This is a genomic window from Olleya sediminilitoris (genome assembly GCF_016785945.1).
Taxonomy (GTDB): Bacteria; Bacteroidota; Bacteroidia; order Flavobacteriales; family Flavobacteriaceae; genus Olleya; species Olleya sediminilitoris.
Genome location: NZ_JAEMEF010000003.1, coordinates 173,014 through 230,684, shown reverse-complemented (window position 1 = coordinate 230,684; position 57,671 = coordinate 173,014). Strand labels below are relative to the sequence as shown.

The following is a 57,671-nucleotide window of genomic DNA, read 5'->3' as shown; positions in this document are numbered from 1 at the left end:
GGTCGTGTAAAAACGTTACACCCAAAAGTTTTTGGAGGTATTTTAAACCGTCAGAATCATGATGGTGATGTTAAAGAAATGAAAGACTTTGACATACCACAAATAGATGTCGTGATTGTAGATTTATATCCTTTTGAAAAAACAGTAGCTTCTGGAGCTTCTAATCAAGATATTATCGAAAAAATTGATATTGGAGGTATCTCTTTAATACGTGCTGCTGCTAAAAATTATGCAGACGTCATTTGTGTCTCTTCAGTTGATGATTATGCCGAATTTTTAGAACTAATTACAGATAAAAAAGGAGACTTATCTGAAGCTGATCGTAAACGTTTTGCTGCTAAAGCTTTTAATGTATCATCACATTACGACTCTGCTATCTTTAACTATTTTAATACTACAGAAAACTTAGCATCTTTTAAATTAAGCGAAACTAAAGGTCAAGTTTTACGTTATGGTGAAAACCCACATCAAAAAGGATTTTTCTTTGGAAATTTTGACGAATTATTTACAAAATTACATGGTAAAGAATTAAGCTACAACAACCTTTTAGATGTTGATGCTGCAGTAAATTTAATTCAAGAATTTAAAGGTGAAAATCCAACTTTTGCTATTTTGAAGCATAACAATGCTTGTGGATTTGCACAGCGTGATACAGTCCAACAAGCCTATACTGATGCATTAGCTGGTGACCCTGTTTCTGCATTTGGTGGTGTTTTAATTAGTAATACTGAAATTGACGAGGCTACTGCCAATGCTATTCATACCTTATTTTGCGAAGTAGTAATCGCTCCTTCTTTTTCATCAGAAGCTGAAACTATTTTAAAAGGTAAGAAAAACAGAATACTATTAGTTTTAAATGATATTGATTTCCCACAAACATCTGTTAGAACTTGTTTAAACGGAGTATTGGTACAAGACAAAGACAATAAAACAGATGTTATTGAAGATTTTAAATACGCAACTAATACTAAACCTAATACGTCTGAAATTGAAGATTTAATTTTTGCTTCTAAAATTTGCAAGCACACTAAATCAAACACTATTGTTTTAGTAAAAAACAAACAGTTATGTGCTAGCGGAACTGGACAAACCAGTCGTGTGGATGCTTTAAATCAAGCAATACACAAAGCACAATCTTTTAAATTTGATTTAAAAGGTAGTGTTATGGCAAGTGATGCGTTTTTTCCATTTCCTGATTGTGTAGAAATTGCAGGTAATGTTGGTATATCTAGTGTGATCCAACCTGGAGGCTCTATTAAAGACCAATTAAGCATTGATTACTGCAACGATAATGACATATCAATGGTTATGACTGGTACACGTCATTTTAAACACTAAACGGTTAGTTTTACAAAGACAACGTTTAAATTTATATACAAAGCTTCGGTGTGATTACCGAAGCTTTTTTTTGTGTGTTGGGCTTAATTTCCGTGACAACGAAAACATCCAAATCTACTTTTTAATCGTATCTTTTATTTGTATACCAATTAATAAAAATTGTAAGACATAAAATCCTTATATTACCATACTTTTATTACTTTTACGACATCTTTACAATAACGCCTTATAATTACATTTAACATATGGGATTTTTTGATTTCCTGACAGAAGAAATCGCTATAGATTTAGGTACTGCCAACACATTAATTATTCATAACGACAAGGTTGTAGTTGATGCGCCTTCGATAGTTGCCAGAGACAGGATTTCGGGTAAAATCATTGCTGTTGGTCAAGAAGCCAACATGATGCAAGGTAAAACACATGAAAACATTAAAACGATTAGACCTCTAAAAGATGGTGTAATTGCAGATTTTGATGCGTCTGAACAAATGATAAGTCTGTTTATTAAAAATATTCCTGCTTTAAAAAAGAAATTATTTACGCCTGCTTTACGTATGGTTATTTGTATTCCGTCTGGAATTACAGAGGTAGAAATGCGAGCTGTAAAAGAAAGTGCTGAGCGTGTTAATGGTAAAGAAGTATACTTAATACACGAACCTATGGCTGCTGCTATTGGTATTGGTGTGGATATCATGCAACCTAAAGGAAATATGATTGTTGATATTGGTGGTGGTACTACTGAAATTGCAGTGATTGCTTTAGGTGGAATTGTTTGTGATAAATCTGTAAAAATTGCAGGTGATGTGTTTACAAACGATATTATTTATTACATGCGTACACAACACAATTTATATGTTGGTGAGCGTACTGCTGAAAAAATTAAAATTCAAATTGGTGCTGCTACAGAAGATTTAGACCTTCCACCAGAAGACATGAGCGTACAAGGTCGTGATCTTTTAACTGGTAAACCTAAGCAAGTACAAATTAGCTATAGAGAGATTGCTAAAGCTTTAGATAAATCTATTTTACGTATTGAAGATGCTGTTATGGAAACTTTATCTCAAACACCTCCAGAATTAGCTGCTGATATTTACAATACAGGTATTTATCTTGCAGGTGGTGGATCTATGCTACGTGGTTTGGATAAACGTCTATCTCAAAAAACAGATTTACCTGTTTATATTGCTGAAGACCCATTACGTGCTGTAGTAAGAGGAACCGGAATTACACTTAAAAACATTGCTAAATACAAAAGCGTATTGATCAAGTAGTAACTATAACTAAATGCAACAAATTGTAAATTTTATACTTAAAAACAAAGCGTTTTTGTTTTTCTTGTTGCTGTTTGGTATTGCTATTGGATTAACAATACAATCACACAACTACCATAAAAGCAAGTTTATAAATTCGGCTAATAGTATTACAGGTGGTGTTTATAATACTAGCAACTCGGTTACTAGTTATTTTGGTTTAAAAGAAGAAAACGAAAAATTACAAAAAGAAAACACCTATTTAAAGTCATTGTTATATAATCAACAAGATCCTACAAATACTTTTGTGGATACGACTTTGTTTCAAAAAAAATATAAGTTTACCTCTGCTAAAATTATAAAGAATAGTTACAATTTACAAAACAACTATTTAACTATAAACAAAGGAGTAAACGATAGTATTAAACAAGATTTAGGTGTTGTGTCTACTAACGGAATTATTGGAATTGTAGATAATACCAACAGTAGTTACGCAACTGTAATTTCTATATTAAACACAACTAATAAAATAAGTGGTCAACTTAAAAACTCTAATCATTTTGGAACTTTAAGTTGGAACGGACAATCACCAGATTATATACAACTTACAGATATTCAGAAAAATGCAGTTGTATCTAAAGGAGATACTATAATAACATCTGGACGATCGGCAATTTTCCCAAAAGGTATTTTAGTTGGTGCTATTGAAGACCACCAATTGGATGCTACTAAAAATTATTTTGAAATTAATATAAAATTATTTAACGACATGACTAACCTTGAGCATGTCAATATAATAGAAAACAAAGACAAACCCTTAATAGACGATTTATTAAACACCAATGAATAACCTATTATCCATACATACTGTTAGGTTTATTGTATTAATACTACTTCAAGTATTAGTGTTTAATAATATTAATTTTATGGGTTATATCAATCCATACGTTTACGTTTTATTCATAGCTTTATTTCCTGTAAAAAACAATAGACTTACATTTTTATTTTTAAGCTTTTTGTTAGGATTAAGTATTGATATATTTATGGATTCTGGTGGTATAAACGCAGCAGCAGCACTACTAACAGCTTATGCTAGACCTATTATTTTAAAGTTTAGTTTTGGTGCAATTTATGAGCATCAAGCAGTAAAATTTAATAACATAGATTTTGGTCAACGTGTAACTTATATTTTACTATTAGTTTTAATACATCATCTAACTTATTTTTTATTAGAAATTTTTAACGTTTCTAAAATAATTTTTGTGTTACAAAACACGTTGTTCTCAGGTATATTTACTATTATACTATGTATTTTAATAACATATATTTTTAGTTCAAAATCTAAATGAGAAAATTTTTACTGCTTTTTTCTGTTATCGTTGTTGGTTTAATATTTACAGGTCGTTTATTGTATTTACAAGTTATTAAAACAACAGACTATAATCTATATCAAGATAATGCTATACGTAAAGTGTTTGATTACCCTAAACGTGGTTTTGTTTACGACAGAAATGGACAACTTTTAGTATCTAACCAACCGTCTTATGATGTGATGGTAATACCTAGAGAAGTCAAAGCATTAGACACATTAGAGTTTTGTAATCTTTTAAAAATAGATAAAGAAACCTTTATTAAAAAATACGATAAAGCATATCGCTACTCACCAAGACTACCTTATGTTTTTGTATCACATTTGTCCAAAGAAGACTATGCTGTATTACAAGAAAAGATGCGTAAATATGAAGGTTTTTATATTCAAAAAAGAAATCTTAGAAAATACGAAACCACTATTGGAGCTAACGTTTTAGGTGATATTGGCGAAGTTAATAACCGAAATATTAAAAATGATAGCTACTATCATTCGGGTGATTTAATAGGTAAAGCTGGTGTTGAAGCATCCTATGAAGAAACACTGCGTGGGCAAAAAGGAATCAAGTTTATACAAAAAGATAGATTTAATCGTAATATTGGTCCTTATAAAGACGGAATTTATGACACACTTCCTGAGTCTGGAAAAGATATTAAAATAACCATAGATGCTACCTTGCAAGCCTATGGAGAATTATTAATGACCAATAAGCGAGGTGGTGTTATAGCAATAGAACCAGAAAGTGGTGAAATACTAGCTATGATATCAGCACCAACTTACAACCCAAATAGTTTAGTAGGAAGAAACCGAAGTAAAAACTATACTAAACTTTACAGAGACTCAATAGCAAAACCATTATTTAACCGAAGTTTACAAGGAGTTTATGAACCTGGTTCACCTTTTAAATTAATGAATGCCTTAATTGCTCTACAAGAAGGTGTGATTTCTACAGAAGAAAAAATAACATGTTATAACGGTCTTAAATACGGTAAAAAAGCCTTTATGAAGTGTCACTGTGGCTATGGTGTAAAAAATGACTTATCAAGAGGTATCCAACAATCCTGTAATGCATATTTCGGGACTGCATACAAACGTATACTTGATAAATACGACAATGCTTCTATTGGTATTGACAATTGGAGTAAACATGTTCAAAGTTTTGGTCTCGGAAATTTTTTAAACAACGATTTATATGTTGGTCAAAAAGGACGAATACCTAATAGAGAATTTTATAGCAACGCTTATCCTAAACGTTTTTATTCTACTTACACCATGTCGAATGCCATCGGGCAAGGTGAAGTTAGGACTACACCAATACAATTAGCCAACATGGTAGCTGCAATTGCTAATAGAGGTTATTACTTTACACCACACATTATAAAAAGTATTCAAGACCAACCTTTACCTGAAAGCTTTACAACACCAAAACATACAACCATAGACAAACAACATTTTGATCCTGTTATAGAAGGTATGTTAAAGGTATATGAAAAAGGTACAGCAGAATCCTTGCAAGTAAAAGACATAGAAATTGTTGGGAAAACAGGTACAGTAGAAAATTTTGTAAAAATAGACAGTATTAAAACACAATTAACGGATCACTCCATTTTTGTAGCATTTGCACCAAAAGACAACCCAAAAATTGCAATAGCTGTTTTTGTAGAAAATGGATATTGGGGAAGTCGTTATGCTGGGAAAATAACCAGTCTAATGATTGAAAAATACTTAAAAGGAAGTATTAGCAGAACAGATTTAGAAGATTGGGTGTTAAATCACACGTTAGAAAACGAATATGCCAAACCTTATTCTGGAGAACCTTTTAAAATAAATGGTCAAAGCCAATTACAAGTGGTCAAACCAGAAGAATTTTATAAACTTAAAAAACGACTAAACCAACTAAATTAATGTTAAGACAAACTGATAGACATTACAAATTTGACTGGTTAACCATTCTACTGTTTTTTATACTAGTTATTTTTGGTTGGGTAAACATCATATCTGCTTCACACTCTGGAGAAGCTTTAGAATTTTCAAATTTTTCTCATTACTACAGCAAACAACTTATTTTCATTGCGCTTTCTGTAGTACTAATAATTTTGGTTTTATCAATAGAGTCTAAGTTTTACGAACGTTTTTCTAGTATCATATATTTTTCAGCATTACTCTCTTTAGCTGGCTTATTTATTTTTGGAAAAAACATTAATGGAGCCACCTCTTGGTATCCTATTGGTAGTTTTACCTTCCAACCTGGAGAATTTGCAAAAGTAGCAACTGCTTTAGCTGTAGCTAAATATGTAAGCGATTTAAATACAGATATAAAACGATTTAATGATCAACTTAAAACATTTGCAATAATAGTTGTTCCTGCTTTTTTAGTTTTATTACAACCTGATGCTGGAAGCGCAATTGTTTATGGTGCATTTTTCTTTGTATTGTACAGAGAAGGCTTACCACACATGTATTTAATAGTTGCAGTATTACTTATTTTACTCTCTATTTTCGCTTTAAAACTTGGAGCTACAAGCACACTGTTAACAACTGCAATTATTGTACTAACCTACTACTTTACACGCAAAAAGCGTCCTTCTATTTTTCAACCTATTGTAGTAATACTTTTATGTACTGCTTTGGCTTTTAGTGTCCGTTTTTTTTATGATAATATATTACCAGCTCACCAAAAAGACAGAATTACAATATGGCTAAGTTTAGAGAAAGATCCTGATAAATTAGAGCGAATGAAAAAAACGGTCGCTTACAATTTAAACGAATCTGAAAAAGCAATAAGCAGTGGTGGTTTTAAGGGAAAAGGCTTTTTGGAAGGCACACGTACAACCGGAAACTTTGTCCCAGAACAACACACTGATTATATTTTTAGTACTGTTGGTGAAGAATGGGGTTTTGTAGGAAGTTTCTTAACCGTACTTGTCTTTTTATTATTAATTATAAGAATTTTAATTCTTGCCGAACGACAAAAAAACCAATTTAGCAGGATGTATGGCTATGCTGTTGGCTCTATTTTGTTTTTACATTTTTTAATCAATATTGGTATGGTTATGGGATTAATACCAACTATAGGTATACCTCTACCATTTTTTAGTTATGGTGGATCTGGACTTTGGGGATTTACTATTTTGGTGTTTATTTTTATAAAACTAGACTCAAACCGTATTAATGAGTGGTAAAACAAGAAATTAGCATATTATAAAAACATAAAAAAACCCTTAAAACGTAATTATTAAAAGGGTTTTTAATTTAGCTATTAATCAATTTATAGATTGTAAATAAATCTTGCTGTTACAAATCTAGGCTGTATAAAATACTCGCTTGTACTTACAGATAAGGCTCCATTACTATTTTGTATTCTTGAAGCTGTATCTAAAAGGTTAGTTGCTTTAAGCTCATATTCCCATTTACTATCACTACTTTTTCTATATGCTAAGTTTGCATTCCATAGACCAAAACCATTACTATCTCCATCAATAGTTTGACGACTATACGTATAATCTGTTTTAAAAGTAAACGTTTTAAAAATTAAAGCATCAAACTCAGCTGAAGGTGCGTTGGTATAAATTTTAGTTGTACGATCTCCTTGATCACTATTAGTTAAACCATAACGGTAACTCAACTCAAAATTTGGTGCATTGTTAAAGTTAGAACGTAATTGTGCAGTATAACTTTGTGTGTAATTTTGATTAACCGAAATTTCTTCATTTATAAATTGACTAAATTTTGTATAACCAAAAGTCCCTCTTGCACTAGCTTGAAGTTTTCCAAATCGTCTTTGAAAACGTCCACTAACATTTAAACTTTCATCTTCTAAACCAGAGTTAAATGGAGTACTTATTCTAATAACAGATCCTGGTTGAAACTCTGATACGTTTCTAATATTATCAATGTTTTTACTATAATTAACAAATGCAAAAACATTAGTATAATTAAACATATTAAAACTAAAATAACTTAAGTTGACATTATGAGATAAAGAACTTTCTAAATCAGGATTACCTGCAAACGTCGAATTATAACTATTTAACACTACTGCTTCAGCAAATTGATTAACATCTGTAAACTGAGTTTGCATTTTATAAGTTAAATTTAAAGTTTCGCTACCTTTTAACTGTACACGTACATTTAAATCTGGTAAAACTCTAAAAAAGTTATCCGTAGTTTTTGTTCCAAATTGTTTATTAACTGCACTATATGCATGTGCTGATACACCTGGACTTATTGTAAATTTACCAGTTTTAATACGGTAATGTGCACCTAAATAAACATCACTAAAAGTATATTTAATATCATTCTCGTCTGACAAACCTTCTAGTGTTGTGTCTGTTTCTAAATCGCTTCCATCATCTAAAGTCTGAAATAAATTAGAATCAAATTGCTGATTACTATATATAGTTCCGACAGTAAAATTAATATCGCTTTTCTTATTTAAAATATTCCAATAATCTACTTTAGCATCTAATTGGTTTGTCTTTACACGCTTTTCTTGATTAACATCATATGTTACTTGTGTACCATCTAATCCTAAGTCTTGAGCTGTATCATCAAAAGGATCATTATCAGCATCATTATTATTTAAAGGATTATTTTGTAGAATAGCATTATAAAAAGGATCTTCATCTTGTAATAAATGTTGAACAGAAAGTGCAAAAATATTATCCTCATCCATGGTATAATAATAATTCAAGTTTTGATTTATTTTAAAGGGAGTTGTCTCTTCGTTTTGATCAATTTGTCCAATAACACTAGAAAAGGTTCCGTTTAACTGTTCGTCTTTAGACACTCTTCCAAGTATATCATAATCTAACTGATTATTAGGATTGGGCTTATATTTTGCACTAAATTTAAACAACCCTAAATCACTTTTTTGTTTGGTATTACTAGACGTATTTTCATCCGGAATATCTAAAGATTGATCTGTGTAAAATACCGAGCTATTTTCTTGCAACTCTATTCTGCTACTTGCTAATATTGCAAATCCGCTTAAATCCAAAGTGCTTTTAGGTGAAAAGCTAAAGTTAGCAGCTGCAAATTTTGTATCAATACTTTTAGCTTGATTGTTTTGTAATTGTCTAAACCCTAAATCGTTACTTCCTAAACTAATATTGGTACCACTTTGCTGACTAGGTTGTTGGAAGCCACCTGAAAAATTAAACATATCACGACGTGATAAAGCTAACTCACCAATATTATTTAAGTCACCAATAAAATTGATACTTTTTGCTGGACTATAATAAAATAATTTAGGTTGAAATAAATATAATTCACCTGATTTTGAATCTCCTAAACCACCTGTAACAGTTCCGAACCAGAAGTTTTTCTTTCCTTCTTTTAATTTAATATTTATTGCAATATTATCTTGATTGTTAGTTACACCACTAAGCTGTCCAACTTCACTATAATTTTTCAAAACTTGCACTTTATCTATTGCATTAGCAGGAATATTTTTGGTCGCTAATTTAGTATCTCCATCAAAAAACTCTTTACCATCAATCATGACTTTACCAACAGCTTTACCTTCGACCTCTACTTCACCATCATCATTAATTTCTACTCCTGGCATTTTTTCTAGTACATCACCAAGTTTTCTTTCTGTTCCGTTTTTAAAAGAATCTGCATTGTAAGTAATTGTGTCTCCACTTATGGTTACTGGCATTTCATAGGTGATTTCAACTTCATCTAAACTATTATCTATAGACATCGTATAATTTTTAGTTATATCAACTTCTTTAGTATTAATAGTTTCAGAAATTTGTTGCATTCCTATATAACTAACCTGAATACTATAAGCCGAATTGACATCTAAATTTAATTTATATCGACCTTTATCATTAGTAATAGCATAAGCTTCTAAAGCCTTAGTTTCTTGATTTATAGCAACCACATTGGCCAGCTCTAAACCAACACCTAAACTATCTTTGACAACTCCCTCAAATTTAACTTGAGCAAAAGAAGTTGTAACCACTAATAAAAGTAGTAGTGTAAATATGTGTTTCATAAGTTTTTTTGATTGGTTTATTTAAAAATTAATTACGACCACGTCCACCACGACCTCCTCTTGATCTAAACATTTCGCGCATTTCTTCCATTTTCTTTTTAACAGTAGCTTGATAATCTTCTTGAGAGATTTCTTTACCCTTAGTTGGTTTTTTAATTTCATCTTTATCTGCTGGATTTAACACAATTTTGGTACACAAAATTGTTGTACGTCCAGAGTTAACCTCTAAAATTAAACCTGGCAATCCCCAATATTCGCCTGGCCCACTATTTACTGGAATACTCATAGTATACCAAGCAGTAACCTCTACTTCTTCAGGTATTTCAATATTTTCAAAAGGATCTTTATCTCCTTTTACCTTTGTACTATCTTGTTTAGCTTCAGCTGTATCTTTTTTATCATTATCTTGTCTTCCATCTTTTCCTCCTCTACGTCTCATATTCGTCCAATCAGCAGCATCAACTTTTTTTGTTGCTGTAGCTTTAAAACATGTATATTGTCCAATTTGCTTAGACTCACCACTCATTTTCCATTCAAAAGTTGTAAGACTATCTTTGATTAAAAATTGTTTTCCAAAAAACTCCTGATCTTGTAATAATTGATTGTCTTTAACGTTTTTGTAAACAGTTCCAGCAGAGGTCATTCCTCCAAATCTAAAACCACGTCCACCACCTGGCGACTCTAAAGCTTCATCTTCTTTATATGTTGATTCGGTTTTATTAAAATCTAAAATAAATGTTTTTTCAAGCATACTTTTCATACGCTCTGTGATTGCCTTTTTACGTTCAGGACTCATATCACGACCACCAAAACTTTCCATATCTACAGTAGTTTTTGACATGTATATAGCTTGACCCTGAAAACTATCTTGAGCAAAGCTATTAGCGGTAATAACCATAACCAATGCAATAGTTAGGCTTTTAAAGGTAGATTTTAATCTCATTATTATATGTTTATTGTATTAATACTATGTTAAGACCTTATAGAATCTTAATAGTTTAATTATTAAATGTTAAAAAAATGCTAATAATTAAATTTGTAGACTTAAATATTAACTTGTTACATTTTGGATTACTTTTTGTACATTGGTAATTCATGAAATATATCCTAATCACTATTTATTTTATATCAGTTTCATTATTGGCGCAACAACCAATAACCACACAACTAATACAAAAAGATAGTATAAATGCAGACCTTTTTATAGCTAAAAATAATTTTGACAATCTTTACATCATTAAAGACAATATTTTAATTAAAAAAAGTAAAAACAACACTTATAATTACAGTAGTATTCAGTTAGGAAACATTACCAGTGTACACACTTTTAATCCATTAAAAATTAATGCTTTTTATGCAGATCTTAATACAGTAGTTATTTTAGATAATAGGTTAACCGAAATATTTAAAATAGACTTTAACGCATTAGATAGTTATAAAAATATTTCACACATAACAACAGGTTTTGACAATACGCTTTGGTTATTTAATCAAGATTTTCAGTATTTGGAGCTATATGATTACAAAACACAAACTACGCGTTATAAAACCATACCAATAACCTCAAAAGTTTTAGGCATAACCAGCAGCTATAATTACTGTTGGTTACTTACACAAAACTACCTGTACTGCTATAATTATTTTGGAAGTTTGGTTTATAAAATAAAAAATGACAACTATTTAAGCGTAAAAGTAAACAATGAAGATCTAGTAATAAAAAAAGAAAATGGATTAATTTATTATAATCACAAAACCAAGTCTCTGTCTTCCATGGCATTACCAAATATGTTAATAAGTCAGTTTTCTGTAACCAATCAAATCCTGTATATTTACAGTCGCAAAACACTTTATCAATACCAATTTAAAATAGACTAATCATGCACGTTGCCATAGCAGGAAACATAGGAGCAGGAAAAACAACGCTTACAAATTTATTAGCCAAACATTTTAATTGGGAAGCTCAGTTAGAAGACGTTGTAGACAACCCATATCTTGACGATTTTTACAATCAAATGGAGCGTTGGAGCTTTAATCTACAAGTTTACTTTTTAAATAGTCGTTTTAGACAAGTATCACAAATTCGCGAAAGCGGAAAAGATATTATTCAAGACCGAACCATTTATGAAGATGCACACATTTTTGCACCTAACTTACATGCGATGGGCTTGATGACCAACCGTGATTTTGAAAACTACAAATCCCTTTTTGAGCTAATGGAAGGTTTTGTTGCAGGACCAGACTTACTAATCTACTTACGAAGCTCCATTCCAAATTTAGTCTCTCAAATACATAAACGTGGACGTGACTATGAAAACTCAATAAGCATCGACTATTTAAGCAGGCTTAATGAGCGTTACGAAGCTTGGATACATGGTTACAATAAAGGCAACCTATTAGTAATAGATGTAGACAATATGGACTTTGTGGCAAATCCTGAAGACTTAGGATTTATAATTAATAAAATAGACGCCGAAATAAACGGCTTGTTCTAAAAAAATAATTTGGGCGTTACCTTTATCCTGAATTTAGTTCAGTATAAACGTCGTGCTATCCGTTATATCTTTTTTATTTGTTTTATAACTATTTTGCTCATAATTCATAAAACAGTAAAACAATATAAAAAAGGATGCCACTACTATCACTAACGCAGGCTTACTTGATAAGCCCATGACTTTTAGCATGTATAATAGCCTCTTTGCTAGAGTTAACTAATAACACAGGTGTGTCTTTATAATTAGACAACAAGTCCTTAACACGTTTAGTCTTACGCTTATCATCCACACTTCTTAAATACACAGCCTTAATCCTATTAGGATACGTATTTACTAATTTTAAGTAAATATCAGGATCGTGCTCTCCACTATCACCAACCAAAATAACAGGTAAATCAGGATAAGTTTTCAAAATATTTTCAATCTCCAACTGCTTATCTGGCTTACAAGTCGAAGACTTTTTTTTAAAAATGGTTTTAAAACTTCTAAGTAAAATAGGACCTTTAGGAAAATTATTAGTTCTTAAAAAAAACTCTAAATAGCGATACAAATTCCAAGGACTGTGGCTAACATAAAAAATAGGATTAGCCTTATTACCACTTGGACCTTTATGTAATAAGTGATAAAAATCTGCAGCACCTTCTAACGGAATTCTATTTTGGGCATGTTTTAAAAACGTATTATATAATACACGCCATTTTAAAATAGATACAACACCTGTGTGTAATATTGTATCATCAATATCACTAATCACAGCAAAATCAGAATCTAATTTTGGTATTAATAACTCGGCTGGGAATTTATTTTTATTTTGAATGGTCCTCTTTATAGATGGCTCACTGTAAGATACTTCAAAATTTAACCAACCTTCACTATTAATTAATAGCTCCAATCCATCAATATTTTCTTCAATTTTATAATAACCATCTTTATCAGTTTGGACATAAAACACCTTATTATTAGGTAAAGTCACCTTTAACTTAGTATTTTTGATTTCGTCTGTTTCAAATCTTTTCCACGTATTTAAAATAAGATTATACAAACTTTTTTGATCTAAATCAATAGTCTCATCCTCTAACGCACGTCCACGATGATAGAAATGGTTTGACGTACCATAACTTAAAAACGAAATAATTTGTAACGGATCTTTCCTAAACCAACTCATTACCTCAAATATAATACAAAAAAAACCTGCTAATCAAATTAGCAGGTTTAAAATTTTTAATTTTAAAGGACAGATTAACCTTTTGTAATATTTACGTTCTGAATTATTTTTTTATTGGCTTCATTGGCTTGATTATTATCTTTTTCAAAGTCCTTAATTTTTGCTTCTACATCTAACTTAGAACCTTCAAAAGTCTCCTCTTTAGTTACCACTTTTCCGTTTTCAATTACAGTATAAACTATTGTAGCTACAGCTGTATTATTTTCAATCTTCATTTCCTTTTCAATAGTAATTTCTTTGGTATTAGCGACACCAGTTTCTGTATGACCTCCTAAAATTGGAGCAATTACTAAACCTATTAAACAGGTTAATTTAATCAATATATTCATAGATGGACCTGAAGTATCCTTAAACGGGTCACCAACAGTATCTCCTGTTACTGCTGCTTTATGCGCATCACTTCCTTTAAAGGTCATTTCGCCATTAATTTCTACACCAGCTTCAAAAGACTTTTTAGCATTGTCCCATGCTCCACCAGCATTATTTTGAAAAATTGCCCATAAAACACCAGACACAGTTACACCTGCCATATAACCTCCTAACATTTCGGCTATAGCCATAGGATTCATTCCAAATAACATTGGTACAAAAGCAATAACCAAAGGAAATCCGATAGTTAATAAACCAGGCAACATCATTTCTTTTAAAGACGCTTGTGTAGATATTGCTACACATTTATCGTATTCTGGCTTACCTGTACCTTCCATAATACCAGGAATATCTTTAAACTGACGACGGACTTCTTGTACCATCTCCATAGCTGCTTTACCAACTGCATTCATAGCTAAAGCTGAAAATACAACTGGTACCATACCTCCTACAAATAACATTGCTAAAACAGGTGCTTTAAAAATATTAATTCCATCAATACCTGTAAAGGTTACATAAGCTGCAAATAGTGCTAATGAGGTTAATGCTGCAGAGGCAATAGCAAATCCTTTACCTGTAGCTGCAGTTGTATTTCCAACCGAATCTAATATATCTGTACGCTCTCTAACGATAGGGTCTTGCTCGCTCATTTCTGCAATTCCACCTGCATTATCAGAAATTGGTCCAAAAGCATCAATTGCTAATTGCATAGCTGTAGTAGCCATCATAGCAGATGCTGCTAAAGCGACACCATAAAATCCTGCTAAAGCATAAGAGGACCAAATTGCTCCTGCAAATAGCAATACAGAAGGAAAAGTAGAAATCATACCTGTTGCTAATCCTGCAATAATATTTGTTCCTGCTCCTGTACTAGATTGTTGTACAATTTTTAAGATTGGCTTTTTACCTAAGCCAGTATAATACTCGGTTACAGAAGAAATCACTGCACCAACAAATAATCCAACTAAGGTTGCATAAAAGACACGCATCGAAGAAATTTCTAGAGTACCTTCACCAAAAAATTTCATTTGCATAGTCTCGGGAAGCATCCAAGTTACTAATCCAAAACAAGCTGCTGCAACTAATGCAATTGACACCCAGTTACCTAAGTTTAAAGCTCCCATAACTTGAGCTTCTTTAGCATCATTACTTTTAATTTTTACTAAAACAGTACCAATTATTGAAATAATAATACCTGCTCCAGCTATTGCCATAGGCAGCAAAATAGGACCAATACCACCAAATGCATCAGCTATATTTCCTCCCATATCTTTTATAACATAATTACCTAAAACCATTGCTGCTAATACTGTTGCAACATACGAACCAAATAAATCGGCTCCCATACCAGCAACATCACCAACATTATCTCCAACATTATCTGCAATAGTTGCTGGATTTCTAGGATCATCCTCTGGAATTCCTGCTTCTACTTTACCAACTAAATCTGCACCAACATCTGCAGCTTTAGTATAAATACCACCACCAACACGTGCAAATAATGCAATAGATTCTGCTCCTAATGAGAAACCAGCTAAAGTTTCTAGGACTAAAGTCATATCATCAGTATTGGTCCAACCCTCAGGCATAAACACAAACTTATAAAACACAATAAAAAAAGCTGTTAAACCTAACACTGCAAGTCCAGCAACACCAAGTCCCATAACTGTACCTCCACCAAAAGAGATATTTAAGGCTTTTGGTAAACTAGTTTTAGCAGCTTGAGTTGTTCTAACATTTGTTTTAGTTGCTATTTTCATTCCAATATTTCCTGCGAAAGCAGAAAATACAGCTCCAAAAATAAATGCTATTACAATTAAATAACTAGTTGTTGGCACAAAATAAGCGACCACTGCTAATAGCACACTGACTATAACTACAAAAACAGCTAGCAATCTGTACTCGGCATTTAGAAAAGCTAAAGCACCTTGGTAGATATGATCTGAAATCTCTTTCATTTTTCCATCTCCAGCGTCTTGCTTCATAACCCAAGATTGTTTGACAACCATATAAATTAAGCCTAAAATTGCCATAACAATAGGCATCCATATCATCATTGATTCCATATAAGTTTTTTTGATTAATTAGTATTAATAGTTTTTTAGTTCTCGTAAATGTAACAAAATCAATTAAAACAAAAATATTAATATCTAATATTTTTAACCATTAAATAAAGATATCATCAATAAAACACATCAAGAAAAGCACAATACTAACTAATCATCAAACCAAACAACAAATATCACAACCAACACTATTAATTGAAACAATAAAAAAAGCCTTTCACTTTATAAAGTGAAAGGCTTTAAAATTATGTTATATTTTTTACTAATTAGATAGCAAAAGTACGTTTATCTTTATGTTCGCTTTTATCATAACGATCAACACATTCGTGAAAGATTTTTACAGCTTCTTCAGCATTTCCCCATCCACCTGTATCTACTTTTTTCTTTTCTAAATCTTTATAAACTTTGAAGAAGTGTTCGATTTCTTTTAATCTATGTGGATTTAAATCACTAATATCATTATTATTACTCCAGATTGGATCTGAAACTGGTACACAGATAATTTTTTCGTCTGGTCCTTTTTCGTCTGTCATATGGAAAACACCAATTGGTCTAACTTCCATTACTACCATTGGATATGTTGGTTCATGACCTAAAACTAAAACATCTAATGGATCACCATCTAATGCTAATGTTTCTGGTATAAAACCGTAATCTCCTGGATACATCATTGAAGAAAATAACATACGATCAAAACGGATTTTATTTAATTCAAAATCGTATTCATATTTATTTCTGCTTCCTTTTGGTATCTCTATTAATACGTCAAATGTTAGATTTGCTTCTTGACTCATAAACTTTATATATTGGTTTTATTTAAGCTAAATTATATTTCAAATTGAACTTTTTCAGATTGCGAAAGTACGAGATTTTTAAGGTTTTGACAAGATAATTTTGCGGATTTACATAGCCTACTTTAGGTATTGTTAAAAATAAAATCCAAAACTACCTGTAACACCAAATTTTCTGGCGTCAGGATTAGTTATTGGATTTAGATAGTTTCCTCTAAAATTAAAATCTATTCTAAACACTTTAAAGATGTTACCTACACCAACACTATACTCGTAATAAGCTTCTTTACTTGGTGCTCTATACAATAATCCAGAGGCATTAATAGCTCTATTTTCTTGACTTACATCTCCTATCACACCTCTTGCTCCAACAATGGCTCTTAAATTATATTTTTTAAGAAATGGAATACGGGAAAATAAACGACCATTAAAATTATGCTCTATGTGTAATGTTGCATATTCATCGGTTACAAACTCGTAAAAATCTAAATTAGAAAATGTGTTATATATTGAAAAATAACTTTGATTACCAGGTACTACACTTAGCAATCCTAATGGCACTTCTCCAAAAATCTTACCTGCTTCAATGGTAGTAAACAGGCGTCCAAATCCACCTAAAGACCAAGGTTGTGTGTAAGAAAACTGTAAGCGTGTATAATCAAAATCACTATTTAAAATACTTTTATCTCCTAAGGTTATTTGTGCAAATAGTCTTGCAAAATCATCATTTTTAGTACGTCGTTCTACACCAAAACCTGTCATTTCTCTTTTAGGAAAAAAGGACATTGACATTGAGGTTTCGTATTGTTTAATTTCTGACTCTGTTGTTGTTTGGGTATTGTCTGTGTAATAATCCAAACTAAACGTTTGCGATGCAGACTCTAACGTCCTGTAACTTGTACTTAGACGAGTTATAAAGTTTCTAAAGGGCTCAGCTTCGATTGATAATGTACTTAAATTTATATTTGTTAACTTATCATTAATCCCAGTTCCAACTACAGAGCTACTGGCTAAACTTCGACCTAAAACATCTGTACTAGTGGTTAAACTGGCTCCTATCTGCTCAACATCTCTTCGATTACCTCCAGAAATAATTAAACGACTTTTTTTATCTAATAACCATTTACCAGATAATCCATATTTAAATTTATTATCTCTAAATCCGTAGGCTGTAAATCCTTCAATTCGCCATAAATCGTTTTGTCCAAAATAGGTACGTCCTCCAGCTCTAAGTCTTAAACCTTCAACATCATTGTAACCAAAGGTTGAAAAAATAGGTCCATAATCTAAATTTAAATCAGGAAACTCTATATAACCAGATGCTAAAATACTTCCTAAGTTATACAGACGTTTAAACTTTTTGGTATTTTTAAGCGAGTCTAACATGACATAAACTCCTTTTTCGTCTTTATTTAAGGATTCCATTCTGCTTTTCTCCCAAAAGCTATCATCTTGATTGTATAAATCTTGATCAAAACTATATACTTTTTCTTTGTAAAATTTTGGGTCTTTCTCGATATCAAACTTATAATTATCATATAAGGTTGTACGCTTTCCATAAATACCTTTGGATTTTTCTTTTTTATTAAAAGCAAAATCACTCATAAAATAATCACGTTTTATAAGAAAGACTGAATCGTTTAACACTTCAAACTCTTGCTCTATATAAATTTCTTTTACCCAGTTTATATTAGCACTTTTAGAGGCTTGCATGTTAATTTCTTTAATTGCATAAGTGGTATCTGCAACCCAAAAATCGCCTTTAAAAGTTAGTTCGTTTTTACGTCTTGGATAATAAATAATGTTGTAACACCATTTATTGTCTATGTAACTACTGTCTGCTAAAACGTAATTATAGGTTTGGATCCCTGTTCTAGAAATTGGACTTGTAAAGCTTTTGTCAAAAAACTTTAAATAGTTATCGTAGACATCATAATCTGAATACAAATCGTCTACAAAATCTATAATAATTTGGTTATTACTAAAACCAGAATTTTTGTTTCCTTTTAAAACGTCACGTTTTTGATTAATTAAGTTATCTCCATAAACTTGACTTGAAGACTCATTAATAAACATGGGCAAATAGGTTTTACCTGTAACGCTTGAAGTATCTACTTGCTCAAAAACAAACTCCATACCTTTAAACAATTTACTTTCTATTAAAGAACTGTCTATAGTATTAAGGTCAAACTCTACTTTCTCATATTTATCGTATTGGTATTGTTTGTATTTTTTTAATCCGTTACTACGCTTATTAGCCCAAATTTTTCTTAAAATATCAATAGCAGGATTATTTTTTTTAGGTTGTTTACCAGAAACAATTACAACTTCATCAAGAGCTGCAACTTCTTCTTTTAAAACCACTTTTAAATCATAGTTTACTTTTTTATCCAATGAAATTTCTTGGGTTTCAAAACTAATAAAAGACACTAGTAACGTGTCCCAAGTATTATCATCTTCCATGTAAAAACGTCCATCTTCGTTGGTTATTACTCCAACAGAACTCCCTTTAAACACTACATTTGCAAAGGAAACTGGTTGGTTATTCTCATCGTAGACATGTCCACTAACTTTAGTTTGTGCAAATGTACAAATGGTACCAATAAGAAAACAAAAATAAAAAAGTCTACTAGTCATATTTGGGGATTAAAAAACAAAAAAGCTTCATCAACAAAACGTGCTAATGAAGCTTTTGATATATCTAAATGTACATTTTTTATTTGTACATTACTTTTTTTACAGCTGCAATAACATCTTTATGGTCTGGTAACCATTCTGCTAACAATACTGGAGAGTATGGTGCAGGTGTATCTGCTGTATTAATTTTTACTACAGGAGCATCCAAATAATCAAATGCTTCACTTTGTACTAAATATGTGATTTCAGTTGCTACATTACCAAAAGGCCAAGCTTCTTCTAACACAATTAATCTATTCGTTTTCTTAACAGACTCTAAAATAGCTTTTCTATCCATTGGACGAACCGTACGAAGGTCTATAATCTCACAAGAAATACCTTCTTCTGCTAATTTATCTGCAGCGATATAAGCTTCCTTTATAATTTTACCAAACGATACAATTGTTACATCTGTTCCTTCTCTTTTAATTTCTGCAACTCCTAATGGGATAGTGTACTCACCTTCTGGCACTTCACCTTTATCACCATACATCTGCTCACTTTCCATAAAAATCACTGGATCGTTATCACGTATTGCAGATTTTAATAATCCTTTAGCATCATATGGATTAGATGGGACAACTACTTTTAAACCTGGTGTGTTTGCAAACCAATTTTCAAAAGCTTGAGAGTGTGTTGCTGCTAACTGACCTGCACTTGCTGTAGGACCTCTAAATACTATTGGGCAATTAAATTGTCCTCCAGACATTTGTCTAATTTTAGCTGCATTGTTTATTATTTGATCTATACCAACCAATGAAAAGTTAAACGTCATATACTCTACAATTGGTCTGTTACCTGTCATGGTTGATCCAATAGCAATACCTGCAAAACCAAGTTCTGCAATTGGTGTATCTATAACACGTTTTGCACCAAACTCGTCTAACATACCTTTTGACGCTTTGTAGGCACCATTATATTCTGCTACTTCTTCACCCATTAAAAAAATGCTTTCATCTCTGCGCATTTCCTCGCTCATTGCTTCGCAAATAGCTTCTCTAAATTGAATTGTCTTCATCTAAATAATAATTTGAAAAGCAAAAATAACAATAAATGAAAAACTTTTAACTAAAGAATTATTTAAAATTTACTATGCATGCATAGTATTTTTAAGAAATAAATAATTATCTTCGTAACCGTAAGATTTAAGAGCTTTTTATAATCTTAAATTTTATCGAAATTTAAAGAAAAGTTAGACTAACTATATCGTTATAGTTGATTAAATCTAACATAAAAGAACTCATAAAAACAGAATAAATATGAAAATTTTAGTGTGTATTAGTCATGTGCCAGATACGACATCAAAAATTAATTTTACAGATGGAGATTCAAAATTTGACACAACAGGAGTACAATATGTAATTAATCCAAATGACGAATTTGGTTTAACTCGTGCTATGTGGTTTAAAGAAAAACAAGGTGCATCTGTAGATGTAGTTAACGTTGGAGGTGCTGAAACAGAACCTACATTACGTAAAGCATTAGCTATTGGAGCAGATACTGCAATTAGAGTAAATGCAGAAGCTAAAGATGGATACCAAGTTGCTAAAGAAATTGCAAACGTTGTAAAAGAAGGTAGTTATGATTTAGTCATTGCTGGTCGTGAATCTATAGACTACAATGGTGGAATGGTACCTGGTATGGTTGCAGAAATGATTGAAGCTAATTTTGTAACTAACTGTATTAGTTTAGAGTTAGACGGAACAAATGCTAAAGCTACAAGAGAAATTGATGGAGGAAAAGAAACTGTTAGCACAACTTTACCTTTAGTTATTGCAGGTCAAAAGGGATTAGTTGAAGAAAGTGATTTACGTATACCTAACATGAGAGGTATCATGATGGCTAGAAAAAAACCTTTAACAGTTGTTGAGCCAACAGGTGCTACAGTAGAAACGACTACTGTTAAATTTGAAAAACCAGCTCCTAAAGGTGCAGTAACATTAGTTGCTCCAGACAATTTAGACGAGTTAGTTAGCTTATTACATAACGAAGCTAAAGTGATTTAATTTAAAATTAATTCATCCCAAATTTGATTTGGAATCTTTAAAAGTTAACAAAATATTAATGAAATCCTGAAACAAGTTCAGGATGACAAAACAAAAAAATATGTCAGTTTTAGTATATACAGAATCAGAAAACGGAGCGTTTAAAAAAACCGCTCTTGAAGTTGCATCATACGCCAAAGCAGTTGCAGACCAAATGGGAACAACTGTTACTGCTGTTGCAGTTAACGCTAATGATGTTTCAGAATTAGGACAATATGGAGTTAATAAGGTATTAAAAATATCTGACGCTTCATTAAATAACTTTAATGCAAAATCTTATGCCTCTGCAATTGCTCAAGCAGCAAAAAATGAAGACGCAAAAGTAGTTATTGTTAGCCAAAGTGCAGACAGTAAATATTTAGCTCCAATTTTATCAGTTGGACTAGAAGCAGGTTATGCTTCAAACGTAGTAGAAGCACCAAGCTCTACTGCTCCATTTACAGTAAAACGTACTGCATTTACTAACAAAGCATTTAACCTTACAACTATTGATACAGATGTGAAAATTGTTGGAGTATCTAACAACTCATTTGGATTGGTAGAAACTGCTGGTGATGCTGCAGCAGAAGATTTCTCGCCTAGCTTACCAACATCAGGAGTTACTGTAGAGTCTGTAGACAAAGCAACAGACAAAGTAACTATTGCTGATGCTGAAATAGTTGTGTCTGCAGGTCGTGGATTAAAAGGACCAGAAAACTGGGGAATGGTTGAAGAATTAGCAGACGTTTTAGGTGCTGCAACAGCTTGTTCTAAACCAGTTTCTGATTTAGGATGGAGACCACACAGTGAGCACGTAGGACAAACTGGAAAACCTGTAGCGTCTAACTTATATATAGCCATTGGTATTTCTGGAGCAATACAACACTTAGCAGGTATTAATGCCTCTAAAGTTAAAGTAGTTGTTAACACAGATCCAGAAGCACCTTTCTTTAAAGCAGCAGATTACGGAGTTGTAGGTGATGCTTTTGAGGTTGTACCACAACTTATCGAAAAATTAAAAGCGTTTAAAGCAGCAAACGCATAATTTTTAGTAAATTTAAGTTCTTATTAACAAAGGACTGTTTAAATTATGTACAAAAACTACTTATTGTAGTTTGGTAAAGTCCTAATTTAAACGGTTCTTTGTTTTTTATATACTATGAGTTTAGTCCGATTAAATATTAAAGGTATTTCTTACAGCCAAACACAAAATGGTGCTTATGCACTTATTTTAAATGAAGTCGATGGTGATCGTAAACTACCTATCGTTATTGGTGCTTTTGAAGCACAATCCATTGCTATAGCATTAGAAAAAGAAATTAAACCTCCAAGACCATTAACTCACGATTTATTTAAAAACTTTGCTGACAGGTTTGATATTGTTGTTAAGCAAGTTATTATTCATAAGTTAGTGGATGGTGTCTTTTACTCATCACTAATTTGCGAACGTGATAAAATAGAAGAAATTATTGATGCCAGAACTAGTGATGCAATTGCATTAGCATTACGTTTTCAAGCACCTATATTTACTTATAAAAACATACTAGATAAAGCCGGAATTTATCTAAAAGTAGATCCTACTAAAGACGAAGATCCTGATAACATTTTAGTAGATGATATTTTAAATGAAGAATTTGAAATAGAACAAACTCAAGACGATTATATATCTAAATCTACAGAGGAATTACATAACCTCTTAGAAGAAGCTGTCAATAATGAAGATTATGAAAAAGCAGCTAAAATAAGAGACGAAATCTCTAAACGCTAATCCCTTTACAATGAAACAATTTACACTAGCGATTGTAGCTATACTATTAAGTGCTGCTTCAAGTTTTGCTCAAAATATCGAAAAAGATTGGCAATTAGAAGCTAGTCAATCTAAACTAGAATTAATAAACATCAACCTATCCAATAAAGATGTTTTATCAATAAAAAAAGGAACCTTTAGCTACAACAAGTCATCGGGAGATTATATACATCAAAATAATGTTTTAGTATTTTATTACGATACACCTGCAGATTTAGTAAAAAGATTTAAGGTTCAAAAACTTACAGATTCGACTTTAGTACTTAAATCAAAAGAAAACATTTACGCTTTTAATGTTAAAGAAAAACTTGCTGACCAAACCTTAGTGTCAGAAACTGAAAAAATTATTCCAAGTAGTGGTTTTACCTTTACAAGTTTTTGGAGAGGATCACTGGGAATGTTGTCACTAATTTTTATAGCATTTTTATTTAGTAGTAATAGAAAAGCAATAGATTGGAAAATTGTTGGAATAGGTTTGGCTTTCCAATTACTTATTGCCATAGGAGTTTTAAAAGTAGAATTTATAAAAACCGCTTTTGAATTTGTTGGAGGATTATTTATAAGTGTCTTAGATTTTACTAGAGCTGGAAGTAAATTTTTATTTGAAGGTTTAGTTGTTGACATGGATACCTTTGGTTTCATTTTTGCCTTTCAAGTATTACCTACAATTATATTCTTTTCAGCATTAACATCATTATTATTTTATTTAGGAATAATACAAAAAGTTGTACAAGCTATGGCATGGTTGCTATCTAAAGCTCTGAAGATATCTGGAGCAGAAAGCTTAAGCGTAGCAGGAAATATATTTTTGGGACAAACTGAAGCACCTTTATTAATTAAAGCTTACCTAGAAAAAATGACTAAATCAGAAATGCTATTGGTCATGATTGGTGGTATGGCAACTGTTGCAGGTGCAGTACTTGCAGCATATATTGGTTTTTTAGGAGGTGATGATGAAACATTGCGTTTATTTTATGCTAAGCATTTATTGGCAGCATCTGTAATGGCTGCTCCAGGTGCAATTGTAATCTCTAAAATATTATTTCCACAAACCGAAGATGTTAATACTGATGTTGAAGTATCTCAAGATAAAATTGGATCAAACATTTTAGATGCTATAGCTAATGGTACAACCGAAGGTTTAAAACTTGCTGTTAATGTAGGTGCCATGCTTTTAGTATTTGTTGCCTTTATAGCCATGGTAAATGGTATTTTAGGTTGGGTTGGAGACATAACTTACATTAATGATTGGATTAAAACCAATACCAGTTACACAGCTTTATCTTTAGAATTAATACTTGGATACATATTTGCACCATTAATGTGGCTAATAGGTGTCGCTAAACAAGATATGGCATTGATGGGTCAGTTATTAGGTATTAAGTTAGCTGCTAGTGAGTTTATCGGTTATATACAATTAGCAGATCTAAAAAATGTAGCAAATGCTACGCATTTATCGTATGAAAAGTCTATAATAATGGCTACATATATGTTGTGCGGATTTGCAAATTTTGCTTCTATAGGAATCCAAATTGGAGGAATAGGATCTCTAGCTCCAGGACAACGCAAAACGTTATCTAAATTTGGTATGAAAGCTTTACTTGGAGGTACAATAGCCTCATTAATATCTGCAACAATAGCAGGTATGATTATTGGATAGTTAAGTTAATAACTTTATGATATATTATTTAGGGTTAACATTTTAATGTTAACCCTTTTTTATACTTTTAAATATTAGAAATTTTGTAAAATGAAACAATACCACGACCTAGTTAAACACATATTAGAACACGGAAACACTAAAGAGGACAGAACAGGAACAGGAACCAAAAGTGTATTTGGATATCAAATGCGTTTTGATTTAAGTGAAGGTTTTCCAATGGTAACTACTAAAAAACTACATTTAAAATCTATAATTTATGAATTACTTTGGTTTTTAAATGGTGATACAAACATCAATTATCTTACAGATAATGGTGTGAAAATATGGAATTCTTGGGCAGATGAAAATGGGGATTTAGGTCCAGTTTATGGACACCAATGGAGAAATTGGAACAACGATGAGATAGACCAAATAAAAGACGTTATACATAGCTTAAAAAACAATCCAGATAGTCGACGTATGATAGTTTCGGCATGGAATCCTTCTGTTTTACCTGATACCTCAAAAAGTTTTTCTGAAAACGTTGCTAACGGTAAAGCTGCTTTACCACCATGTCATGCTTTTTTCCAATTTTATGTAGCTAATGGTAAATTGTCTTGTCAATTATATCAACGTAGTGCAGATACTTTTTTAGGTGTACCATTTAATATTGCTTCATATGCTTTATTAACAATGATGATAGCTCAGGTTTGTGGTTATGAAGCTGGTAATTTTGTTCATACTTTTGGTGATGCTCACATTTACAGCAATCATATTAAACAGTTAGAATTACAATTATCTAGAGAGATTAGACCATTACCTACAATGACAATCAATCCTGAGGTGAAGGATATTTTTGATTTCAAATTTGAAGATTTCAAATTAGAAAACTATAATCCACATCCTCACATTAAAGGAGCTGTAGCAGTATAAAAATAATTACATAATAAAAAACGCTTAAAATTATAAGCGTTTTTTATTATAAATTAATTACACTATTATCTGTGGCAGCATAATCATTCCAAGTGTAAGCATCTGCCTCTACTTCATTTTGCCATTGTCCATCGACTACATATTTAAATTCGTATGCTTGTCCTGATTCCAGATTTACAGTCCCTTTGAAAGTTCCGTTTTTTAATTTTTTTAATGGTTCAGCTTTAGTGTTCCAATTGTTCCAATTTCCTGCTACAACAACTTCTTCTGCTTCAGCTGCTGGAACTGTAAAGGTAACTTTACAAATAGGTTTACTTTTTAAAAATTGTTTTTTAATAGCCATAATATAAAGGTTTTATAGTATCTAAATTAGACAAGATTTTTTGAGTCTTCAAAATAAAAAATAATTAATTTTAAACTTTTATCAGATTATTAAAAATACTAAGGGAAAATATTTTTTTTGTTAATTTAAGTGAAATAAATTGTTATTAATAAAACCACATCAATAACTTAACCAACTGAATATCAATTAAAACAACTTTCATTTAAAAATAAAATTCTTAAATATTATAAAAACACTAACTTTACATCATAAACTTAATATATGTTCGGAAAAAAGAAAAAAGAGACTCCTAAAATCGATCAGGAGCAATTAGAACTTATAAAAAATGCACAACGTAGAATCAAGCAAAAAAAACGTTTATATGCACACTTTGTCATATTTTTAATTGGTGCTGTATTTATAATATTAGCTAATACAGTTTTAGGTATAGGAAAAGAAACAAAGTTTTTTGGTATTGACTGGTTTGTGTTTGCTATTATGGCTTGGTTATTTTTCTTTTTATACCACTTATTTAGTGTGTTTGTAACCTCTAAATTTATGGGTAAAGATTGGGAGAAAAAGCAATTAGAAAAATTAGTTAACAAACAGAAGGTTAGAATTGAAAAATTAAAACATCAAATTGAAAAAGAAGATCTTCATATTGCAAAAAGTGAAGTTTTTGAAAAACAAATTTCATCAAAAACTAACACTTTAACAATGATTGTTGCTGCTGGACAAAATAATGAAATTGGTAAAAACAATGACCTTATATGGCATTTACGTGACGATTTGAAACGTTTTAAGACCTTAACCTCAGGACACCATATAATTATGGGTCGTAAAACATTTGAGAGCTTTCCAAAACCGCTACCAAACCGTACACACATTGTAATATCTAGACAGACAAATTACAATGCTCCTGAAGGTGTTATAGTGGTAAATAGTTTAGATGCAGCTATAGCACATGCTAAAAACGACACCCAACCTTTTATTATTGGTGGTGGAGAAATTTACAAACTTGCAATGCCTTATGCTACTAAAATAGAATTAACTCGCGTACATTCAACATTTGATGCTGATACCTTTTTTCCAGAAATTGACCTAAACGTATGGAAAGAAACTGAAAACACATTCCATAAAAAAGATAGTGAACATGATTACGAGTTTTCTTTCTTAACTTATGAAAAACTTTAAAACAGAAAAAATCTAAACAAAAAAAAGCGCTTATAATAAGCGCTTTTTTTTACATCATTTTTAAAGTATTTACTTCTTGTTGAGATAATATTTTCCAATTACCTCTAGGAATATCTTTTTTGGTTAAATGCGCAATTTGAACACAATCTATACGAACCAATTCATATTTAAAATGTTCAAAAATGGTATGTAAAATTGTATTACCAGTATTTTTTATTTTAACACCAATTTCGTTTTTAGTATTATTAACAAAATCAATTTCTTCAACACTAATTTGCTTTCCTTCAATTTTAAAACCTTCTCTAATCGTTTTTAAATCTTCAAATTTTAAATTTCTATCTAATTCTAAATGAAATAATCTTTCAACTCCTTTATTAGAACTTGTAAATCTGCTAACTACTTTCTCATCATTTGTAAATAATAAAAGTCCTGTAGAGTTTCGTCCCAAACGACCAATTGGCTTTATTCTTGCATTAGTTGCATTAGATACTAAATCCATAACAGTTCGTCCTTTTTGCTCGCTGGTAGTTGTTGCAAAACCTTTAGGCTTGTTTAGTAAAACGTAGGCTTTTTTCTCAGGATTAATACGTGCACCATCATAACGGACTTCGTCATCAAGTTTTACTTTATAACCCATTTCTAAAATCACCTTTCCATTTACAGTCACTAAACCCATTGCAATATGTTGGTCTGCCTCTCTTCTAGAACACATTCCAGAATTGGCAACATATTTATTTAGCCTTATTAAATCAGGATTACTATTAGATTTTGGTGTAGTTTTCTTTTTAACTGGTGCGTTACCTCTAGCATAAGTTTTGCTTTTTGAGTTATCACGTCCTCTACCAGAGGACTTTCCTTTACCATTAGCACCTTGTTGTCTACTCATAATATTTATTTTTTGCAAATCTACAACGAATTTTTCATTATAAATTAAAAACCTTATTAATCGTTAATTATTAAATAAAATTAACTGACATAATACGGTTAATAACTAAATCAACATCAATTAATAAAATACTAAAAACACCTGCTACAATTATAAATTTGAGAATATTATGCAGCCACAAATATTGAGTTTTAGTTGAAAAACTCCAAAGTAAAATTAGATATATGATCAATAGAATTTCACATATAAAAAAATACAAATACATGTAACCAATATCAAATTTTGCGATTAAAAAATAAACAGGAAACAATGTTGCGACAACTAATGCTGTAATTGTTTGTTTTGAGGTAGCCTCACCATATACAATAGGTACAGTTCTATAATTTTGAGTCAGATCTCCTTTTATATTTTCTAAATCTTTAGTTAGTTCTCTAATTGAAATTATTAAAAATAAAAAAGCAGCATGTACTAAAATGACATATTTAAAATTATAATAGTACACGAAAATGACAAAAAACGGAGTTAATGTTAATAACGCTGAAACTAGATTTCCTATAATTGGTCTTTTTTTAAGTTTATGAGAATAAAACCAAATAGCAAAAATGTAAAATGAAAAAAATAACACAGGCTTAAACGACACATAACTTGCCATAACAACAGCCGAAAAATTAAGAACGAAATAAAATGATAATTTGGTGTTTTGACTTACTAACTTATCCAACATTGTTTTATTGGGTCTATTAATTAAATCTTTTTCAGAGTCGTAAAAGTTATTGATAATATAACCTGCTGCAATAATAGCTGCTGTTGCTAGAACTAGCATTAATAAATTAACATCAAACAACACCTTTTTGAGTGGCATATCTGATGCAAAAATATAAATGGAAGCAAGATATTGTGCGATAACTACTATTAAAATATTGTAGCCTCTTACTACAGAAAACATACTAAAAAACTTAAGTAATATGTGTTTTTGTTTCCTGTTAAACATTAAAATTTATTGTAGAGTTTAAAAGTTATAAACTACTTCTAATTTATAATCTTTAAGTGCTTGTTCTGCTTTTTTAATATCTTGAGTAAAACCTAACATGTAGCCTCCACCTCCTGAACCGCAAAGTTTAAGGTAGTAATCATTGGTGTCTATTCCTTTTTTCCATAGTTCATGGAATTGAGCAGGAATCATTGGTTTAAAATTGTTAAAAACCACTTTAGACAATTGCTTAGTGTTTTTAAATAATGACTTTACATCACCTTTTAAAAAGTCTTCAACGCAAGCATCTGTATGTTTAATAAACTGATTTTTAAGCATTTTTCGGAAACCATCATTTTTCATGTTTTCCATAAAAATACTTACCATTGGTGCTGTCTCTCCAGTAATACCAGAATCTAACAAAAACACTGCGCCTTGTCCATCACTACTTTGAGTTGGTATACCTGTAGCTTCGATGTTTTCTTTAGAATTTATTAAAATTGGTAAGCTTAAATAACTGTTTAAAGGATCTAAGCCTGAAGATTTTCCATGGAAAAAAGATTCCATCTCTGCAAAAATCGACTTTAAAGTCAATAATTTTTCTCTAGTTAAGTTTTCTAAAACTGTTATTTTATCTGATGCATATTTATCATAAATAGCAGCAACTAAAGCTCCGCTACTACCAACACCATAACCTTGAGGTATTGACGAGTCAAAATACATACCACCTTTTACGTCTTGTTGTAAAGATTTAATATCAAAAACCACTAAATCTTGATCCATTTTAGCTAGGTAATCCGCATAAGCCTTTAAGCTTTTATTGGAGTTAACAGCTTCTTCTGAAGGGTTATCTTCAGTCTTTAGTGCACCATTATAAAAATTATAGGGTATAGACAGTCCTTTAGAGTCTTTGATAATTCCGTACTCACCGAACAATAAAATCTTTGAATAAAATAAAGGACCTTTCATAAGCTATATGATGATTTGATGTATAAAGTTACAATTGTTTTGCACCAAAACCAATTTTATCACAAATATAGTGACCGTTTTGACAATATGCAACTAACTCATCCTGAATGAATTTTAAAATGTCATCAGTATATTGCTCTGGATATAAAACATGTACATTTGCTCCTGCATCTAAAGTAAAACTTATTGGCAGTTTTGTTTCCTCTCTAAAACTCCAAATTCTATTAATTATTTGAAGCGTATTTGGTTTCATTAATATAAAATATGGCATACTAGTCATCATCATTGCGTGAAGAGTTAATGCTTCACTTTCAACCAAGGCTATAAACGCTTCTAAATCTCCAGATTCTAATATTAATTTAATTTTAGATATATTATCTACTGCTTGACCAAAACGCTGACTAGCAAAAGGATGACCATACATTAAATTATGTCCAACTGTACTACTAACTTGTTTTTCGCCTTTATCAACTAATAAAATTGTGTCTTGATAATTTTTAAAATTATCGTGTACTTTATATGGATATTTAACACCAAATAAATCATTACTGCCTTCAATTTCTGGATGAGTTCCCCAAACCACTAAATCTCCTTCTAAGCTTCTGCATGCACTACCAGAACCTAATCTAGCTAAAAAAGAGGCTTTTTGAATAAACTCTGTCTCTGATAAGTTTGGATTTAACTGTTTCTCTATACTCACCAAACACAAGGCTAAAGCACTCATACCAGAAGCAGAAGATGCTATTCCTGAACTATGAGGAAACGTATTTTTAGTTTTTATTGTAAAATGAAATTGCTTTAAAAATGGTAAATAGGCTTCAATACGATTGAAAAACGTTTCGATTTTTGGATGAAACTCAGGCTTAGGTATTTCATCTAAAAAGACTTCAAAAGAAAATACATCGTCTTGGGTTTCTTTTTTAACAAAATCTAAAACAGTTATTGTTTTACAATTATCTAGCGTAAAACTAATAGATGGATTCTCAGGAATTTGAGTTTGTTTTTTTCCCCAATATTTAACTAATGCAATGTTACTTGGTGAAGACCAAGATACAGAACCTTTATTAATGGTATTGAGATAAATGTTACTAGAAAAGCGTGATAAATCCATTTAAATGCTAAATTTTTACAAAGATAGCTTTAAAAATTAAACTATTTTAGTAATTTTGCATACCGAATGAACATTCAATACGTTACTCCCTTAACACACAATGTATTACTGTCATTCAAAATGAATAACAAGTTAACTGATAGGTAAAATAGTCCCCTTAAACTTTGCATCACTGCGTTTTACCTTTAAAAACGTCTACTATATGGACAAAAAACAACGCATAATTATCACTATGTTAGAACTAGTGGTAAAACAAGGTGTACACGCTACTCCCATGTCTCAAGTTGCAAAAGAAGCAAACGTAGCTGTAGGTACAATTTATCATTATTTTGAAAACAAAAACCAAATCATTGAAGAAATTTACATGATGATTGTTAAAGATTATGGTGTAGTACTGATTGCGAATTTACCCGAAGGTGATTTTAAAAAACAGTACAAAACCATGTGGTTAAACCTATACAATTACTTTGTAGGCAACCCTTTGGCATACAAATTTATAGAGTATGTTGCTGTGCCACCTATTATCTCTAAAGAAATTGTAAAGCAATCTATACCTTACATTTCAAATATTAGAGATATATTTTTAGATGGAATAAAAAACAAACATTTAAGAGATGTGCCTGTTAAATTAATGTTACAAATGACTTTTGGAGATGTTGTGTCTGCTGTTAGACTTAAAATAAAGGAAGAATTAGAAATGGCTAATGATCATATTGATTTGGCTCTTGAAATGTCTTGGGACTCTATTAAACACAAAGGTTAACCTTCTGACAAACTAATCATTTTTACCAGTGTTTTATAGTTTCTGGTAGTAGCTGTAAGTTTTATTTTTTTCTCGAAAAAATTATTATTTGCTTTTGCACGACCGTATCCTGTACTTGAATACAAGTAAATACAGTCTTTAATAGCTTCAAATTTTTCGTTTGGAAAACTAAATGTATTAATTAAATTATTTTGGGTTTCAGTTATATCATTAAATAACAATGCAAAATAACTTGATTCTTTTTCTGTTTGATTAAATGGACATTTTGATAATAAGTTTGAAATGTCCTCAGGTGTTTTTATTAAAACAGGAATAGTAAATTGAAAATTTTCTGTTATAGCATTTTCGATTTTCAAAGTCAATTTTTGGATGTCGGTTTGATAAGTTTTAAACACAACATTACCAGTTTGGATGTAGGTTTTCACGTCTTTTAATCCTATATCTGACAATAATGTACGTAATTCTTGCATTGGTATTTTATTATGTCCACCAACATTTATACCTCTTAAAAAAGCCAAGTAAATAATCATGATTTATGCATTTATATGTTTAGCAACTATATAACCACTAGTCCAAGCATTTTGAAAATTAAAACCTCCTGTAACAGCGTCAACATTTATGATTTCGCCTGCAAAATACAAGTTATCGTATAGTTTACTTTGGTAAGTTTTAAAATTAACTTCCTTTAAGTCTATACCTCCTGCTGTTACAAACTCTTCTTTAAACGTACTTTTACCATCCACAGTAAAAACAGCTTGTGTCAATTGATTTGCCAAGGCTTCTAACTGAGATTTGTTTAAATCTGCCCAACGGGTTTGCTCTATAATATCTGATGCTAAAACCAAAGTTTGCCATAAACGTTTTGGTATATCAAATTGTGTTGCTTTAAGTACAGTTTTTTTGGACAACTCTTGTTTAATTGTTTTTAATTGAGATAAAACCGAATCAAAATCTTGATTAACAAAATTGATTTCTATTTTAAACTTATAATCTCTTTTTGCCAATTCTAAAGCTCCAAAAGCAGATAATTTTAAAATAGAAGGTGCACTCATTCCCCAATGTGTTATTAGTAAAGGACCATAAGATTCTAAATTAGTATCCACAACTTTTACAGTTACATTTTGTGCAACAACACCAGGAATATCATTAATCCTTTTATCTTTAATATTAAAAGTAAATAATGATGGTACTGGAGTGATAATATTATGTTTTAATTGTTTTAAAAACGTCCAGATTTTAGGATTACTACCTGTAGCAACCACTAGTTTTTTAGACAAAAATGTATCCGTTTTAGTTTCTGTAATCCAAGAAGAATGGTCTTGTTTAAAACTAATTACAGATTGATTGGTCAACACATCCACATTATGTTTTTTAGCTTCATTTAAAAAACAATCAATTATGGTTTGCGAGTTATTGCTAGTAGGAAAAATACGTCCATCATCTTCAATTTTTAATGATACACCTCTATTTTCAAACCATTCCATAGTATCTCCAGTCATAAACGTATGAAAAGGTCCCAATAATTCTTTTTCGCCTCTTGGATAATATTGGGTTAATTCCTGAGGTATAAACTCGGCATGAGTAACATTACAACGTCCTCCTCCAGAAATTTTAACTTTACCAAGTACGTCTTTACCACGTTCTAAAATTGCAATTTTTAATTCAGGATATAACTCTGCACTATTAATTGCAGCAAAAAAACCTGCTGCTCCACCACCTATTACTATTACATCATACTGTTTCATAATCTATCCGGAAAATCACTAATTATAGCATCTACTTGATAACTTTTTATTCTTTTAATCGCTTGTTTTGTATTGACTGTCCAAGCATTTACTAACAATCCCTCTTCCTTAGCTTTTTGTACATTATTTTTACTTAATAGTGAAAAACTCGGGTGAATAGCTTTTGCATTAATCGTTTTAGCAAATACTATAGCTTGATTGACACTTGCTTTTGTTAAAACACCTAACGGAATATTTGAATCATAATTAAACACATCCACTAGTTCGTTTTGCTGAAAACTACTAACCAAAATATTGTCTAAGGACCATTTTTTATCATTAATCAATTCTTGAATAATGTTACAAGTCGGTATTGCTGTACCTTCGCCTTTAAGCTCAATATTTATTAATAATTTATTATCAATTAACTGTAAAACCTCTCTTAAAGTCGGTATAGTATATTGATCTTCCACTTGTAAATTTTGCAATTGGCTTAGTGTTTTTTTACCAATTTCTCCAGTACCATTTGTAAGTCTATCTAAAGTAAAATCATGAAACACTACCAACTCTCCCGTTTTACAAACATGCACATCAATCTCGATACCATCAACATTAAAATCCATAGCTTTTTGTATGGATTGTAACGTGTTTTCGGTAACGTGACCTTTAGCGCCTCGATGTCCAATTTTTAAAAATGCACTCATTAAATTTATTAATATTTTAAGATTTCAAACTTCCGTATGGCTTACTATATGCTTACATTTAAGTAAATTTTAAAACATCACAATTTATGACTTTTCCGTTAAAACCAATAGCTGTTTTAGCATTACTTTTTATGTCATGTAACACAGGCAAATTAACTGTTGTAGGATCTATTGATAGTGACCTACAAGAAGCTTCTGCAGCACAATTAGTTAATACTTCAGACCTATTATGGACTATTGAGGATGCTGGAAACAAAAATAATGTCTATGGCATGGATCTAAAAGGTGATATTATTAGAGATATTGATATTAGCAATATTAAAAACCATGACTGGGAAGATTTAGCAAGTGATACTGATGGTAATTTATATATTGGTGATTTTGGAAACAACTCCAGAAAACGCAAACAGTTTTTTATTTATAAAATTGAAAACATTGCCAATATAGATGATAAAACAAATGCTAAAACCATAAGCTTCACGCTTCCAAAAAACATCAAGTCTGAGGATTTTGAAGCGTTTTTTTTATGGAACGATAGTTTTTATGTTTTTAGTAAAGAAAACAAAAAGACTATGGTGATTAAAATACCAAATCAAATAGGTAGTCATGAAGCAACTTACCTTACTGAATATAAATTAAAAGGAAAAGACACACGTGTGACTTCAGCAGATATAAGTCCTGATGGCAAAACAGTAGTTTTATTAAATCACGATCGTATATGGACTTTAACTAATTTTAAAAACGACGCTTTTTTTGATGGTACTGTCCAAAAGATAGATTTAAAACATGATAGTCAAAAGGAAGGTGTGTGTTTTAAAAACAATAGTACAATTTACATCACTGATGAGGATTCTGGTAAAGAGGACAATAATATTTACAGCTTAAAACTATAATTTAAACACTTTCATTTTATTAGAAATCACTTCTAGATCATTGGGATTACTGATGTTATTTTCAACATCAAAATATAATGCGTTTATTTCATTTATAATAACATCTTTATAATTTGAAGCATTATCTAGCTTAGTAAATAAATGCGTATATAAATCTATTAGCTTGCCTATTATGATAACATCGTGTTTTGCATAAGTCCTTATTGGAGTCAACACCAAATAAAGCAATTCTTGGAAAGAAATAGTATTAATTTTCACCAATACCTCCTTATCTTCAAATAGTAGACTGGTTTCGTTTTTTTGCAATCTAATTTCGAATAAATTAGTCAAATAATCAATTGCGATAGACGCTGTTCCGGGATCATTAATACCTGGAGACATTGCTTTTACTGCAATTTCTGTTAACTGTTTAAAACCTAACACGTAATTATCATCAATAACTTCTTCTTTTGAAAAATGAAAATAGGATGTTAAGGTTTTAATTTGTTCTTCGTTTAGTTCTGATTCACTTTTAAAAAGAGGTTTGTCACTATAAACATACTGTCCTTTAACTGCTAGAACATGAAACTTATTGTTATTTTGATTAGCATATTCGCCGAAAGGCTCAAGCATAATATCTTGTAAAAAACCAGTGTTTTTAGAATTAAAAGTTGACCAATTTTCTGTGTTTGGGAAATTATTTTTTTTGTTTTTTTCAGAATGTATTAACTGCTCTAATCTATTTTTAGCATCTTTAAAAAGACGATGCATAATATTGTGAACTTGGATTTCTTGAGAAATAGAATGAATGAAATAAATAAAAGCTGCCAAACAAAAAACCATAAAAACAATAGCTAACAACACTGAAAAACCAGGTAATTGGTTAGTATCTGCATCTGGTTTAATGGCTACCATTGTAAAAATACAAAACAGCAATGTAGCATTGTAAATACCTAAAATCTTTTGGTGCCTTTTATTAGAAATTAATCCAGGTAATACTCTAGGCGAAAAGTTACTTGAAGCTTGGTTTAACAATATCATTACCATTGAAAAACTAAATACCATAATAGATATTAGTCCTGCAATAAAGGTGGTTAATATATTAAATGCTGTTTCTGTATTATTGATAACTAGAAAAGGAATATTATCTTTTAAATAAGACGATATTCCTTTGTTTTCTGCATAGTACATAAAAAAAGCAAATAACATTCCAGCCAAACTATAAAGTGTTGGGTAAAACGCTATTTTACTTTCTATTTTATTTAAATATTCTAATCCATTGACTATTATTTTTTTCATGCAACTGGGTTTAAAAATTTAAACCAAACCCAAAAGAGAAACGCAATCCTTCTTCGCTGTTAAAAAAGTTGAATGTACCAGAAACACTATCTGCTGCTGTCACCCAAAATCCTAGACCATAATCGTTATGCCATATTTTAGACTCACCTTGCTTTGTCCAAACACGACCAACATCACCACCAAGAAAAACACCCAATTGCAATGGTAAGGTTTTAGTTTTAAACTGATTAAAACTATATCTAACATCTGCACTACCTGTTAAACTGTTTTGACCTGTAAAACGTTGTAACCTGTAACCTCTTAACCCATTATTACCACCAATATTAGCAGCTTGATAAAAGATTAAGTCATCACCAAAACGCAATTGAGAACGTACGTCTGTTTTAAGTACTAGTTTTCGATTGGTTGATAATGCATTGTAAAACCCTAATTTCGAATTTATAAATCCATAAGTATATTTAGTGTCTTTAACTTCGGTTTTGGCTCCAACATCAATACCTAAAGTCATACCTCTTGTTGGGTTGGCACCATTGTCAAAACTTTTATAATTAAAATTACCTTCCAAACCAGCAAATAAACGTCTGCTGTAAAAATCATCATTTGTTGCTGCTGGTTGAACCGTTTCTATAAAACGGTCAGGAGTTTCACCAATTTCAATAGCTTCAGTTAGAAGTTTAACACCGTAATCTGATCCAAAATCACCTTTTTTTAGAATACCTACACTTGCTGCATAAATACTTGTTTTTATACGGTTGTAATCCAAATCTAAATCGTCATCATTATTAACGGTTTGGTTACCGTAACCAAAAAAGTTATTGGTGAAATTCTCACTAGTTAATTGTCCAGCAACATGTAGATTCCAATCTCCAAAAAGATTTGCAAACTCACCATTATAATTTAAACTAAAACCATCTGTTGCAAAAAAGTATCCACTTTTAAAACGGTGTTGTTGCGAGTAAGGGTTACGAGAAAATCCTTTAACGGTATAATTAAAACCAACTCCTACTTTAAATCCATCATCTGGATTATAGCCTAAGCTTGGTGTAATAACACTAGTTTTAACAATGTTTTTTTGAAAGTCAAATAAGTTATTATTGTAAATATCTGTAAAGTTGATTTTGGCTCCTTTGTTTTTTGTGATTGTATTAGATTTAGATTTATGATCATAAATACGCACACGCCTTCCGTTATTAATAATGTATTCATCGTTATTTTGACCTCCAATAATTCTAGTAAAAATCAAGTTACTAGCTTTACCTGAAACTTCAATAATATCATCATCATCTAAAGCATAAATCCATAGCTCTTTAGTAATATCTTTATCAAAAGTCCTATCTACAATTACATCTGCTTTGTCTCCATCTTTAATTCTAGAAATTACGACTTGTGTTTTATTATCTGCAATACGGTTAACTTCAATATAATCGTCTTTATCTGTTCCTGTTAAAATGACCAACTCGTTTAAATAATCAGAATAGCGTGTTGCAATATCTTGTAGATTAGCACGTCTACCTTTTAAAAACTCTTTAATTTGTTGTAAGGACTGATCTTGAGCCTCTGTTGGAACTTTACTAAATGCCTTTTCAATAACCTGATCTGTAATATTGTCTTGTAAGTATTGTGCTTGTTTTAACCAGACTGCTTTATCAGAATTTTGGATTAACACTTTGTCTAATTTTATTCCTGCACTGTTCATCCATTTGATGTCTTTCAACTCTGCGTCATATACTTGTAATTGTTTTGTTGATCCAGAAATAAAACGCATAATATCTAATATTGCTCCATCAAAATTAGAAAACACCTGATCCCTATCTCTAGGAATTGGTCTGTACAATTTATCTCCATTTTCTTGATTAAATTGAGCCCATCTCCATTGATCTTGATGTCTATCCCAATCTCCTAAAAGCATATCAAACAAACGTGCTCTAATAAAAGCGTTTTCGTCTATTTTATATTTTTCATCTGTACGTATTTTTTTTATGATGTCGTGTGTACTTTCAATATCGTCTGCGTATCCAAAGTTTTTCTCGTCAGTGTAGTTATCTTCAGGACGCTCTTCAATTAAATACAATTCGCCTCCATAATTACGATTATAATCTTTTAAATATTTGTGTTTAGGGATATAATATAATTTTGGATTGGTATGATACACGTCTGCTGCATGTGATAAATCAGGCACAACTGCAAATGCATATGGATGCGCTGCTGTGTAAAAATCTAGTATTAAATCTTCGACTTTAGTCTTATCAAAATCATCTTCTAAATAGGTTTCTTTAAATAAAACCGTTTGCAAATACTGAGTTGCACTTTTACGTAAAGCTCTCATATTTAATTGACGACCGTCTTTAGTTTGCAATCTTAAAGATCTTGTTTGATGTCCTCCTCCTTCTCTAACAATTTCTAATCCACCATAAAGTGTATCTAAAGTCGCTACAGGTACATTAACTTTTTGACTATATAATGCTCTATATTTTTCACCAAAAAGCGCTTGATATACTCCTGTTTTACTAGTTTCTTCTTCTGTATAAATAGAGGCATTGGTTGTTGTCTCAAAACTATCAGGTAAAGTGGAAATATCATATTCAGCTTCACGCTTATCAAATACTTGTTTAGTATACAACAGCTTAGCTTGCTGATTGTCTTCACCATAAAAACTGACATAACTACTACCATCTTTATAGATGTTTAACACTGCAAAACCTTGTCCTCCATAGGTAAACAATCCATTATGACTTAATGAGGCTGCACTTGATTTAGCTCCAGAACCAGAAACAATTTGTTTTATTCCTTCGTTTTCTATGTATTGCAAACTATGCTCGTGTCCAGATGCAAAAATGATGTTTTGATACTCTAATGCTAAAGTACTAATACGATTCATCATTTTATTATAACGCTCGTTATAACGATCTTGGATGGATACTCCACCTTGTGTTCTAACCTGAGTTAAAAGTGATGCAATTATAGGCAATGGTAATTTACTTTGAAAAGGATACAAGTGTTTATCAGGACTATAAAATCCACCATGAGAACCATTGGTATACATAGGATGATGCATTGCTACAATAACCGTCTTATTTTGTGCTTTTTTAAACTCGCCTTCCAATTCTAATAAAAAACGTTCTCTTGTTTTAATTTCACATTCATCATTTATAGTTGGATGTTTATTCCAATTTTCTAGATACCATTGTGTATCAATAATGATTAATTCTATTTGATCACTAACCTCCACAACTTCTAATGGGCAACCGTTTTCTGGTTGAAAAGTATTTTTACCTAAAGCTTTTTCTATATATTTTTCTTGGTCTTTTAAACCATGTAATCCGTTAGCATACCAATCATGATTACCAGGAATAAATAATACATTACCATCAAATCCTTCAACAGAATTTACCTGAGCTTGAATATGATTTTTTGCGTCTTCATATTTTTCATGATCCTTAGTTGGCAATCCAGCAGGATATATATTATCACCTAAAAAAACAGTGTAATCTTCTTTAGTATTCTTGTCTTTAATAAAGTTTTTATAAGCTGTTAAACCATCAGAAAAGCCATCTTTAGGAGATTTTCCAGCGTCACCAACTAAGTAAAAAGTTTTATGAATTTCTTTATTTGGCAATTGTGTTTTTGTATCAGTTTCATGCTTATATTGAGCTTCAAAACTGGCACAATTAGTTAATAGAAAGGCTAAAATAAACGTTAGAAATATGTTATTTTTTGTCATTAAAGGTTGATAGTTTTATTTTTTTAGTACTTTGGATAAGATTTACTGCACATATATGTCAAAACTTATAGAAAAAACCGAAGCTTTTGTTTTTGAACTCCTTAAAAATGAGTTACCTAACACTATAGTTTATCACAACCATACACATACTTTACGAGTATTTAAAAGTACGAAAGAAATTATAGAAAACTCTAAAATTGATGTTAATGATGCGCAAATACTTCAATTAGCAGCATTGTTACATGACGTTGGATATACACAAACAAGAGAAGGTCATGAAGCTGTAAGTGCGAAAATTGCAAGAGAATTTTTGACGACTCAAAATGTAGACGAACCTACAATTAAATCTGTAGAAGATTGTATTTTAGCAACCGAGTTTGACTCTGAACCAACTACAGAATTAGAAAAAGTATTACGCGATGCTGACTCGTCTCATTTTGGAAAAAAATACTTTCCTGAAGCTAGTGAGTTTTTAAGAAAAGAACTTGAAATTGCAGGAATAGCAAACTATACACCTAGTGAATGGTTAAATGAAAATATAAAAGTATTATCTAAAAAACATAAATTTTACACTGATTACGCTTTAAAAAATTGGCAATCTAGAAAAGAAAAAAACTTAGCCAAACTAATTAAATCTAAAAAGAAACAGAAGTCAAAAATAAAAAACGAAGAGCTTAAGGCTAAATACAAAGCGCAGTACAAAAACGAAAGTCCTGAACGTGCTATACAATCGTTTTACAGAACAGCATTAAAAAACCACATTAAACTAAGTGATATAGCTGACACTAAAGCCAATATATTATTATCGGTAAATGCCATTATTATATCTGTAGTATTAGCTAATTTAATATCAAAATTAGACACCAACCCTTATTTAACTTGGCCAACAGTTATTTTTACATTATTTAGTGTTATCTCAATGGTAATGTCCATAATTGCCACAAGACCAAACGTGACTAGTGGTCAGTTTACAAAGGAAGACGTTAAAAACAAAAAAGTAAACTTAACCTTTTTTGGTAATTTCCATAAAATGAAATTAGATGAGTTTGAATGGGCTATTAATGAAATGATAAGTGACAAAGATTACATCTATCAATCTTTAACTAAAGATTTATACTTTTTAGGTATTGTTTTAGAGCGCAAATACAGATTATTAAGAATAACTTACACTGTATTTATGATTGGTATTATTATCTCATTAATTGCATTTGGTATTGCAGTAAAAAACAATCCAGGCGTAAATATTCAGGATGTTTTAAACACAACATCTCAAATCAAACAACTAGCACCAAACACCTTTAACTTATTTTATATGGCTTAAGATTTAATGGTGTGCATTAAGTCATCGTAGGTATAAAACTGTTTAGTATTAGTTTCATCTTGATACAAGATATTAACTCGTATTGCTTTTAAACCAGTAACACCTTGAAGGTCTTCCAACTCTAAAATTTCGACCTCATCCCCTAATTTATGCTTAGATTGTAAAAATCTAACATATTTTAAGTATTCATACTCGTCCTCTTGTTGAGAATATACAATTGCCAATTTACCCTTTGCGGTAATACGCTCATCGGTACCTTTAATATTAGCTTTGTCTACACGTTTTTTTACAACCTCATATCTTGCATTGTAGGTTCCGTCAACATCAAAATGCTTTTCGTCTGTTCTAAATCTAATAGATAAAGGTTGATTAAATACTAATATCATTGAAGCAACATCTAATGCAATTGGATATTTGTGTTGCTTGTTATAAAAAGCAGTTTCCATATCTATCATAACTTGCATTTGCCACAATCTAAGGTTATACAAATACAATTCGTTAAACGAATCTTCTTTAGTTATAGACTCTCCAATATACATATTATGCTCTACTCCATCGGTTTTGAAACGTTCAAAAAAGTGAGGATACATAGCTTGCGCTTCAACCTGCTTTTTATCTAATAAAGTAGACATGTTTTTATTAATCAAACTTATGGTATCATCGTAATTTTTACGATAGTAATAAATCACTTCTAAATTAGTGTCTACTTTACTAAAGTAATCTTCAATATCTTCTGTTATTGACGACTTTGTTTTAAGTTGAAATCTAAAAAGTGGCTCAATTTCATGTTTGAAAAAATGTGTTACTTTTTGCTCACTATCCACCTTAAAACTATCTTTTAAAGCGACTTGATAAGATTTAATCTGAAACAATAATTGTTCAAAAATTGGAAGTCTTTCGTTTAAAATGGCTTTTTCAACAATTTTTTCAACTAAAGTTAATTGTAATGCTAAGTCTTTTTGAGTTGCACTATTTCTAGCTTCAGAAGACCCTTTAACATCTATTTGACCAAATAATGGATAAACATTATCAAAACTAATTTTATTAAATGATGGGTTTTCATTTCCATTATATTGCTCTTGCATAAATTGACGTGCAGCACTTTCAAATTTCCATTTTACACTTGGATGTATTGATGTGCATTCACGCTGGATGATTGCTTGAATTAAGTTTTCTTCATCTAACTTAGAGCGTTTAACAGCAGACAAAATAAAAGGCATCACACCTAGTAACTTATTAGCATTAATACTATTTAATGCTTTAGGTGTTTTGGACACTAACTCTAAAACTGCTAATAACTCTCCTTCTTCTGCAATTGGAGCAAAAATAGCACTTTTAAAACCTTGTTCTTTTAAGACTTTAATTTGTGGAGATTGTCCTTCAGATTTTTTAAAACTTTTATCAACATCAGATATTGCAAAATTAGCTTTGCTTTTTAAAATCTTATCATAACTGTAATGACAAAATAGATTTTCGCATTTAAATTGCTCTTTTGCTTTAAGTAAAAAACTATTAATACTAGAATCATGCACCTTCATTAAGGTGTTTTCTTCTTTATTAAAGATAGAAAAACCAACTTCTAAATCTGTAACAGCAAGTAAAGAACGGAAGACTTTTTGGAAGTCTGTCATAAAACTTTTGTCTTGACGCTTATTGTTACCTATTAAAGTAGTTTTTATATTAGAAATAGACTGATCGTCTGTAACATCAAATATGTTAGAAATTACAAATCCTTTTGAAATGTAACTGTTTGGAGGAAATTTTTCTTTCCAAAGGTCTATATTTTCAAAATTATCTAATAACTCATCAAAATCGTTTTGAGTTAATTTAGGCGCAGCTTCTGTTGGAATAATTTCCATAAAATCTGCATTATAAGTAATTCTATAAATTCTTAAAATTCCATTTTCATCAGGAATTTCATAATACAATGGTCTTTTAAAGTTGGTATTGAAATTATAACAAAAACTCATGATAATGGTACAACTTAAAATATACCAATCGTTTTCTGGCATATTTTTTATGACCAACTCAAAGTCTGGACCAGCAGTTTTTATTATATTTTCAAATCGCTTTGTGGCATTAAAAATAAAATTGTGATACGGTACACTTGCTGTTTTAATTTCGTTTAGTGTCAAAACTTCACTAAACGAATCTTGTAATAAAATTTGAATAGCTTCTTTGTGTTGCTCTAATACCGAAATTTTACTAAAACCATCTTTTAACTCTGGATGATCTTCTTGAAGTTGTAATATACGACGTGCCTTGGCAGCAGTAAATGGATCATCACTATTTACTAATGCTTCATATCGTTGGATTAATTTATTAAAACTAATCTGCAACGAAAAAGGTAAATTTATATTGTCGTTTAAGTCAATCATTGTATTATAAAAATTACGCAAAGATACGTATTATTGTGATTAGTCGTAAAGTTTTTAATAAGCTGACACCTTATAAAACCTAATAATATTAGAACTTATCACTACAATGAATTTACTAATAAAAATTGAAATTTTGAGTTAAAAAAAACAAAAAAGAGAACCTAAACGTAGATTTAAATGCATTTTAACCAATTAATATTATTTTAATACTACTTTTTTATAATTAAAAAATAAATAAGTCACCATTTTCTTTTTGTTTTAAAGACAGATTATCTTAAATAAATTAGAATTATTTTAATGGTATAAAACAAAACAATCGGAATAGATTCCGATTGTTTTTTAATGCTAGCGAGTAAAAAAAATTAATCTATCAACTCTAACGCTGTGATTGTATATATTTCTATCTCTACTTCGTTACCTTCAGTGTCTTCACTCATTTCTTGAAGCACCTCATAGGTTACTTCAAATTTGCTTCCAACAAATTCTTCTGAGTCCAAGTCAAAAGCTTCTAAAGCTTCATCAGACAAATATTGAAACGTCATTGACCTGTCGGTTTCATTTATATGAAACACATAATCGTATTCGACAACTCCTTTGTAAACACCTGTTACAGCCATAGTATTATTAGAGACAAATGAGGTTAAGCTTAAAAAAGCTATTGCTATGATAATTAATTTTGCTTTCATTTTAAATTTAAATAGTATTTAATTGCTGATGTTTTTTGTTTTTGGAAGTTTGCCACCTCAAGTCCAAAATTGCTTTTAGTATTAAAATCTGTTTTAATACGCGTGGTTATTGTTTTTGCAGTTTATAAGTTAGATATAAGAATTTAGTTTACAAAATTTTAGCAATAAACATATCAAACACTTCTATGACAATTAAAATAATAATGATCCACTCTAGTTTACTACTTTCCTTATGGTCCATTATATCTTTAAAAAGCTCTAGATTTTCTTTAATAATTTCTATTCGGTCTCTAATTAATCTATACCTATCTTTTAAATCAAATATGGCTTTTAAATCTTGATTAAGCTGATTTAATTGTTGATTTTCCCAAGTGATGTTAGGCGAATCAAATATGTATAAATTTTCAGAAATTCGGTTTTTAATGTTTAATGTTCTACCAATAAAACGTTTTAATTTATTACCAGATATATCAAGCTTTCCTTTTTGCTCTAAATACAAGGTGTGTTTATTGGTTTGTTCTAATAAATCATATGTAATTTCAGAATAACGATCTAAAGCTACACTTTGTGATACGTTAAGCATGACTAATCTTATAGTCTCGTCATTAAGCTCTGGCAATTGGATATGATTATAATCTACTTTTAGACTATTTGGTTTAATAATAACATTAACTTCTTCTGATAATTTTTCTGACAAGTAATTATTTGAAAAAGGTTTGATACGATCTAAAGCTTGCTTAATAGATTGCTCTGTCATATTAAAAAAGCTTACAATACCATACTGAAAAATGTATACAAATGCATTATCGTCGCATTTGTAATACAGCTCATCACTATCATTAAACAACAACTGCCAAGACAGTTGTTGTTTACATTGTTTAATATTGATAGTGCTGGCTACCTGATAGGCAACTACTGTATACATGTTTAATAATCGTGATCTTGCTCTTCGCTTGATTTTACCTCTGGGTCTTGTACTGCATCAGGATCGTCCTCTTCAAAATTTTCATAATCATCTTCATCGTAATCCTCCATAGTTTTCACCAATTTGGTGCTAACTTTTACTAAATATTTTGTGTCGTCAGTAGTGACTTCTACAGCTTCAACTAGTTCATTTTTAGCATTTTTAAATTCGATTATATGATCGTCATCATAACCATATGGATATTTGTCTACTAACAATTTCAGTATTTCTGGTGTTAGCTTTTTAAAATCAACAATAACGCGTTTTAAATGGTCTGTTTTTTTCATTTTTAAAAGTAATTATAAGCCTAAAATGTAGGCGAAAATTAATGGAGCTACGATTGTTGCATCACTTTCTACAATAAACTTAGGTGTGTCTATATCTAGTTTTCCCCAAGTTATTTTTTCGTTTGGTACAGCTCCAGAATATGATCCGTAACTTGTTGTTGAGTCACTTATTTGACAAAAGTAGCTCCAAAACGGAGTTTCGGTACGTTCCATATCTTGATACAGCATTGGCACTACACAAATTGGAAAATCTCCTGCAATACCACCTCCTATTTGAAAAAATCCAATTCCGTTTTGAGAATTATCTGTGTACCAATCTGCTAAAAATGTCATGTATTCTATACCTGACTTCATTGTGCTTGCTTTAAGCTCTCCTTTTAAAACATAGCTTGCAAAAATATTACCCATTGTACTGTCTTCCCAACCAGGACAAACTATTGGTAAGTTTTTTTCTGCAGCAGCATACATCCAAGAATCTTTTAAATCAATCTCATAATACTCTTCTAAAACACCTGACAATAACATCTTATACATATACTCATGTGGTAAGTAACGCTCTCCTTTGGCTTCTGCGTCTTTCCATATTTTTTCAATATGATGTTGTAAACGTCTAAAGGCTTCGTGCTCTGGAATACAAGTATCTGTCACACGATTTAAACCTTTTTCTAGTAAATCCCACTCTTCTTGAGGTGTTAAATCGCGATAATTTGGAACACGCTTGTAATGAGAATGCGCTACCAAATTCATGATATCTTCTTCTAAATTTGCTCCAGTACAAGAAATTATATGTACTTTATCTTGTCTTATCATTTCGGCAAAACTTTTACCAAGTTCAGCAGTACTCATAGCTCCTGCTAAGGATACTAACATTTTTGCACCATTGTCTAATTGGGTTTCATAACCTTTAGCTGCATCTACCAAAGCTGCTGCATTAAAGTGTAAATAATGGTGTTGTATAAATTGAGAAATTGGGCCTTTAGTACTCATCGTCTTCGTTAAATTTAGAAGTGTTATTCTTTTGTGTATTGCTGTCGTATGTGTTGTCGTAATCGTCTTCTGCGTCTTGATTTAAAAACTTATAACTTAACATTTTGTAATATAATTTTGCTGCTAAAAAGTCTGAAGACTTGTCTGTTTTGTTAGGACACAATTCCACTATATCAAAACCTACGACATTTTTTTCTTCAAAAACTTGCTTTAAAAATTCTAATGTTTCATACCATAATAATCCACCTGGTTCTGGTGTACCTGTACTTGGCATTATTGACGGATCAAAAGCGTCTAAATCTATTGTTATAAATACATTGTCTGTCATTTGGTCTACTGCACTGTCCATCCAAGTGTCATCCATAGCCATGTCATGCGCAAAGTATGTTTTGTCTTGATCCATGACTGTTTTTTCAATTGCATCCATAGATCGGATTCCAACCTGAATTAAGTTAGTATTTTGACTAGCTTCATATAAAGCACACGCATGATTGCATGTTGATCCTTCATACTGTTTACGTAAATCTGCATGCGCATCTAATTGCAAAACAGTTAGACTAGGATACATTTCATTAAAAGCACGTATGGTTCCAATAGATACAGAGTGTTCACCTCCAAAAATAGTTACAAATTTATTTTTTTTGATATACTTTTTTGTTGCTTGATGTACTGCCTCTACCATAGCTTCTGGAGAGCTATTTTCGGTTACTGCATCAGCTAAATATACACCTTGATTATACACTTCAGTATCTGTTTCGATATCATAAAGTTCCATATTTGCAGAAGCATCCAAAAATGCTTCAGGACCTTTATCTGCACCTTTTTGCCATGTACTTGTACCATCATATGGCACAGGTATTAATACAATTTTAGCTTTTTCTAGTTTAGCTAATTCTTCTGGAATACCAGCATACGTTTTAGTTTGCATAACCTAAAATTTTAAGTAAGTCTTCACTTTTTTGTTGTTCTGAAAAAATTGTTTTTGTGATGTTTCCATCTTTATCTCTATCTATTAATATGTGTTTTGGAGATGGTATTAAACAGTGTTGTAAACCTCCAAATCCACCTATAGTTTCTTGATAGGCTCCTGTATTAAAAAAGCCTATGTATAAGGGTTTGTCTTTATTGTATTTTGGTAAATAGATTGCATTCATGTGTTGCTCACTATTATAATAATCGTCACTATCGCAAGTTAATCCACCAAGTAAAACACGCTCATAAGAATCATTCCAACGGTTAATTGGCAACATTACAAAACGCTTGTTAATAGCCCAAGTATCTGGTAAAGTTGTTATAAATGATGAATTTATCATGTTCCATTTTTCACGATCGTTTTGTTGTTTTTGATACAATACTTTATAAATTGCTCCACCACTTTCTCCAACTGTAAAGCTTCCAAACTCAGTAAAAATATTTGGTACATCTACACCTTCTTCTTCACAAGTCTGTTTGATTTGATTTATAATTTCATCTATCATATACTCGTAATCAAACTCAAAAGCCAACGAGTTTTTAATAGGGAAACCTCCTCCTATATTTAAACTATCTAAACTTGGACAAATCTTTTTTAAACTTGTATATACTTTAAGACACTTTAAAAGCTCGTTCCAATAATAGGCATTGTCTCTAATTCCTGTATTGATAAAAAAGTGAAGCATTTTAAGCTCAACTTTTGTATTATTTTTAATTTGATTTTTATAAAACGGAAGGATGTTTTTGTACCCAATCCCTAATCTTGAAGTGTAAAACTCAAATTTTGGTTCTTCCTCTGATGCAATTCTAATACCTACTTTAAAATTACCTTCTATTTCTTCTGATAGCAAATCTATCTCTTCATAATTATCAATAATAGGAATACAGTTTTTTTGCCCATTATTAATTAATCTTGCAATGTTTGTTACATATTGCTCGCGTTTAAAGCCATTACTTATAACAAAAGTTTCGTCGGTAATTTTACCTTCTTTTTTTAGGTTCTCGACTATATCAATATCAAAAGCAGACGAGGTTTCTATATGTATATCGTTTTTTAAAGCTTCGTTTAAAACATGTTTAAAATGCGAGCTTTTTGTACAATAACAGTAGTTGTACTTACCTTTATAATCATGCTTTTTGATAGCATCATTAAACCAAGTTTTAGCGCGTTGTATATTGTTAGAAATTTGTGGCAAATAGGTGAATTTTAAAGGTGCACCATACTCTTCCACTAAGTCCATTAAATCTATATCATGAAATTGAAGCGTCTTGTCCTCTAACTTAAATTCTGGTTGAGGAAAATCAAAAGTTTGACTTATTAAGTCTATGTATTTAGTATTCATTGTTGTTTTGAAACATTAAAATTGAAATTGAAATCGTCCTATTAAAGGTTTCTTTTAGAATTAAAAAGAAATTTAAACAGTGCGTCAAATCTGAATTTTAAGGTCACAAGTAGGCACAAAGCCAAATTGATGCTGACTAGCATATATAGAAGTAAAAGCGGAAGTTAGCTTTAAAATTCGGTTGCTTAATCGGTAAGCTGCTTTTGAATATGACTTCCTAATTTCCAAAAGCCCGAACATAGAAACAGAGTTCAAAGTGTTCAGCTATTATGGGTACAAATGAAATACTTTTTTTTGAATAAAAAACTTTTTTACAAAAAAAATAATTTTTATTTAACACACTGAAAACATGAGTGTTTACAACATCCAAAAACAAAAAAGCACTTCCATTACTAAAAAAAGAAGTGCTTTTTTGAAAAAATAATCTCTAATTTAATCTAGATCAACTCTAACACCTAGTGAAATATTATTTTGATCAATGGTTTGATTTTTAAAAATTGGTGCTAAATCGTATTTTGCATATAAACTGATATCATCAAAACCAACATAAGCACTTAATCCATAAGTAAACGTATTTGTATTAAAGCTTTTTTTAACCTTATCGTTAACACGATCTCCATTTTCTTTATACGTTAATTTTTGTACTGCTTTACCATTTACTCCTACATAACCTCCAATACCTATTTTAAACTTATCATAAGTATTATAACGTATTCTACCATCATCATATTCTTTTTTACTCCAAGGTCCAAACTCAAAATGAAGTGGTAAGACCAAACTAGTAGTTCTAAACTTAGCTTGTTTTAAATCTCCATCAAATTCTTGTAATGTTGTTTGATCACCTTCTTGAACAAAGTATAAGTTATCTTTAATATCTAATTTGTTCCATTGTAATGAAAAACCATATTTAAATCTTAAAAAATTAGACTGTTTAAATACTCTTGTTTTCCAAACCCAACCTAGCTCTACAAAACCAGAACCTCCTAATTTGTATGGTGAATCATCTAAATTTACACCATCAATTATAGCATTATTAAATCCCATTGCAAATATCAATTGATTAGACGTACGTATGTCTTTTTTTGGAGGCGTTACAGCTGTATGAATACCTAAAATCTCATTATCATCATCACCAATTTTTAGTGAAAGTAGTGTTTTTCTAGTGTTGACATCAAACTCTTTATCATTACGCTTTAAATAGTCTAATCGGTTTTGAGCAATGATTATTCTGTTTTCAATATTAGATGCCCTTTTTTCTGCAGCAAGTCTTTTTAAAACTTCAGCTTCATCAAAAGAAATCTCATCTGCTTCTAACTGGTCATTAATTTGGTCGACTTCAACTTTTAAAGCTTCTTTTTCTTGAGCTTTAATGGTTGCTTTAATTTCTTCTAGTTTAGTAACCGAATCTTGATCCTGCGCACTGACCTGATAAGCTGTCAATACTAATAACATATATACTAAATGTTTTGTAATGGTGTTCATAATTGTTCGTTTTTTGTTAATGATTAATTGATTTAATAATCGCGTTCAACTACTGTCGTTTTTAAAGTTTCGTAGCCTGATTTTACAGCGTGAAACAATCTGTTTTTTAAGGATTTTTCAGATGACATTTCAATATCCTCCAATAGTGAATTAGCGTTTATTTTTTCTGATTTAAATTTATTTTTATTCTGTCTTACCTCAGCATAAGCTTTATTTAATAATACTTCCGCTTCATTATTAACAGATGGTTTACTTGAAGTGTTATTAGGTTTAATTGAATCTGTAATTGCATTAGCAACTGCAGTATTATTATCATTTTCAGAAACAGATGCTTTAGTAGTAAGTTGATTATCTTTTTCTTTTTTAGTAGATACTGAAACTTTTGCAATAGTCTTCTTTTTATTATTAGAAGAAATCTTACTTGGTTTTATTTTAGTACTTTCTTCTTGTTTTGTTTTTGTTTCTTTTTCTGTTACTCCTGAGTTTACAACTTCAATTTTCTTTTTGTTTATTTTTTTAACAGGAACCTCTATTTTTTCTTTTTTAAGATCTATTACAACATTAATGGGTTCTACTTGATTATTATTAAATAGAAAAACAGCTAAGCAAACTCCTGTAAAGGTAGCAGCCAACCCTAACAACCAAAACGGAAATTTACGTTTACTTTGTTGGTTATCTAATCTTGAATCTAATTGACTCCAAGCATTTTTACTTGGCGTAATTGTACGACGATCCAAAGTCTCTTTTAAATGATTTTCAAATTTATTTGGTGCCATAATCTTTTGTGTTTAATGCCTTAATTTTTTCTTGTAATAATTTTCTTGCTTTAAATAACTGCGATTTTGATGTTCCTTCACTAATATTTAAAAGCTTTGAAATCTCAGCATGTTTGTAACCCTCAACTGCATACATTATAAAAACCATTTTATAGCCTTCGGGTAACGTATCAATTAATTCTTGTAATTGGGCTACATCATATTGTTGTGAATTTGAATCCTCAATCTCAACATGCTGATAGTCTTCATAAACAAACTGTACTTCTTTTTTTTGTCTTAAATAAGAAATAGACTCTCTTACCATAATGCGTCTTATCCAACCTTCAAAACTTCCTTCTGATTTAAAGTTTTTTAAATTAGAAAACACTTTAAAAAAACCATTTAGCATAGCTTCTTCAGCATGTTGAAGATCTTTTACATAATAACGACATACACTTAGCATTTTAGGCGCATGCATTTCAAACAATACGTGTTGTGCTTCACGATTATTCTGAATTGCTTTTTTTATTAGCTTGGCTTCGTTATTAAATAAAGTTACTACCTTCACAAAAATGTTATTTAGTTTGGTCTTCTATTTATAAAGACGCAAACTTTATACTAATGGTTGCCTGAGGATGAAAAAAAATTATTTTTTTCTTTCAATAACGTAATTAACCATTAACTCAAGTGAGTCTTTGTATTCAGATTGCGGGAAATTATTAAGTAGCAATAAAGCTTCTTGCTGAAAAGCTTCCATTTTAGAAATAGCATAATCTAAACCTCCATTTTGCTTAACAAAATCAATGACTTGGTTTACTCGTTTTTTATCCTTATTGTGATTTTTAATCGAGTTAATTAGCCATTTTTTGTCCTTTTTAGAGCAATTATTTAAAGCATATATTAATGGAAGCGTCATTTTTTGCTCTTTAATATCTATTCCTGTAGGTTTACCTATGCTTTGTTTGCCGTAATCAAACAAATCATCTTTAATTTGAAATGCCATACCTATTAACTCTCCAAATTTACGCATGCTTTCAACCTCAACAGAATTAGGTTTTACTGAGGCTGCACCAAGACTACAACAAGCAGCAATTAATGTTGCTGTTTTTTGTCTTATAATTTCATAATAAACGTCTTCTGTGATATCAAGTTTTCTGGCTTTTTCAATTTGAAGTAATTCGCCTTCACTCATTTCTCTTACAGCAATAGAAATGATTTTTAATAAATCAAAATCATTATTATCAATAGACAACAACAGCCCTTTTGATAATAAGAAATCACCAATCAGTACAGCTATTTTATTTTTCCATAAGGCATTAATTGAAAAGAAGCCACGACGTTTATTACTGTCATCAACAACATCATCATGAACTAAAGTTGCGGTATGAATAAGCTCAATTACTGAAGCTCCTCGATAAGTACGCTCGCTAATTTCTCCATTAGACACCATTTTAGCTACCAAAAAGACAAACATAGGTCGCATTTGCTTCCCTTTACGATTAACTATATAATAAGTAATACGATTTAGTAAAGCAACTTTAGAAGACATTGCCAACCTAAATTTTTGTTCAAAAAGTTCCATTTCAAACGCAATAGGCTGTTTTATTTGTTCGGTAATTTTCAATTTAAAGTGCTTTTAGCAAAATTAATGATAATTAAAGAACTTTTTTGTAAGTGATTAATAAAATTAATCATAAAACAAAATTACATATTACTCTGATTTTAAAATTTTAAATATTGACCTTTTTAAATACATTATTCATAATATTAGCAAAGACATTCACACAACTTATTAAAATACAGATTCTTGGGCTTAAAAATATGTTAAATCACTTCTAAAAAAAGTATATTTAAATAACTTTAATGAATACTAAACTACTTATACTAACAATATGAAAAAAACTACTCTATTATTTATTTTATTTTTAGGCTTTATAAATTGGTCTTATGGACAATGTACCAATCAAGACTTCCAATGGCCATCATTTACTGTAAACATTTCTAATGCTCCAGGAGTTCAATCAATTGCTATTGACAATTATGCTGACAACGAATTTTCTATATTAACAGGTATTGTTCCTGGAGAGACATATACAGTAACTGCAGCAATGTATATTACTGTAACTGAAAGTGATGCTACAACAGTAATAACTCACGGAGCAAATTCTGTTACATTTACTGCTGGTACTGGAGTTACTAGCATCTACTGTTTCTGGACTGTTAACGGTATTTGTACTGGTGGAGGTAATACAGATATAGCCACTAACATAGAATGTTCTACCTGTACATGCACAGCGACAAGTGCACCAAATGCCGCAACAACACCAACGCCTATAAATGGTGCTACTAATATCCCAATAGACTCGACAGATCCAACAGATCTTTTAATCACACCTTTTGAATGGGTTGATGCAACCTCAGGTAATCTTGCGGATAGCTATAACCTTACACTAGGAATCACCACTTCTGGTGCTGATTTAGGGACCATTACTGGAGCTACTAGTGGAAATGGAATTACTTATGATTGGGAATACAATACAACATATTACTGGAAAGTGGATGCTGTAAATTGTTTTGGTACGACAACAGGAACTGTTTGGAGTTTTACAACAACATCTTGTACGGACAGTGCTCCTGTTGCTGCTATAACTCCTACTCCTGTTAATGGAGCTATTGACGTTGCAATAGATACAACAGATCCGACAGAACTACTTATCACACCTTTTTTATGGGCAGATGACACTGCAGGTGGAGCAGCCTCATCTTATAGTTTAAGCTTAGGAACGACGACTTCTGGCAATGATATAGGGACAATTGACCCTGTTGATAATGGTGATGGAGTAATTTATGATTGGGAGTACGATACAACTTACTATTGGTATATAGAAAGCACAAACTGTGCAGGTACATCTACAGGTACAGTTTGGAGTTTTACTACTGAAGCAGATCCGAATCTATCTGTTGAACAATTTAATAAAACTAAATTTAGTCTTTATCCAAATCCTGCTAATGATGTTATACGTATTAAATCTGATGCTATACTTGATACAGTAGAAATATATAACCAAGTTGGTCAACGTGTTATTAATCTTAATTCAGAGAGTATTATTGATAAATCTATTAAAATAAACAACTTAAATACTGGTATTTATTTTATGACAATTACAGCTGGCAGTCAAGAACAAACCATTAAATTTATTAAGAAATAAGTTTAGTTATAAAACATAAAAAAGGGACTCTAATAAAATATTAAAGTCCCTTTTTTATGTTTTATATTATTTAATTAAAGAATTATTCTTTATTTGCCAATTGTCCACAGGCAGCATCAATATCTTTACCTCTACTACGCCTTACTGTTACTGTTATATTATTTGATTCTAAAACTTTTTGATACATATCAATAGCTTCTGACTTAGCTTGCTGGAATATTCCATCATCGATAGGATTGTATTCTATTAAGTTTACTTTACTTGGTGCAAATTTGCAAAACTCGACCAAAGCATCAACATCCTTACGTTTATCGTTTATACCTTCCCACACGACATACTCGTAAGTAATTCTGTTTTTTGTTTTTTCATACCAATATACTAAAGCCTCTCTTAACGTTGCTAAGGGGAATGTTGCATTAAATGGCATTATGGATGTTCTAACTTCGTCTATTGCTGAGTGTAAGGATACTGCAAGTTTAAATTTAACATCATCATCTGCCATTTTTTTTATCATTTTTGGCACTCCTGATGTTGATACCACAATACGCTTGGGTGACATTGCTAAACCTTCTGGTGATGTAATTTTATCTATAGCTTTAAGTACATTATTGTAGTTCATCAATGGTTCTCCCATTCCCATAAACACAATGTTACTAAGTGGTCTATCAAAGTATAATCTACTTTCTCTGTCTATTGCTACTACTTGGTCATATATCTCGTCTGGATTTAGATTACGCATACGTTTTAATCGTGCTGTAGCACAAAATTTACAATCTAAACTACAACCTACTTGACTAGAGACGCATGCTGTGGTCCTAGTTTTTGTTGGTATTAAAACAGACTCTACTATTAAGTCATCGTGTAATCGCACTGCATTTTTTACTGTACCATCACTACTACGTTGCATAACGTCTACCTTGATATGGTTTATCACAAAGTTATCTTGTAGCATTTGACGTGTGTCTTTGGACAGATTAGTCATGTCCTCAAAGGTGTGTGCACCTTTATTCCATAGCCACTCATAGACTTGATTACCTCTAAAGGCTTTATCACCTTGATTTTGGAAGAATTCTCTTAATTGGTCTTTGGTTAATGCGCGTATGTCTTTTTTCTTGATTTCCATTGAATTGCAAAAATAGTGAAAGCTTTGCGGATTTACTATACTTTAATTTACTAACTATACCTTGGCTGCTATTGCATTAGCGATGGAGACATTTGTTGAAGCTCTTGCTTTTGCATTAAAGCAAATGCAAAGCGACTGTCGAGAGCGCGACCCTTGGGTAATGCCATAAAAAAACCTCTTTTACTTTTTAGGGTTTAAAGAGGTTTTATGTTTTGGATGTACTCCTAAATTAATTTAGGTTTATATGATTAACATCGCGTCTCCGTAACTGTAAAATTTATATTTTTCTTTTACTGCTTCTTCGTATGCTTTTTTCATGAAATCATGTCCTGCAAATGCTGAAACCATCATTAATAATGTTGATTTGGGCGTATGGAAGTTTGTAATCATTGCATTTGCAATACTGAAATCGTATGGTGGAAAGATAAATTTATTGGTCCATCCTTCTATTTCGTTAAGAGTACCGCTTGATGACACTGAGCTTTCTATGGCACGCATTGCTGTTGTACCTACTGCACAGATACGACGTTTTTCTTTTTGCGCTTTATTAATAACTTCTACTGCTGGAGCTTCAATTTTAAGCTCTTCGCTATCCATTTTATGTTTTGACAAATCTTCAACTTCTACTGGATTAAAAGTCCCTAATCCAACGTGTAAAGTTACTTCTGCAAAGTCAACTCCTTTTATTTCTAGACGTTTTAACAAATGTCTAGAAAAATGTAATCCTGCTGTTGGAGCTGCTACTGCACCTTCGTTTTTAGCATAGATGGTTTGGTAACGTTGCTCGTCTTCTGGCTCAACTTCTCTTTTAATATATTTAGGTAATGGCGTCTCACCTAAGTCTTGTAATTTTTTTCTGAATTCTTGGTATGATCCATCATAAAGAAAACGTAATGTACGTCCTCTTGATGTTGTATTGTCAATGACTTCTGCTACTAAGGTTTCGTCATCACCAAAATACAGTTTGTTACCAATACGAATTTTACGTGCTGGATCTACTAATACGTCCCAAAGACGTTGCTCTTGATTTAATTCGCGTAATAAGAATACTTCTATTCTTGCTCCAGTTTTTTCTTTGTTACCAAATAGACGTGCTGGAAATACTTTGGTATTATTAAGAATCATCACATCTTTCTCGTCGAAATACTCGATTAAATCTTTGAACATTCTATGCTCAATGGTTTGTTCTTTTCGGTTTAATACCATCAAACGAGACTCGTCTCTGTTTTCTGCTGGATATTCCGCTAGAAGCTCTTCAGGTAATTCAAAATTGAAGTGTGATAATTTCATGTAATAAAAAAATGTTTAGTTAAACAAGATTGCAAATATACAATCTGGAGATAGGCCTTGTCAAGTAAATAACCAATTATTATTTATTAAACGCTAAAAATGAAGCCTAAAGCTGCTAAATCGTCCCAAAATGTAGGATAAGATTTAGAAACTACTTTATAATCTTGAATAATTATGTCTTGTTTTAGTGCTAAAGGTGCAAATGCCATAGCCATTCTGTGGTCATTATAGGTAGCAATTGCAATATTAGCATTATGTTTTGTGACTTTTTGTAGCGTTAAACTATTATCAGTAATTGCAACTTGGCCTCCTAGTTTTTCGATTTCGGTTTTTAAAGCGACTAAACGGTC

49 protein-coding genes (2 of these 49 only partly in view) are annotated in these 57,671 nt (G+C 30.9%); 18 read left to right on the top strand and 31 right to left on the bottom strand.

The window, feature by feature from the left end; all coding sequences use genetic code 11:
• From purH to rodA, 6 genes are all read left to right on the top strand, one after another.
• Window positions 1-1,338, top strand: partial view of a bifunctional phosphoribosylaminoimidazolecarboxamide formyltransferase/IMP cyclohydrolase gene (gene purH, locus JAO71_RS05280; RefSeq protein WP_202999404.1) — the 3' portion only. It extends 192 nt beyond the left edge of the window; only the last 1,338 of its 1,530 coding nucleotides appear in the window; the start codon falls outside the window, past its left edge; the stop codon is at window positions 1,336-1,338.
• A 245-nt stretch (window positions 1,339-1,583) separates the two neighbouring features.
• On the top strand, window positions 1,584-2,612 hold the full coding sequence (locus JAO71_RS05275) for a rod shape-determining protein (RefSeq protein ID WP_028289556.1): 1,029 nt from the start codon (window positions 1,584-1,586) through the stop codon (window positions 2,610-2,612).
• Window positions 2,613-2,625: 13 nt separating this feature from the next.
• Window positions 2,626-3,441 carry a rod shape-determining protein MreC gene (gene mreC, locus JAO71_RS05270; RefSeq protein WP_202999402.1) on the top strand — a complete coding sequence of 272 codons (816 nt, stop codon included), beginning with the start codon at window positions 2,626-2,628 and terminating at the stop codon, window positions 3,439-3,441.
• The gene (locus JAO71_RS05265) at window positions 3,434-3,940 is read left to right on the top strand and encodes a hypothetical protein (protein ID WP_028607332.1); all 507 of its coding nucleotides are present in this window, start codon (window positions 3,434-3,436) and stop codon (window positions 3,938-3,940) included. The genes mreC and JAO71_RS05265 overlap by 8 nt, the downstream gene beginning before the upstream one ends.
• Window positions 3,937-5,865, top strand: a complete 1,929-nt coding sequence (gene mrdA, locus JAO71_RS05260) for a penicillin-binding protein 2 (protein ID WP_054851890.1) — start codon at window positions 3,937-3,939, stop codon at window positions 5,863-5,865. The genes JAO71_RS05265 and mrdA overlap by 4 nt, the downstream gene beginning before the upstream one ends.
• The gene (rodA, locus tag JAO71_RS05255; protein WP_202999400.1) at window positions 5,865-7,142 is read left to right on the top strand and encodes a rod shape-determining protein RodA; all 1,278 of its coding nucleotides are present in this window, start codon (window positions 5,865-5,867) and stop codon (window positions 7,140-7,142) included. Before mrdA ends, rodA begins: the two co-directional genes overlap by 1 nt.
• Before the next feature lie 86 nt (window positions 7,143-7,228).
• Here the strand turns inward: rodA and JAO71_RS05250 are convergent, their stop codons facing one another.
• Together JAO71_RS05250 and JAO71_RS05245 are read right to left on the bottom strand one after the other, a co-directional pair.
• Window positions 7,229-9,964 carry a TonB-dependent receptor gene (locus JAO71_RS05250; RefSeq protein WP_202999398.1) on the bottom strand — a complete coding sequence of 912 codons (2,736 nt, stop codon included), beginning with the start codon at window positions 9,962-9,964 and terminating at the stop codon, window positions 7,229-7,231.
• A gap of 28 nt (window positions 9,965-9,992) precedes the next feature.
• Complete coding sequence (locus tag JAO71_RS05245; protein WP_202999396.1) at window positions 9,993-10,907, bottom strand: GLPGLI family protein; 915 nt, start codon at window positions 10,905-10,907, stop codon at window positions 9,993-9,995.
• A gap of 152 nt (window positions 10,908-11,059) precedes the next feature.
• Here JAO71_RS05245 and JAO71_RS05240 point away from each other — a divergent pair, with 152 nt between their 5' ends.
• Together JAO71_RS05240 and JAO71_RS05235 are read left to right on the top strand one after the other, a co-directional pair.
• On the top strand, window positions 11,060-11,839 hold the full coding sequence (locus tag JAO71_RS05240) for a hypothetical protein (RefSeq protein ID WP_202999394.1): 780 nt from the start codon (window positions 11,060-11,062) through the stop codon (window positions 11,837-11,839).
• 2 nt (window positions 11,840-11,841) lie between these two features.
• The gene (locus JAO71_RS05235; RefSeq protein WP_028289548.1) at window positions 11,842-12,456 is read left to right on the top strand and encodes a deoxynucleoside kinase; all 615 of its coding nucleotides are present in this window, start codon (window positions 11,842-11,844) and stop codon (window positions 12,454-12,456) included.
• A gap of 160 nt (window positions 12,457-12,616) precedes the next feature.
• On the opposite strand, the gene JAO71_RS05230 is transcribed toward JAO71_RS05235, so the two are convergent.
• The 5 genes from JAO71_RS05230 to JAO71_RS05210 all read right to left on the bottom strand — a co-directional run bounded on the left by JAO71_RS05230 (window position 12,617) and on the right by JAO71_RS05210 (window position 20,601).
• A complete protein-coding gene (locus tag JAO71_RS05230) occupies window positions 12,617-13,621 on the bottom strand; it encodes an App1 family protein (RefSeq protein WP_028607326.1) in 1,005 nt (334 codons plus the stop codon).
• 74 nt (window positions 13,622-13,695) lie between these two features.
• Window positions 13,696-16,116: a sodium-translocating pyrophosphatase gene (locus JAO71_RS05225; RefSeq protein ID WP_116824134.1), complete on the bottom strand. Its 2,421-nt coding sequence runs from the start codon at window positions 16,114-16,116 to the stop codon at window positions 13,696-13,698.
• A gap of 266 nt (window positions 16,117-16,382) precedes the next feature.
• On the bottom strand, window positions 16,383-16,910 hold the full coding sequence (locus tag JAO71_RS05220) for an inorganic diphosphatase (RefSeq protein ID WP_028289545.1): 528 nt from the start codon (window positions 16,908-16,910) through the stop codon (window positions 16,383-16,385).
• A 132-nt stretch (window positions 16,911-17,042) separates the two neighbouring features.
• Window positions 17,043-19,544, bottom strand: coding sequence for a DUF5686 family protein (locus JAO71_RS05215; protein WP_202999392.1), 2,502 nt, complete (start codon window positions 19,542-19,544; stop codon window positions 17,043-17,045).
• Between the two features lie 79 nt (window positions 19,545-19,623).
• Window positions 19,624-20,601 carry a pyruvate dehydrogenase complex E1 component subunit beta gene (locus JAO71_RS05210; protein ID WP_028289543.1) on the bottom strand — a complete coding sequence of 326 codons (978 nt, stop codon included), beginning with the start codon at window positions 20,599-20,601 and terminating at the stop codon, window positions 19,624-19,626.
• Window positions 20,602-20,842: 241 nt separating this feature from the next.
• Here JAO71_RS05210 and JAO71_RS05205 point away from each other — a divergent pair, with 241 nt between their 5' ends.
• The 5 genes from JAO71_RS05205 (at window position 20,843) to JAO71_RS05185 (ending at window position 25,989) form a co-directional block, all read left to right on the top strand.
• Window positions 20,843-21,589, top strand: coding sequence for an electron transfer flavoprotein subunit beta/FixA family protein (locus JAO71_RS05205; RefSeq protein ID WP_028289542.1), 747 nt, complete (start codon window positions 20,843-20,845; stop codon window positions 21,587-21,589).
• A gap of 100 nt (window positions 21,590-21,689) precedes the next feature.
• A complete protein-coding gene (locus JAO71_RS05200; protein WP_028607323.1) occupies window positions 21,690-22,652 on the top strand; it encodes an electron transfer flavoprotein subunit alpha/FixB family protein in 963 nt (320 codons plus the stop codon).
• Between the two features lie 114 nt (window positions 22,653-22,766).
• On the top strand, window positions 22,767-23,375 hold the full coding sequence (locus tag JAO71_RS05195) for a bifunctional nuclease family protein (protein WP_028289540.1): 609 nt from the start codon (window positions 22,767-22,769) through the stop codon (window positions 23,373-23,375).
• A 10-nt stretch (window positions 23,376-23,385) separates the two neighbouring features.
• Window positions 23,386-25,074: a NupC/NupG family nucleoside CNT transporter gene (locus JAO71_RS05190; RefSeq protein ID WP_054851896.1), complete on the top strand. Its 1,689-nt coding sequence runs from the start codon at window positions 23,386-23,388 to the stop codon at window positions 25,072-25,074.
• A 90-nt stretch (window positions 25,075-25,164) separates the two neighbouring features.
• Window positions 25,165-25,989: a thymidylate synthase gene (locus tag JAO71_RS05185; protein WP_202999382.1), complete on the top strand. Its 825-nt coding sequence runs from the start codon at window positions 25,165-25,167 to the stop codon at window positions 25,987-25,989.
• 46 nt (window positions 25,990-26,035) lie between these two features.
• Here JAO71_RS05185 and JAO71_RS05180 read toward each other — a convergent pair whose 3' ends face one another.
• Window positions 26,036-26,332: an isoamylase early set domain-containing protein gene (locus JAO71_RS05180; RefSeq protein ID WP_116824131.1), complete on the bottom strand. Its 297-nt coding sequence runs from the start codon at window positions 26,330-26,332 to the stop codon at window positions 26,036-26,038.
• A 261-nt stretch (window positions 26,333-26,593) separates the two neighbouring features.
• Between JAO71_RS05180 and JAO71_RS05175 the strand changes: the two genes are divergently transcribed.
• Window positions 26,594-27,505, top strand: a complete 912-nt coding sequence (locus JAO71_RS05175; RefSeq protein ID WP_028606513.1) for a dihydrofolate reductase — start codon at window positions 26,594-26,596, stop codon at window positions 27,503-27,505.
• Between the two features lie 49 nt (window positions 27,506-27,554).
• On the opposite strand, the gene JAO71_RS05170 is transcribed toward JAO71_RS05175, so the two are convergent.
• From JAO71_RS05170 to JAO71_RS05155, 4 genes are all read right to left on the bottom strand, one after another.
• On the bottom strand, window positions 27,555-28,391 hold the full coding sequence (locus tag JAO71_RS05170) for a pseudouridine synthase (RefSeq protein ID WP_116824130.1): 837 nt from the start codon (window positions 28,389-28,391) through the stop codon (window positions 27,555-27,557).
• Window positions 28,392-28,461: 70 nt separating this feature from the next.
• Window positions 28,462-29,382, bottom strand: coding sequence for a geranylgeranylglycerol-phosphate geranylgeranyltransferase (locus JAO71_RS05165; RefSeq protein ID WP_054851903.1), 921 nt, complete (start codon window positions 29,380-29,382; stop codon window positions 28,462-28,464).
• 18 nt (window positions 29,383-29,400) lie between these two features.
• The gene (locus JAO71_RS05160) at window positions 29,401-30,330 is read right to left on the bottom strand and encodes a mevalonate kinase family protein (protein WP_116824129.1); all 930 of its coding nucleotides are present in this window, start codon (window positions 30,328-30,330) and stop codon (window positions 29,401-29,403) included.
• Between the two features lie 28 nt (window positions 30,331-30,358).
• Window positions 30,359-31,441: a diphosphomevalonate/mevalonate 3,5-bisphosphate decarboxylase family protein gene (locus JAO71_RS05155; protein ID WP_116824128.1), complete on the bottom strand. Its 1,083-nt coding sequence runs from the start codon at window positions 31,439-31,441 to the stop codon at window positions 30,359-30,361.
• Window positions 31,442-31,643: 202 nt separating this feature from the next.
• Between JAO71_RS05155 and JAO71_RS05150 the strand changes: the two genes are divergently transcribed.
• Window positions 31,644-32,204, top strand: a complete 561-nt coding sequence (locus JAO71_RS05150) for a TetR/AcrR family transcriptional regulator (RefSeq protein WP_116824127.1) — start codon at window positions 31,644-31,646, stop codon at window positions 32,202-32,204.
• On the opposite strand, the gene JAO71_RS05145 is transcribed toward JAO71_RS05150, so the two are convergent.
• From JAO71_RS05145 to JAO71_RS05135, 3 genes are read right to left on the bottom strand one after another with little or no spacing between them, the layout of a single operon-like run.
• Window positions 32,201-32,734 (bottom strand): DUF1697 domain-containing protein, encoded by a 534-nt coding sequence (locus JAO71_RS05145; protein ID WP_116824126.1) that lies wholly within the window; start codon window positions 32,732-32,734, stop codon window positions 32,201-32,203. The genes JAO71_RS05150 and JAO71_RS05145 overlap by 4 nt on opposite strands.
• A 3-nt stretch (window positions 32,735-32,737) precedes the next feature.
• On the bottom strand, window positions 32,738-33,949 hold the full coding sequence (locus tag JAO71_RS05140) for a BaiN/RdsA family NAD(P)/FAD-dependent oxidoreductase (protein WP_202999380.1): 1,212 nt from the start codon (window positions 33,947-33,949) through the stop codon (window positions 32,738-32,740).
• Entirely contained in the window at window positions 33,946-34,632 is a 687-nt protein-coding gene (locus tag JAO71_RS05135; protein WP_116824124.1) for a glycerophosphodiester phosphodiesterase, read from the bottom strand. The genes JAO71_RS05140 and JAO71_RS05135 overlap by 4 nt, the downstream gene beginning before the upstream one ends.
• Before the next feature lie 86 nt (window positions 34,633-34,718).
• On the opposite strand from JAO71_RS05135, the gene JAO71_RS05130 reads away from it, so the two are divergent.
• Window positions 34,719-35,525 (top strand): SdiA-regulated domain-containing protein, encoded by an 807-nt coding sequence (locus JAO71_RS05130; RefSeq protein ID WP_036598292.1) that lies wholly within the window; start codon window positions 34,719-34,721, stop codon window positions 35,523-35,525.
• Here JAO71_RS05130 and JAO71_RS05125 read toward each other — a convergent pair.
• Together JAO71_RS05125 and JAO71_RS05120 are read right to left on the bottom strand one after the other, a co-directional pair.
• The gene (locus tag JAO71_RS05125; RefSeq protein ID WP_202999378.1) at window positions 35,520-36,803 is read right to left on the bottom strand and encodes a DUF2254 domain-containing protein; all 1,284 of its coding nucleotides are present in this window, start codon (window positions 36,801-36,803) and stop codon (window positions 35,520-35,522) included. The two genes, JAO71_RS05130 and JAO71_RS05125, sit on opposite strands and share 6 nt — an antisense overlap.
• A gap of 10 nt (window positions 36,804-36,813) precedes the next feature.
• Complete coding sequence (locus tag JAO71_RS05120; RefSeq protein WP_202999376.1) at window positions 36,814-40,524, bottom strand: metallophosphoesterase; 3,711 nt, start codon at window positions 40,522-40,524, stop codon at window positions 36,814-36,816.
• Between the two features lie 55 nt (window positions 40,525-40,579).
• Between JAO71_RS05120 and JAO71_RS05115 the strand changes: the two genes are divergently transcribed.
• Window positions 40,580-41,845 carry a Pycsar system effector family protein gene (locus JAO71_RS05115; protein WP_202999374.1) on the top strand — a complete coding sequence of 422 codons (1,266 nt, stop codon included), beginning with the start codon at window positions 40,580-40,582 and terminating at the stop codon, window positions 41,843-41,845.
• On the opposite strand, the gene JAO71_RS05110 is transcribed toward JAO71_RS05115, so the two are convergent.
• The 11 genes from JAO71_RS05110 to JAO71_RS05060 form a co-directional block, all read right to left on the bottom strand.
• The gene (locus JAO71_RS05110) at window positions 41,842-44,223 is read right to left on the bottom strand and encodes a GAF domain-containing protein (RefSeq protein ID WP_202999372.1); all 2,382 of its coding nucleotides are present in this window, start codon (window positions 44,221-44,223) and stop codon (window positions 41,842-41,844) included. The two genes, JAO71_RS05115 and JAO71_RS05110, sit on opposite strands and share 4 nt — an antisense overlap.
• A gap of 362 nt (window positions 44,224-44,585) precedes the next feature.
• Entirely contained in the window at window positions 44,586-44,909 is a 324-nt protein-coding gene (locus JAO71_RS05105; RefSeq protein WP_202999370.1) for a hypothetical protein, read from the bottom strand.
• A 148-nt stretch (window positions 44,910-45,057) separates the two neighbouring features.
• A complete protein-coding gene (locus tag JAO71_RS05100) occupies window positions 45,058-45,834 on the bottom strand; it encodes an RMD1 family protein (protein ID WP_054851914.1) in 777 nt (258 codons plus the stop codon).
• Between the two features lie 2 nt (window positions 45,835-45,836).
• A complete protein-coding gene (locus JAO71_RS05095; RefSeq protein ID WP_202999368.1) occupies window positions 45,837-46,160 on the bottom strand; it encodes a hypothetical protein in 324 nt (107 codons plus the stop codon).
• A gap of 12 nt (window positions 46,161-46,172) precedes the next feature.
• Window positions 46,173-47,147, bottom strand: a complete 975-nt coding sequence (locus JAO71_RS05090) for a deoxyhypusine synthase family protein (protein WP_028289012.1) — start codon at window positions 47,145-47,147, stop codon at window positions 46,173-46,175.
• Window positions 47,137-48,075 (bottom strand): agmatinase, encoded by a 939-nt coding sequence (gene speB, locus JAO71_RS05085; protein ID WP_202999366.1) that lies wholly within the window; start codon window positions 48,073-48,075, stop codon window positions 47,137-47,139. Before speB ends, JAO71_RS05090 begins: the two co-directional genes overlap by 11 nt.
• The gene (locus tag JAO71_RS05080) at window positions 48,065-49,462 is read right to left on the bottom strand and encodes an arginine decarboxylase (protein WP_116824115.1); all 1,398 of its coding nucleotides are present in this window, start codon (window positions 49,460-49,462) and stop codon (window positions 48,065-48,067) included. The genes speB and JAO71_RS05080 overlap by 11 nt, the downstream gene beginning before the upstream one ends.
• Window positions 49,463-49,894: 432 nt before the next feature.
• Window positions 49,895-50,944 (bottom strand): hypothetical protein, encoded by a 1,050-nt coding sequence (locus JAO71_RS05075; protein WP_202999364.1) that lies wholly within the window; start codon window positions 50,942-50,944, stop codon window positions 49,895-49,897.
• A 32-nt stretch (window positions 50,945-50,976) separates the two neighbouring features.
• On the bottom strand, window positions 50,977-51,720 hold the full coding sequence (locus tag JAO71_RS05070; RefSeq protein WP_202999362.1) for a hypothetical protein: 744 nt from the start codon (window positions 51,718-51,720) through the stop codon (window positions 50,977-50,979).
• Window positions 51,707-52,267 carry an RNA polymerase sigma factor gene (locus tag JAO71_RS05065; protein WP_054851921.1) on the bottom strand — a complete coding sequence of 187 codons (561 nt, stop codon included), beginning with the start codon at window positions 52,265-52,267 and terminating at the stop codon, window positions 51,707-51,709. Before JAO71_RS05065 ends, JAO71_RS05070 begins: the two co-directional genes overlap by 14 nt.
• A gap of 78 nt (window positions 52,268-52,345) precedes the next feature.
• Window positions 52,346-53,323, bottom strand: coding sequence for a polyprenyl synthetase family protein (locus tag JAO71_RS05060; RefSeq protein ID WP_028606527.1), 978 nt, complete (start codon window positions 53,321-53,323; stop codon window positions 52,346-52,348).
• 268 nt (window positions 53,324-53,591) lie between these two features.
• Here JAO71_RS05060 and JAO71_RS05055 point away from each other — a divergent pair, with 268 nt between their 5' ends.
• A complete protein-coding gene (locus tag JAO71_RS05055) occupies window positions 53,592-54,908 on the top strand; it encodes a T9SS type A sorting domain-containing protein (protein ID WP_202999360.1) in 1,317 nt (438 codons plus the stop codon).
• A gap of 82 nt (window positions 54,909-54,990) precedes the next feature.
• On the opposite strand, the gene rlmN is transcribed toward JAO71_RS05055, so the two are convergent.
• From rlmN to JAO71_RS05040, 3 genes are all read right to left on the bottom strand, one after another.
• Window positions 54,991-56,031: a 23S rRNA (adenine(2503)-C(2))-methyltransferase RlmN gene (rlmN, locus tag JAO71_RS05050; RefSeq protein WP_202999358.1), complete on the bottom strand. Its 1,041-nt coding sequence runs from the start codon at window positions 56,029-56,031 to the stop codon at window positions 54,991-54,993.
• A 240-nt stretch (window positions 56,032-56,271) separates the two neighbouring features.
• Complete coding sequence (gene queA, locus JAO71_RS05045; protein WP_054851924.1) at window positions 56,272-57,321, bottom strand: tRNA preQ1(34) S-adenosylmethionine ribosyltransferase-isomerase QueA; 1,050 nt, start codon at window positions 57,319-57,321, stop codon at window positions 56,272-56,274.
• Between the two features lie 86 nt (window positions 57,322-57,407).
• On the bottom strand, window positions 57,408-57,671 hold the final stretch of the coding sequence (locus JAO71_RS05040; RefSeq protein ID WP_202999350.1) for a 3-phosphoshikimate 1-carboxyvinyltransferase. 969 nt of this gene lie beyond the right edge of the window; only the last 264 of its 1,233 coding nucleotides appear in the window; its start codon lies beyond the right edge, outside the window — the gene reads right to left on this strand; its stop codon occupies window positions 57,408-57,410.

Bases quoted from the DNA above. Each gene is read 5' to 3' on its own strand.
- JAO71_RS05215 (WP_202999392.1), bottom strand. From the start codon at position 19,544: ATGACTAGTAGACTTTTTTATTTTTGTTTTCTTATTGGTACCATTTGT.
- JAO71_RS05180 (WP_116824131.1), bottom strand. From the start codon at position 26,332: ATGGCTATTAAAAAACAATTTTTAAAAAGTAAACCTATTTGTAAAGTT.
- JAO71_RS05230 (WP_028607326.1), bottom strand. From the start codon at position 13,621: ATGAGTTGGTTTAGGAAAGATCCGTTACAAATTATTTCGTTTTTAAGT.
- JAO71_RS05170 (WP_116824130.1), bottom strand. From the start codon at position 28,391: ATGAGTAGACAACAAGGTGCTAATGGTAAAGGAAAGTCCTCTGGTAGA.
- JAO71_RS05130 (WP_036598292.1), top strand. From the start codon at position 34,719: ATGACTTTTCCGTTAAAACCAATAGCTGTTTTAGCATTACTTTTTATG.
- JAO71_RS05185 (WP_202999382.1), top strand. From the start codon at position 25,165: ATGAAACAATACCACGACCTAGTTAAACACATATTAGAACACGGAAAC.
- JAO71_RS05070 (WP_202999362.1), bottom strand. From the start codon at position 51,720: ATGGCACCAAATAAATTTGAAAATCATTTAAAAGAGACTTTGGATCGT.
- JAO71_RS05245 (WP_202999396.1), bottom strand. From the start codon at position 10,907: ATGAGATTAAAATCTACCTTTAAAAGCCTAACTATTGCATTGGTTATG.
- JAO71_RS05055 (WP_202999360.1), top strand. From the start codon at position 53,592: ATGAAAAAAACTACTCTATTATTTATTTTATTTTTAGGCTTTATAAAT.
- JAO71_RS05075 (WP_202999364.1), bottom strand. From the start codon at position 50,944: ATGAACACCATTACAAAACATTTAGTATATATGTTATTAGTATTGACA.
- mreC (WP_202999402.1), top strand. From the start codon at position 2,626: ATGCAACAAATTGTAAATTTTATACTTAAAAACAAAGCGTTTTTGTTT.
- JAO71_RS05160 (WP_116824129.1), bottom strand. From the start codon at position 30,330: ATGAAAGGTCCTTTATTTTATTCAAAGATTTTATTGTTCGGTGAGTAC.
- JAO71_RS05110 (WP_202999372.1), bottom strand. From the start codon at position 44,223: ATGATTGACTTAAACGACAATATAAATTTACCTTTTTCGTTGCAGATT.
- JAO71_RS05105 (WP_202999370.1), bottom strand. From the start codon at position 44,909: ATGAAAGCAAAATTAATTATCATAGCAATAGCTTTTTTAAGCTTAACC.
- JAO71_RS05155 (WP_116824128.1), bottom strand. From the start codon at position 31,441: ATGGATTTATCACGCTTTTCTAGTAACATTTATCTCAATACCATTAAT.
- JAO71_RS05190 (WP_054851896.1), top strand. From the start codon at position 23,386: ATGAAACAATTTACACTAGCGATTGTAGCTATACTATTAAGTGCTGCT.
- JAO71_RS05175 (WP_028606513.1), top strand. From the start codon at position 26,594: ATGTTCGGAAAAAAGAAAAAAGAGACTCCTAAAATCGATCAGGAGCAA.
- JAO71_RS05140 (WP_202999380.1), bottom strand. From the start codon at position 33,949: ATGAAACAGTATGATGTAATAGTAATAGGTGGTGGAGCAGCAGGTTTT.
- JAO71_RS05195 (WP_028289540.1), top strand. From the start codon at position 22,767: ATGAGTTTAGTCCGATTAAATATTAAAGGTATTTCTTACAGCCAAACA.
- rlmN (WP_202999358.1), bottom strand. From the start codon at position 56,031: ATGGAAATCAAGAAAAAAGACATACGCGCATTAACCAAAGACCAATTA.
- JAO71_RS05220 (WP_028289545.1), bottom strand. From the start codon at position 16,910: ATGAGTCAAGAAGCAAATCTAACATTTGACGTATTAATAGAGATACCA.
- JAO71_RS05210 (WP_028289543.1), bottom strand. From the start codon at position 20,601: ATGAAGACAATTCAATTTAGAGAAGCTATTTGCGAAGCAATGAGCGAG.
- speB (WP_202999366.1), bottom strand. From the start codon at position 48,075: ATGCAAACTAAAACGTATGCTGGTATTCCAGAAGAATTAGCTAAACTA.
- JAO71_RS05235 (WP_028289548.1), top strand. From the start codon at position 11,842: ATGCACGTTGCCATAGCAGGAAACATAGGAGCAGGAAAAACAACGCTT.
- JAO71_RS05125 (WP_202999378.1), bottom strand. From the start codon at position 36,803: ATGAAAAAAATAATAGTCAATGGATTAGAATATTTAAATAAAATAGAA.
- JAO71_RS05095 (WP_202999368.1), bottom strand. From the start codon at position 46,160: ATGAAAAAAACAGACCATTTAAAACGCGTTATTGTTGATTTTAAAAAG.
- JAO71_RS05145 (WP_116824126.1), bottom strand. From the start codon at position 32,734: ATGATTATTTACTTGGCTTTTTTAAGAGGTATAAATGTTGGTGGACAT.
- JAO71_RS05205 (WP_028289542.1), top strand. From the start codon at position 20,843: ATGAAAATTTTAGTGTGTATTAGTCATGTGCCAGATACGACATCAAAA.
- JAO71_RS05275 (WP_028289556.1), top strand. From the start codon at position 1,584: ATGGGATTTTTTGATTTCCTGACAGAAGAAATCGCTATAGATTTAGGT.
- rodA (WP_202999400.1), top strand. From the start codon at position 5,865: ATGTTAAGACAAACTGATAGACATTACAAATTTGACTGGTTAACCATT.
- JAO71_RS05080 (WP_116824115.1), bottom strand. From the start codon at position 49,462: ATGAATACTAAATACATAGACTTAATAAGTCAAACTTTTGATTTTCCT.
- JAO71_RS05250 (WP_202999398.1), bottom strand. From the start codon at position 9,964: ATGAAACACATATTTACACTACTACTTTTATTAGTGGTTACAACTTCT.
- JAO71_RS05115 (WP_202999374.1), top strand. From the start codon at position 40,580: ATGTCAAAACTTATAGAAAAAACCGAAGCTTTTGTTTTTGAACTCCTT.
- JAO71_RS05200 (WP_028607323.1), top strand. From the start codon at position 21,690: ATGTCAGTTTTAGTATATACAGAATCAGAAAACGGAGCGTTTAAAAAA.
- JAO71_RS05240 (WP_202999394.1), top strand. From the start codon at position 11,060: ATGAAATATATCCTAATCACTATTTATTTTATATCAGTTTCATTATTG.
- JAO71_RS05265 (WP_028607332.1), top strand. From the start codon at position 3,434: ATGAATAACCTATTATCCATACATACTGTTAGGTTTATTGTATTAATA.
- JAO71_RS05090 (WP_028289012.1), bottom strand. From the start codon at position 47,147: ATGAGTACTAAAGGCCCAATTTCTCAATTTATACAACACCATTATTTA.
- JAO71_RS05225 (WP_116824134.1), bottom strand. From the start codon at position 16,116: ATGGAATCAATGATGATATGGATGCCTATTGTTATGGCAATTTTAGGC.
- JAO71_RS05165 (WP_054851903.1), bottom strand. From the start codon at position 29,382: ATGTTTAACAGGAAACAAAAACACATATTACTTAAGTTTTTTAGTATG.
- JAO71_RS05100 (WP_054851914.1), bottom strand. From the start codon at position 45,834: ATGTATACAGTAGTTGCCTATCAGGTAGCCAGCACTATCAATATTAAA.
- JAO71_RS05150 (WP_116824127.1), top strand. From the start codon at position 31,644: ATGGACAAAAAACAACGCATAATTATCACTATGTTAGAACTAGTGGTA.
- JAO71_RS05135 (WP_116824124.1), bottom strand. From the start codon at position 34,632: ATGAGTGCATTTTTAAAAATTGGACATCGAGGCGCTAAAGGTCACGTT.
- JAO71_RS05120 (WP_202999376.1), bottom strand. From the start codon at position 40,524: ATGACAAAAAATAACATATTTCTAACGTTTATTTTAGCCTTTCTATTA.
- queA (WP_054851924.1), bottom strand. From the start codon at position 57,321: ATGAAATTATCACACTTCAATTTTGAATTACCTGAAGAGCTTCTAGCG.
- mrdA (WP_054851890.1), top strand. From the start codon at position 3,937: ATGAGAAAATTTTTACTGCTTTTTTCTGTTATCGTTGTTGGTTTAATA.